40 protein-coding genes (1 of these 40 cut by a window edge) are annotated in these 57,671 nt (G+C 62.6%); 12 read left to right on the forward strand and 28 right to left on the reverse strand.

Annotated elements, in window-relative coordinates:
• The 14 genes from NUW13_05780 to NUW13_05845 all read right to left on the reverse strand — a co-directional run.
• Positions 1-2,507: the 5' portion of a hypothetical protein gene (locus NUW13_05780; protein ID MCR4438538.1), read on the reverse strand. It extends 592 nt beyond the left edge of the window; 2,507 of the gene's 3,099 nt are visible here — the first part of the coding sequence; the start codon lies at positions 2,505-2,507; the stop codon falls past the left edge of the window.
• A gap of 45 nt (positions 2,508-2,552) precedes the next feature.
• On the reverse strand, positions 2,553-5,687 hold the full coding sequence (locus NUW13_05785; GenBank protein MCR4438539.1) for a TonB-dependent receptor: 3,135 nt from the start codon (positions 5,685-5,687) through the stop codon (positions 2,553-2,555).
• 376 nt (positions 5,688-6,063) lie between these two features.
• Positions 6,064-6,627, reverse strand: a complete 564-nt coding sequence (locus NUW13_05790) for a pentapeptide repeat-containing protein (protein MCR4438540.1) — start codon at positions 6,625-6,627, stop codon at positions 6,064-6,066.
• Between the two features lie 9 nt (positions 6,628-6,636).
• Positions 6,637-6,975, reverse strand: a complete 339-nt coding sequence (locus NUW13_05795) for an STAS domain-containing protein (GenBank protein ID MCR4438541.1) — start codon at positions 6,973-6,975, stop codon at positions 6,637-6,639.
• A 25-nt stretch (positions 6,976-7,000) separates the two neighbouring features.
• Positions 7,001-8,224, reverse strand: coding sequence for an ABC transporter permease (locus NUW13_05800; protein ID MCR4438542.1), 1,224 nt, complete (start codon positions 8,222-8,224; stop codon positions 7,001-7,003).
• Between the two features lie 27 nt (positions 8,225-8,251).
• Complete coding sequence (locus tag NUW13_05805; GenBank protein ID MCR4438543.1) at positions 8,252-9,481, reverse strand: ABC transporter permease; 1,230 nt, start codon at positions 9,479-9,481, stop codon at positions 8,252-8,254.
• A gap of 24 nt (positions 9,482-9,505) precedes the next feature.
• Positions 9,506-10,183, reverse strand: a complete 678-nt coding sequence (locus NUW13_05810) for an ABC transporter ATP-binding protein (protein ID MCR4438544.1) — start codon at positions 10,181-10,183, stop codon at positions 9,506-9,508.
• Between the two features lie 61 nt (positions 10,184-10,244).
• On the reverse strand, positions 10,245-11,534 hold the full coding sequence (locus NUW13_05815; protein ID MCR4438545.1) for an efflux RND transporter periplasmic adaptor subunit: 1,290 nt from the start codon (positions 11,532-11,534) through the stop codon (positions 10,245-10,247).
• 29 nt (positions 11,535-11,563) lie between these two features.
• On the reverse strand, positions 11,564-12,013 hold the full coding sequence (locus NUW13_05820) for a hypothetical protein (protein MCR4438546.1): 450 nt from the start codon (positions 12,011-12,013) through the stop codon (positions 11,564-11,566).
• A gap of 20 nt (positions 12,014-12,033) precedes the next feature.
• The gene (locus tag NUW13_05825) at positions 12,034-13,422 is read right to left on the reverse strand and encodes a TolC family protein (GenBank protein MCR4438547.1); all 1,389 of its coding nucleotides are present in this window, start codon (positions 13,420-13,422) and stop codon (positions 12,034-12,036) included.
• A gap of 27 nt (positions 13,423-13,449) precedes the next feature.
• Positions 13,450-14,160: a YIP1 family protein gene (locus NUW13_05830; GenBank protein MCR4438548.1), complete on the reverse strand. Its 711-nt coding sequence runs from the start codon at positions 14,158-14,160 to the stop codon at positions 13,450-13,452.
• A gap of 174 nt (positions 14,161-14,334) precedes the next feature.
• Positions 14,335-15,747 carry a CCA tRNA nucleotidyltransferase gene (locus tag NUW13_05835; GenBank protein ID MCR4438549.1) on the reverse strand — a complete coding sequence of 471 codons (1,413 nt, stop codon included), beginning with the start codon at positions 15,745-15,747 and terminating at the stop codon, positions 14,335-14,337.
• 475 nt (positions 15,748-16,222) lie between these two features.
• Positions 16,223-16,888 (reverse strand): hypothetical protein, encoded by a 666-nt coding sequence (locus tag NUW13_05840; protein ID MCR4438550.1) that lies wholly within the window; start codon positions 16,886-16,888, stop codon positions 16,223-16,225.
• Between the two features lie 38 nt (positions 16,889-16,926).
• Positions 16,927-18,600 (reverse strand): AarF/UbiB family protein, encoded by a 1,674-nt coding sequence (locus tag NUW13_05845; GenBank protein ID MCR4438551.1) that lies wholly within the window; start codon positions 18,598-18,600, stop codon positions 16,927-16,929.
• Between the two features lie 541 nt (positions 18,601-19,141).
• Between NUW13_05845 and NUW13_05850 the strand changes: the two genes are divergently transcribed.
• The 9 genes from NUW13_05850 to NUW13_05890 all read left to right on the forward strand — a co-directional run bounded on the left by NUW13_05850 (position 19,142) and on the right by NUW13_05890 (position 32,608).
• The gene (locus tag NUW13_05850) at positions 19,142-23,587 is read left to right on the forward strand and encodes a hypothetical protein (GenBank protein ID MCR4438552.1); all 4,446 of its coding nucleotides are present in this window, start codon (positions 19,142-19,144) and stop codon (positions 23,585-23,587) included.
• A gap of 57 nt (positions 23,588-23,644) precedes the next feature.
• Positions 23,645-24,598: a T9SS type A sorting domain-containing protein gene (locus NUW13_05855; protein MCR4438553.1), complete on the forward strand. Its 954-nt coding sequence runs from the start codon at positions 23,645-23,647 to the stop codon at positions 24,596-24,598.
• Positions 24,599-24,879: 281 nt separating this feature from the next.
• Entirely contained in the window at positions 24,880-26,310 is a 1,431-nt protein-coding gene (gene proS / locus NUW13_05860) for a proline--tRNA ligase (GenBank protein MCR4438554.1), read from the forward strand.
• 147 nt (positions 26,311-26,457) lie between these two features.
• Positions 26,458-27,762, forward strand: a complete 1,305-nt coding sequence (locus NUW13_05865) for a sodium:alanine symporter family protein (protein MCR4438555.1) — start codon at positions 26,458-26,460, stop codon at positions 27,760-27,762.
• A gap of 25 nt (positions 27,763-27,787) precedes the next feature.
• Positions 27,788-28,237, forward strand: a complete 450-nt coding sequence (locus NUW13_05870) for a hypothetical protein (protein MCR4438556.1) — start codon at positions 27,788-27,790, stop codon at positions 28,235-28,237.
• Entirely contained in the window at positions 28,234-29,145 is a 912-nt protein-coding gene (gene era, locus NUW13_05875) for a GTPase Era (GenBank protein ID MCR4438557.1), read from the forward strand. The genes NUW13_05870 and era overlap by 4 nt, the downstream gene beginning before the upstream one ends.
• Positions 29,146-29,329: 184 nt before the next feature.
• Positions 29,330-31,015 carry a SpoIID/LytB domain-containing protein gene (locus tag NUW13_05880; GenBank protein ID MCR4438558.1) on the forward strand — a complete coding sequence of 562 codons (1,686 nt, stop codon included), beginning with the start codon at positions 29,330-29,332 and terminating at the stop codon, positions 31,013-31,015.
• Between the two features lie 13 nt (positions 31,016-31,028).
• Positions 31,029-31,907 (forward strand): hypothetical protein, encoded by an 879-nt coding sequence (locus NUW13_05885; GenBank protein MCR4438559.1) that lies wholly within the window; start codon positions 31,029-31,031, stop codon positions 31,905-31,907.
• Between the two features lie 143 nt (positions 31,908-32,050).
• Complete coding sequence (locus NUW13_05890; GenBank protein ID MCR4438560.1) at positions 32,051-32,608, forward strand: DUF151 domain-containing protein; 558 nt, start codon at positions 32,051-32,053, stop codon at positions 32,606-32,608.
• 284 nt (positions 32,609-32,892) lie between these two features.
• On the opposite strand, the gene NUW13_05895 is transcribed toward NUW13_05890, so the two are convergent.
• From NUW13_05895 to NUW13_05905, 3 genes are all read right to left on the reverse strand, one after another.
• Positions 32,893-33,975 carry a uroporphyrinogen decarboxylase family protein gene (locus NUW13_05895; protein MCR4438561.1) on the reverse strand — a complete coding sequence of 361 codons (1,083 nt, stop codon included), beginning with the start codon at positions 33,973-33,975 and terminating at the stop codon, positions 32,893-32,895.
• A complete protein-coding gene (locus NUW13_05900; GenBank protein MCR4438562.1) occupies positions 33,972-35,489 on the reverse strand; it encodes a M28 family peptidase in 1,518 nt (505 codons plus the stop codon). The genes NUW13_05895 and NUW13_05900 overlap by 4 nt, the downstream gene beginning before the upstream one ends.
• A gap of 131 nt (positions 35,490-35,620) precedes the next feature.
• Positions 35,621-36,022, reverse strand: coding sequence for a nuclear transport factor 2 family protein (locus NUW13_05905; GenBank protein MCR4438563.1), 402 nt, complete (start codon positions 36,020-36,022; stop codon positions 35,621-35,623).
• 801 nt (positions 36,023-36,823) lie between these two features.
• Between NUW13_05905 and NUW13_05910 the strand changes: the two genes are divergently transcribed.
• From NUW13_05910 to NUW13_05920, 3 genes are all read left to right on the forward strand, one after another.
• Positions 36,824-38,020 (forward strand): glycosyltransferase family 9 protein, encoded by a 1,197-nt coding sequence (locus NUW13_05910; GenBank protein ID MCR4438564.1) that lies wholly within the window; start codon positions 36,824-36,826, stop codon positions 38,018-38,020.
• Between the two features lie 143 nt (positions 38,021-38,163).
• Positions 38,164-39,834, forward strand: coding sequence for an FAD-binding oxidoreductase (locus NUW13_05915; protein MCR4438565.1), 1,671 nt, complete (start codon positions 38,164-38,166; stop codon positions 39,832-39,834).
• Positions 39,831-40,979: a glycerate kinase gene (locus NUW13_05920; GenBank protein ID MCR4438566.1), complete on the forward strand. Its 1,149-nt coding sequence runs from the start codon at positions 39,831-39,833 to the stop codon at positions 40,977-40,979. The genes NUW13_05915 and NUW13_05920 overlap by 4 nt, the downstream gene beginning before the upstream one ends.
• A 261-nt stretch (positions 40,980-41,240) precedes the next feature.
• On the opposite strand, the gene NUW13_05925 is transcribed toward NUW13_05920, so the two are convergent.
• From NUW13_05925 to NUW13_05975, 11 genes are all read right to left on the reverse strand, one after another.
• Entirely contained in the window at positions 41,241-42,116 is an 876-nt protein-coding gene (locus NUW13_05925) for an aminotransferase class IV (GenBank protein ID MCR4438567.1), read from the reverse strand.
• A 20-nt stretch (positions 42,117-42,136) separates the two neighbouring features.
• The gene (locus NUW13_05930) at positions 42,137-46,378 is read right to left on the reverse strand and encodes a lamin tail domain-containing protein (protein ID MCR4438568.1); all 4,242 of its coding nucleotides are present in this window, start codon (positions 46,376-46,378) and stop codon (positions 42,137-42,139) included.
• A 53-nt stretch (positions 46,379-46,431) separates the two neighbouring features.
• Entirely contained in the window at positions 46,432-47,703 is a 1,272-nt protein-coding gene (locus NUW13_05935) for an adenylosuccinate synthase (GenBank protein MCR4438569.1), read from the reverse strand.
• A 123-nt stretch (positions 47,704-47,826) separates the two neighbouring features.
• Positions 47,827-48,165: an STAS domain-containing protein gene (locus NUW13_05940; protein ID MCR4438570.1), complete on the reverse strand. Its 339-nt coding sequence runs from the start codon at positions 48,163-48,165 to the stop codon at positions 47,827-47,829.
• A gap of 27 nt (positions 48,166-48,192) precedes the next feature.
• Complete coding sequence (gene secF, locus NUW13_05945) at positions 48,193-49,134, reverse strand: protein translocase subunit SecF (protein MCR4438571.1); 942 nt, start codon at positions 49,132-49,134, stop codon at positions 48,193-48,195.
• Between the two features lie 39 nt (positions 49,135-49,173).
• Positions 49,174-51,249, reverse strand: a complete 2,076-nt coding sequence (secD, locus tag NUW13_05950; protein MCR4438572.1) for a protein translocase subunit SecD — start codon at positions 51,247-51,249, stop codon at positions 49,174-49,176.
• A 141-nt stretch (positions 51,250-51,390) separates the two neighbouring features.
• Positions 51,391-52,941 (reverse strand): citrate lyase subunit alpha, encoded by a 1,551-nt coding sequence (gene citF, locus NUW13_05955; GenBank protein MCR4438573.1) that lies wholly within the window; start codon positions 52,939-52,941, stop codon positions 51,391-51,393.
• A 19-nt stretch (positions 52,942-52,960) separates the two neighbouring features.
• Entirely contained in the window at positions 52,961-54,148 is a 1,188-nt protein-coding gene (gene citD / locus NUW13_05960) for a citrate lyase acyl carrier protein (protein MCR4438574.1), read from the reverse strand.
• A gap of 36 nt (positions 54,149-54,184) precedes the next feature.
• Positions 54,185-54,745 (reverse strand): BMC domain-containing protein, encoded by a 561-nt coding sequence (locus NUW13_05965; protein MCR4438575.1) that lies wholly within the window; start codon positions 54,743-54,745, stop codon positions 54,185-54,187.
• A 20-nt stretch (positions 54,746-54,765) separates the two neighbouring features.
• The gene (locus NUW13_05970) at positions 54,766-56,058 is read right to left on the reverse strand and encodes a 4Fe-4S dicluster domain-containing protein (protein ID MCR4438576.1); all 1,293 of its coding nucleotides are present in this window, start codon (positions 56,056-56,058) and stop codon (positions 54,766-54,768) included.
• A gap of 37 nt (positions 56,059-56,095) precedes the next feature.
• Positions 56,096-57,646 (reverse strand): N-acetylmuramoyl-L-alanine amidase, encoded by a 1,551-nt coding sequence (locus NUW13_05975; protein MCR4438577.1) that lies wholly within the window; start codon positions 57,644-57,646, stop codon positions 56,096-56,098.
• Between the last annotated feature and the right edge of the window lie 25 nt (positions 57,647-57,671).

Raw genomic sequence — 57,671 nt, forward strand, 5'->3', positions numbered from 1 at the left:
TCCGCTGGGTTCGCCGTGAAGTGGCCGAAGGGCGCCTTCTTGTTGAGCGTCAAATTCCAGATCTCGAAAGGCGTGGTGTAGGTGGCCGGTTGAAACGCCGTGTCCAGCTCGCTCACAAACCGGAACTCATAGTCGAAGGGAAAGTCGCCGGCCGGAGTGCCTGTGACCTGCCAGTTGCAGGGCGACTTTGTCCCCAGTTGCCCACGGTACCAGTAGGCCGAGTCGGGGTCAAGGCGCACGGTGCTGAAGCGCTCCACCACGGTAAGCTGCAGGCCATCGAAGATCGGTCCCTCAGCCGAGGCGCCGAGCGGACCGTTATCCACCACTTGCTGTCCAGTCGCCTCGTCCAGGACGTCGTAGTACTTCACTCCCGGCTTTGCATCGTCAATGGTAATCAGGTACGAGTGTCCGGTCACCGCAAACTGGTCGAAGATTGAGGCGGTGAGAGTGTTGCCGGTGTAAGCGCCGGGCAAAGGCTCGACTGCGATGGTCGGCGCCACGTAGTTGCTGGGCGTGAGGCCAGGGGTGACCTCCACCAAGTTGGGCGCCGCCTGCGGGTTCACACCTTTGGCGCACTCTAAGGAGTTCAAGTCCGCCCACCCGGCCAGGGCTAAGGAATCGCCACGGGCCAGGCTTATACCACGGTCGTAGGAGGTCACGCTGTACCAGTAGGTGACCCCGTTCTTCACATTGTTGTCCGTCCAGGAGTGCACCAGGCCCGTATTGTTGCCCAGGTCGAGGTGCGGGTAGTTGGGGTCAAGGCCGCTGACATTGTTGTTGAGGTCAAATTGCGCAACCGGCAGGAACCCCACCGCGTTGCCCAGCCCGTCGCGGACGATCTCGCCCCATTGATTGTTGGTCGGGTTGGAGGTCGTCCGGTAGATGCGGTAGCCTTCGAAATCCTTGGCGCCGGTCATCAGGTCGCGGCTCTCCTCGGCGCTGCGGTCCCAGTAGAGCGTCACCTTGCCGTCGCCGGGCACTGCCGTGACGCGCGGCGGCGAAGGCGGGTCGGCTCCCTGGTAGTACAGCTCGTACATGAACTGCGCATTGCGTGCGTTGAACTTGTAGTCTTCGAAATCATCGCCGGCGATCATGCAAAAGCTAAAGGTTGTGGTGTCGCCTGCCGCTAGGTCGAACGGCCCTGTGCTCATGATGAACACGCAGTCCAAGCCCGTGGGGAACTTTTCCCTGATCAGCTCTGGCGAATCCAAGTGGGGATTCAGCTGGCCACTGGGATCCGGCCAGAAGTAGTTGTCCTGCTGCTCGATCGACAGGTTGGACGTGTCGCCGCTCATCAGCTTGTACTGCTCCAGCTCCTGCTTGTCGGGGGTCAACACGCCTGGCCGCTGCTCCCAATTGAACCAGTGCCAGTCGGTGAGCCCGAGCTGTTGGCCCTCGGGGATATCGATGATCCCGTCCTTGTCCAGATCCACACCGCCCGGAGGAGCCTTCGGTGTCTCGAGGAGCTTGAGGCCAATGTACACCTTCCACGCTGCCGGATCAGCCACGCCGCTAAAGTCGCCAGTACCCCAGCGGTAGTCGTAGAAATAGGCCGTGTTGTACCGGTAGGTGGTGTCCTTCTTGGCATCGTACTCCGAAATCAAGAACCCCATCCAGTCCATACGGTCGTTGTAGGTGGTGGTGAGGTTATACTCCGGGAGGTCTGCATCGATGTAGAAACCGAAGTAGACCCCCTTGTAATCGTACCCGATGCCCCGCGGGTCAATCGCCTTGCTGTTGTTGATGATTCGGCACGGGAAGAAGATAAAGTCCTCGGCGTAGGACCTCCCGTAGGTGTAAGCCGTCACCTCCAGGTCGATGCCGGTGGCATAGCCCTGGTCCACGCGACCATCAGCCTCGGCATAGCGCTGGCCGACGTTGTTCAGGTCATAGTCGTTCATCACGAAAAAGACTTCTTTGTCGGAGGTGAACTTGCCGGGGATGGTCTCCCCGGTCTTGGGGTCTCGCGCCCACGGGCCGGGCCAGATGCGATTGCCGCTGGCATCTTTCGGCCAGGAGGCCTCAATGGTGCTGGTGGCGACAATGGGCAGCCCCTTGATGCTCGAAGGGGCGTTGGCCATGACGTCGCCCACGGTCACATCGCCAGAGTGCAGCTTGCCGTAGGAGCCAGCCTTGGGCCCCCAGTCTGCGGCTACGTTGCGCTCCGAAACCGTGGCCCCCATGCTCACCGTGTCGCCCTTGACAGGGTCATAGCGGCGCGGTGCCCATGGCCCATCCGGAATGCCCAACATGGGGAATAGGTCGGGCACGTAGGACCACCCTTTGTAGAAGAACGCCGGCACCAAAGGGCGGTAGTCCCAGGTGGACAGACGGCCGTCGTTGAACACGGCGTGCTGCACCTTAGCCACATCCAGTATGCCCACGGCGATGTCGCGGGTGTGCATGGGCTTTTGCAGACCTTTTTGCTGTTGCTGGTTCAGGTCCGCTGCCCAGGCCAAGGCCGCCAGTAGGGCCACACAGAGGAACACGAGCGCTTCTCGTCTCATGGTCATTCTCCTGGGGTAGAGTCTACGGTTACCTTCCCTGACCGCCTACATCTCCAGGCGCAGGCCCAAGTCGATCCGCCGCCGCTCTCCGTACCAGTGCGGCCGGTCGTATTGTGTGCTGTACGCGGTGCGGCTCATGGTTGGTCCGGGGTCGGTCGGGCTGCCGGTCTCGGAGTATACGGTGAGCACGTTCTCGCGGTCCAAGATGTTCCACACCCGTGCCACCAAGGCGGCGCGCAGGCGCCCGAACAGCACAAAGTCGCGGCGGAGGACGCCGTCCAGCGTCATGCGCCACGGCCGCCGCGCCGTGTTCGGCTCCAGCGCCTGTCCACCCACCGTGGGTGTGTAGGGGTAGCCACTGGCGCCGCGGAAGATGAATTGCAATGTCGTGCGCTCAAACGGTCGCAGGCCAAAGATCTTTGGCCCCTGGCCTCTTCCCAATGCATACCCGGCGTTGATGTTGATGACATGCGTCTGATCCCATGGCATCAGATACTCCTTCTTGGGTCGGTTCTCCTCGGTGTCACTGTCCCAGTACCCGGCCCAAGAATAGTACTTGTTTGCCTTGGCCACAGAGTAGGTGTACTCCAACGTGCCAAAGTAGTTGTCGCTGAAGCGCTTCTCCAAGCTGATGTCGATCCCTTTGGAGCTCCCAAAGTCGCTGTTGTGGATAATCGAGTAGCTATAGAGCCCTAGGCTGTCGGGGTCGAAGCCGGTGATGCGGTAGCTGCCCGGGTCGCCGTTGTTCTCCTTAGCCCATGCCGCCACGCTCAGTTTCCAGTTGTCGCCAATCTGCTGGTCCACGCCCAGCTCGTAGGCCTCGGTGCGCGCGGCATCCATGTTGGCCCAGCCGAACAGCGGCAAGGGCGAGTTCAGGTTGAGGGTCTGATTGGTATAGAGGTCCCGGTAGTCAGGCACCTGGAAGAAGTGACCATAGGCGAAATGGAAGGTGGCCCGATCGGTAATCGGATGGCCGATGCCCAAACGGGGGCTCCACTGCCACTTCTTCCTCCCGGTCTGCACCTCCGAGGTGGGGTCGTTCCAGTTCTCCCACGCCCGCCCCTTGGAGTCGGCAAAGTCGAAGCGGATTCCTGCGTTGACGATGAGGTTTCCAAACTCCATCTTGTCCTGGATGTACGCGGAAATCTCCACCGGATGGGTGTGGTAGTACTCCACGTACGGGTTGGCAATGTACGGGTGTTGGAGTTCCAGGAAGAAGAGGCCTCCGGATTCGCCACCTGCCAGCTTGCCAAGCAGGCTGTTCTTGTCAAAGCCGAAGGTCTTGTACTCGCCGCCAATCTTCACCTGGTGGCTGCGATGCGCCTGCCAGGTGAGGCTGCCGGAGAGCTCAAAATCTTGCTGGAAGTTCCGCGTCCAGTACTGCGTGGTGTAGCCGTAGTACACGTAGCGCGGCACCTGCACGCCATGCTCGGCGATGGTATCCACGCGTACGAAGGTGAGGTCGCAGGCGAAGCCGCCGGTGGAAGTCCTGTCCGGGTATTCCTGCGCGGTCACTGGCCATTCACGCGCGATCTCCTGTCGTCGCGCCTCGATCTCCGCCTCCGTGGGCTTGCGACCGTTTTCCTTTTGGAACTGTTCGATCCAATTCTCCAAGAATGCATCCCTGAAGAGTTCGGAGTGGCCTGCGGTTAGCTCGTGCCCGTCCGGACCATACACACGATAGCGGCGATGCTTCCAGAAGCGTGAGCCGCGCAGCTCGTAGAAGAGCTTGGGGCTCACCTGGTGGGTCCAGATCAGACCCTGCTGTTCAGTCTGGTCGGTGACGATGTGAATGCCCTGCTCGGCAAAGCGCCAGAAGTCATCGAAGTAGCGGAACCGCCGCTGCGTCTGCCGGTGGGTGTAGACCAGCTTCATGCTGGGGTTGATGCGCCACGACAGCTTGCCGGCAAAGTCATAGTCGGAGTTGAAGCCAAAAGCCATCCAACCGGCAGTATCGTCCCAGCGAATCAGGTCGTTGATGCCGTCACCTTCGCCGGCGTCTTTGGTGTTCGGCTTGCGGTCTTCTCCCCAGTCAGCCTTCCAGGACCATGCCTTGCGCCAGGCGCCTGTGGCCCAGTGGCGCATCACATCGCCGGCGTAGCGGTAGGTGCTGTTGTTGCGCAGCTTGTTGATGTCAGTTACCTCGGTGATAATCCCTGCGGCAATCTGTTCCTGGATCTTCTTGTAGCGAGGATCCTCGGGATGGTCCAGGAGCCAGTTGAGCGGTGTGGGGTCGTAGGTGTGCTGGTCGTACTCCAATACGGCGTACTTGCGGTAGCCCTGCGACCCGGAGAGGAAGAAGCTCAGGCCTTTGACAAAGGGTACCGGGCCGCCAAAGGAGCCGATCACCTGGTGGGCGTTGCGCAGGTCGTCGCTCTTGGAGCCCAGCCAACCCGCCACCTCGCCGCTGGTCACCTCGGCCATGCCGGAGTAGTAGTCGCGCCCTTCTTTGGTGACGATGTTGACCACCGCCGATTGCGCCTCGCCGTACTCAGCGTCAAAGTTGCCGGTGATCACCGTCAGTTCGTCGATGGCCTCCCGGTTGACCGTGGTCCCCATGCCGGCGTAAATGGCATCCTCCACGTACATACCGTCCACCATGTAGGCGATCTGGCCGCTTCTGCCGCCGCGCACGTGGGTCTGGTCAAGGCCGCGCGCCTCAAAGCCGGCGATCTTGTTCTGGTAACCCTCCATGACGGTGATGCCAGACTGCAGGGTCATGATGTCCTGCACCGAGCGCACCGGCATGTTGGTGATCATCTCTGCGGTGACCGTGGTGCGCTTGGTGGTGACCGCAGGCTCGATGAGCGGCCGCTCCGCCGTCACCTCCACAGCCTTGCCCAGGTCGATTACCGTGGACCTGAGCTCGAAGTTGATCTTGGTGGTCAGGTCGACGCTCACCCGCACACCGGTGACCGTTTCCCGCTGATAGCCGATCATGGAAGCCGTTACCCGATACACGCCCGGCCGCACGTTGATGATGAAGTAGTAGCCGTCAGCGTCGGTTGCTGCCCCCATCTTCGTGCCCTCGATGAACACGTTGGCACCGGGCAGGGGCTGGCCCGTTTCCTTGTCCTTGACGAACCCGGCGAGCTTGCCTGTGGTGCCGGCAAACAGCATCACCGGCACTGCCAGCACCAGGGCCAGCGCCAGGGCCAGGACTACCTGTGCGCGTTTCACTGCTGCGGCCTCCTCTGTTTGGTAAAAAAAAGCTGCAACTTTTTCCCTACCTGCTGCGTCTTAAGGGTGTGCCAAAACAAAAAGGGCGGTCCTCGGCCCTCAATCCCTGCGCGGATTTTGGGAGACCGCCCCCTGGCTTCTGGCACAACGGGCTATTGGCATGGGTCTGGCAGCTCCTGCTAATAGCCTTTCCCTTTTTCGGGGCTTCTATCTGATAAAATAAGGATTCTGTGCCAGTTTGTCAAGAGAAAAATTATATTTCTCTCAAGGATGCGCAAGAAAAAAGCGAGGGTTCGAAGAGAGCTCCTGGGAGGAAGCGCTGGCAGGGATTTGCGGCGAGGTTTCTGCCACGACAAATCCGGGCTTTAGACAGGCGTTAAGGGCCTCCGGTCTTGGCCCCTTCCGTGCGTGCCCCCTGCAAGTTTGCATGTGCCAGGTGTGCGCCGCGCAGGTCGGCCTCGGACAGGTCAGCCCCCGTCAAGTCCGCACGCTCCAAGTGAGCACCCCGTAACGTAGCGCCTGCCAAGTTCGCCCCTTTCAAATTGGCACGCTTCAGGCGCGCGTTGGTCAGGTTTGCGCCGCGCAGGTTCGCCTTGGCAAGGTGCGCACCGAACAGGGCACAGGCAGTCATCTCTGCGCTGGCAGCCGAGGCTCCCTCAAGGTTCGTGTCCTGCAGGTTCGTCTCCACCAGCACCGCACCGTCCAGGCGGGCGCGACAGAGATTGGCGCCATAGAGAAAAGCTCGCGTGAGATCGGCCCCGCTGAGGTTAGCTCGCTCGAGATTGGCATTTTGCAGATGGGCATCGCTGAGGTTAGCGTTGCGGAGGTCCAGACCCCGCAAGTCTTCGTAGGACAGATCGGCTTCGCGGAGATCGAGGCCGGCCAGCGACTCGCCCCGTCGGGCGCGCGCCAAGACCTCCTCCCGGGTCAACCGTGCCATGAAGCCCTCCTAAGCAAAGCTGCGCAGCCCCTCTTCCTCGGTGTCGAACACTTCAAACACAGAGTCCAGGCGGGTAATCAGCAGCGGTCGGCGGGTCCCTTCGTTAAGTCCCACCAGGCGCAGGTCACCGCCGGCGCTGCGCATGGTAGTCAGCCCGCTGATGAGCATCCCCAGCCCGGAGCTGTTCATCCAGGTCACCTGGCTCAGGTCCACCAGCACATTGACGATGCCCTCGCCGATGGCCCGATAGAGCATCTCCCGGAAGCGCTCGGTGTCCTTCCCTCCCATGAGCTTGCCACTCAGGCCCACCACCAACACGTCACCCACACGCCTTTCCTCGAGCTCCATGCTCCCTCCTGGCTTGACCAACAGGTTACTCGTACCGCAATGCTTCGATCGGGTCCAGCCGTGCGGCCCTGGCTGCCGGGTAGATACCGAAGATGATGCCCACCAACGAGATGAACCCTAAGCCCAAGAGGACCGCCCACACTGGCACCGCAGCGGGCAAGGGCGTGAGGGCGCCGATGAGCAACCCAATGCCCACGCCGAGCACGGCGCCGATGATCCCGCCGAATTCGCAGATCAGCACCGCCTCCAGCAGGAACTGCCCCAGGATGTCGCGGCGCCGTGCACCCACCGCCTTGCGGATGCCGATCTCCCTGGTGCGCTCCGTCACCGAGACCAGCATGATGTTCATCACCCCGATGCCGCCCACCAGCAGGGAGATGCCGCAGATGACCAACGCCGCCACAAAGACGATGTGGGTCACGTTGCGCCAGGTCTCCATCAGCGAGTCCCTGGTCATGATTTCAAAATCGTTGGGCTCGCCGGGCGGCACGCGCCGCACCGCCCGCATGATCCCGGTGGCCTCTTCGATGGCCTGGTTCAAGAACTCGGGGCGCACTGCCTTGCAGTCCACATACACGCTGCGGTTCATCCCGTAGAACTTGCCAAAGGTGGAGATGGGGATAATCACATGCGCGTCCTGGCTCTGGCCAAAGACGGAGCCCTTTTCCTCCAACACGCCGATCACCGTGCAGCGATGTCCATCGATGAGGATGTCCTGTCCCACCGCCTCGCGGAACGGGAAGAGCTGCTCGGCCAGGTCCGTGCCGATGACGCACACCTGCCGACGTCTCTGCACGTCCGTCTCGTTGATGAAGCGGCCCTCGCTGACGAACTGCCCGTCGGCCTCCTGGCGGTATTGGTCGCCGCCGAAGACCACGATGTCCGGGTTCGTCTTCCTGTCGCCGTGCCGCAGGGTGGCGCCAAAGCGAAAGACCATCGGTGAGACCACGCTGAGCAGCGTGGCGCGCCGCTGCAGTTCCTCTACTTCCTCCAGGGTGATGTTACGCCGGTTGCGGTATTTCTGCCAGGAGTCGCCGATCTGCACCGCCGGATATTTGCGGATCTGGAAGGTATCCGCGCCCAGCACCGACAGCTCCTTTTCCCACCAGTTGTTGAGGCCCTGAATAATGGTCTGCATGCCGATGACCGCGAACACGCCGATGATGATCCCTAGGGCGGTCAAGACGGAGCGGAACTTGTTAGCGCCGATGGCGCTCACGGACATCTTTATGCTTTCGCGCAAATCCATGGCAGTGCCTGCCTGGTTCCTCCACTGTTATTCGTAACGCAGGGCGACGATGGGGTCAAGGCGCGAGGCCTTCCACGCCGGATATAGGCCGGCGAACATCCCCACGCCGCACGAGAACCCCAACCCGAGAAGCACGGCACTCGGGGCAATGGTGGCCTCCAGAACCGGAAGCCTCCCGAGAATCATGCCCACCCCGAAGCCGAGGCCGAGGCCGATCAGCCCGCCCAAAGCGCTGATGACCACCGACTCCACAAGAAACTGCAGCATGACATCTGAACGGCGCGCGCCCACGGCCTTGCGAATGCCGATCTCGCGCGTCCGTTCCGTCACCGACACCAGCATGATGTTCATGATGCCAATGCCCCCCACTAAGAGCGACAATGCCCCAATGCCAAAAGCCACAGCATAGAGCACACGCGTCAGGTTTTTGTAAAGGTTTTCCAAAATGTCCTGACGGTTGATAGCAAAGTCGTTCTCCTTGTCCGGCGGCACCTGCCGCACCCGCCGCAGAATGCCGATGATCTCGTCTTCCGCATCGGCAAGACGAGAGGCGTCGACGACCTTCACCAGAATCGTCAGGCTCCGGCGGGAGCCGTACAGCTTCTGAAAGATGGAGAGCGGCACCATGACCACGATATCGTTGTTCCGCCCGAGCACTTCGCCTTGCTTCTCCAGCACGCCGACCACGGTGAACTTGTAGTCCCCCACGGTGATCTTGCGCCCGATGGGGTCAACGCGGTCAAAGAGCTTGGCAGCCACCTCCTGGCCGATGACGCACACCGCATGTCGCCGCTCCACGTCGGTTTCGGTGATGAACCGACCGAACTCCGGCAACACGTTGGCCGCATCCTTGTAGTTGGCCTCCACCGCGTAGATGGTGACGTTGCTCAGTTTGGTGCTGCCGTACTTGACCGTGCGCCGCGTGCCGGTCATCGGGGAGACTACCGTGGCTAAGGTACAGAAGCGCTTCAGGGCATCGGCTTCCTTGGCGGTGATGTTCTTGCGATTGCGATACTTGTAGAACTCCCGCCCAGAGACCCAAGGAAACTTTTGCACGTAGAGCAGGTCGGCTCCCAAGCCGGCAATCTGCGAGTAGACGGCCTTGTTGAGCCCCTGAATGACCGACACGATTCCCGTGATGGTGGTGACCCCGATGATGATGCCCAGCACGGTGAGGAACGCGCGCATCTTGTGTGCCCACAAGGCCAGCACCGCCATGCGGGCACTGTCCCACAATGCTGTGGCAAAACGGACCATGCTCACCTCCCCTCGCCCGCTCGGTCAGTTGGTGGCTTCATCGCGCTCGATCATGCCGTCGCGCAGGCGGATGATGCGGTTGGTGTGCTCAGCGATGTACTCTTCGTGGGTGACCAAGATGATGGTGTTCCCTGCCTCGTGCAGCTTCTCGAAAATGTCCATAATTTCTTGTCCGGTGCGGGTGTCGAGGTTGCCAGTGGGTTCGTCAGCCAGGATGATGGACGGCCTATTGACCAAGGCGCGGGCAATAGCCACCCGCTGCCGCTGTCCGCCGGAGAGTTCGTTGGGGCGATGGTGCATGCGGTCGGCCAGCCCCACTTTGGCCAGTGCCTCCTCGGCGAGTTGGCGTCGCTTGCTCGCCGGCGTGCCGTTGTAGATGAGCGGCAGTTCCACATTGTGCAGGGCGTTGGCGCGGGGCAAGAGGTTGAAGGTCTGGAAGACAAAGCCGATCTCGCGATTGCGAATCTCCGCCAGCTGGTCGTCGTCCATGCTCCCCACGTTCTGCCCTTTGAAAAGGTAGCGTCCTGAAGTCGGGGTGTCCAGGCAGCCGAGGATGTTCATCATCGTCGACTTTCCCGACCCCGAGGGCCCCATGATGGCCAGGTACTCATTCTCCTCGACGCGCAGGGACACGCCACGCAGCGCATGCACGCGCTCGGCACCGACCTCGTAGATCTTCACCACGTTCTCAAGCTCGATCAACATCTGCCACCTCGACAGTTCTGCCTTCCGCAAGAGAAAGCCACGACCTCGCCCTGCCCAGCTACTTCTTCTCCTTTGCCACGGGCGGCTTGCCAGAACTGATCTTCACGGCAGCGCCGTTCTTGAGCTCCTTGGACAGCACGCGGTAGCTTCCGGTAACCACCTGTTCACCCTCGCTGACCCCGCTCACGATCTCGATGTCCGTTTCGCTGCTGATGCCGGTCACCACCGGAAGCATCTTGGCCACGCCGCCCTCCACCACAAAGACCACCTCGATCTGTTTGGGGGCGGCCTTTGCTTTCTTTTCCTCCTCCTCAGACGGCGGCGCTCCAGACCCCTCCATGCTCTCGTCCCTGGTGCCGCCCTTCTTGCGGCGCCATTTCGAACCGCCTGCCTGGGCCAACAGCGTCGTATCCTCCGGCGTCCGCATGGTGATGCACTGGATGGGCACGTACAGCGCCTGTTCTTTCGACTTTGTTTCGATCTCCACTGTGGCCGACATGCCTGGCCTAAGCTGCGGCACGCGGTCCACCACCGACACCTTCACCTCGAAGTTGGTGATCTCCTCCTGCGTGCCACGCCCCCGGGTGATAGCAGTGTGGGCGACCTCACGCACCCGCCCGCGCAGAACGGTATCGGGGAGGGCGTCCACCTGGATGCGCGCGCTCTGCCCCTCGGTGACATCCACCACATCGTTCTCGTCGATCTCGGCCACCACCTCCATGCGCTCCAGGTCGGCAACCTCCATGATCACGTCTGCCTGGAACTGGGAACCCAGGGTTATCTCCCCCACCTCCTTGTTCAGCTTGATGACGGTGCCGTCGATGGGCGAGGTAATCGTGGTCTTGGCGAGGTTGTCCTCGGCCTGGGCCAAGGTTGCTTGAGCCTGTTCGACCTCGCTTTCGGCCAGCATCAAGGCCGCCTCGACGGTTTGCAGCTGCGCCAGCGAGGTCAGCTTCTGCGCGTAGAGTTCCTCGGCGCGCTCGTACTCCGCGCGCGTCTTGGTCAAGTTGGCCCGTGCCGATTTGAGGGTCGAGCGTGCCCTCTCCACTGCCGCTTCGTACTGCTCGCGCTCCAACCGAACCAACAGCTGGCCGCGCCGTAGCTGCTGGCCCTCGCGCACCGGCAGCTCCACAATCTTGCCGGCCACATGCGCGGTGATGTTCACCTTGAGCTCCGGTTGCACCTTCCCCGCGCCGGAGACGACCTGGGTGATCGTGCCGCGCTTCACCGAAGCCACCGTCACTTCCAGCGCCTTCTTCTTTGCGGACTGGCTGCCAAGTATCACGGCCAGCCCTATGACCACCGCCAGGCCTAACAGGAAAATGGCCGCTCTCTTCTTCTTCGCCATTGCCACTTCTCCAGCTGTGTCACTTTCACCTATGGGGAAACGAGCGTGAACACCTGACTGCGCATGAATTGTCCGTCAAGGTAGACCTCGACCCACCAGTCGCCTGCCGGCGCCGAGTCCGTTGTGTCCAAGTAGAACCAAGTGACTGCATGCCCGCTATCGGAAGTCAGCTCCACCTCGCGGTGGCCTTGCAGCTGCCCCTCAGGGTCGAACCATTTGACGCCCACCGTGTGCGTCTTGTACCAATTGCCCCACCTGATCCAGAGGTAGACGACGTCGCCCACCCGGAAGGTAGTGGTCACCAGGACCGGATGCGACTGTTCGTCCACCGCCACGCAGGTGAGGCACTCGATGATGTACGGCTCCTCCTTGGTGGGCGCCACCACGCCGCCGCCTTCGCCAGCGGTCTTTTCACAGCCGGGCAGTGCGACCAGCGCTATGAGGCAAGAAAGGAGGCCAACAACCGAGGTGCGCGTCATTGGAAGCTTCCTCCCCTTTCTCATGACCCTTGGCTGGCTTTGCCCAGCGTGCCCATCAGTGCCTCGAGGGTGGCGCGCGCAACTTGGCTATCGTATTTGGCGCCGACCACGATCTGCTTGGCGCGGGTGACGGCCACGCGCGCGTCGTTGATCTCCAACAGCGTGCCCGAGCCCACCCGATAGCGCTCCTCCGCTAAACGCAGGTCCTCTTCCGCAGCCAGCAAGTTGTCGCGATTGATCCGGGCAATCTCCTGCAATGCCTCAAGGTAGAGGAAGGCCTGGTTGACGCGCAACGCCAACTGTCGCAATTTGTCGGCATGCTCCTCCTGCACAGTGCGATAGGAAGCCGCCTCGCGTTCCACTGCCGCCTTGTCCGCAAAACCCCGGAAGAGGTTCAGCTCCACCTGCATGCCCAGCGAAAGGTAGTAATCTCGCTTCAGGTCCTTCGAGTAGACTTTGTCGAAGAACTCATTGTCGCGCGAGTAGGTGAGCCCAAGAGCGAAGGTGGGCAGATAGGCCAGTTTGGCCGCGCGCACGCCCAGGCGGGCGGCCTCCAAAGACTGCCGCAGCTCCCGCAGCTCTGGGTTGTTCTGCAAGGCCATTTCCAGCACCTGCTCGCGCGTGTGCGCAAAGGGCGTTTCGGATGCTTCCACCTCCACCACTGCCAGCTCCGCATCCGGATCGCGTCCCATGGCCACGTTCAGGTTCCCCATGGCGGCGCGCACCTCGTTCTCCTGGGTGATGACATTGATCTTGGCCTCACCCACGGTCACTCTGGCCTTGTACACATCGCCCTGCGCCACTGCGCCAAGCTCGAACATGCTCTGCGTGCGCTTGAGCTGCTCCTCCGCCGACTGCAACGCTTCCCGGTATACCTCTAAGAGCTTCGTGGCTTTGAGCAGGGCGAAATACTTTGTGTATACATCCAAGACGACCGCCTGCTGGGCGGCAATCAAAGCCTGCTCTGCTGCTTGCTGGCGAGAGCGCGCCTGCTGCAGGAGGTTGACGCTTCGCCCCCAGTCGAACAGGTTCTGCGCCACCGACAGCCTGGCGTAATGGCTGTTGCGCTCCACACCCTTCTGCACTATCTCGCGCTGTTCGTAGATGACTTGGCCAGTTTGAGGGTCAAAGCCCACCGGCACGTCCATCTTGCGAATGCGGTCGCCCTGAATGAACCGCCCGGAGGCGAAACTGGCGTTCACGTGTGGCAGAAGGCCAGACCAGGTGCCTAACGTCGTGGCCGCCGCCAAATCCACCCCCAGTTCCGCCTTGCGCACCCCGGCGTTCTTCTCGAGGGCCAGGGCGACACAGTCCTCCAAGGTGAAGGGACGCCCCGCTTGTTGCGCCGCAAGCCCCCCAGCCGCGGCAAGCACGCACAAAGTTGCAACGACGACACCAACCCTTGCCATATCCCTGCTCCCAGAATGCCAGCCGGCCTAAGTGAGCGCTGCGGTGATGGCAGCCGCGGCCAGCGCGTAGACTATGTAGAGTGCCACCACGCCAGTGGCCGCCTTCTTCGTAGTGAAGCGGTAGACGACCGCCATACCAATGCACACCAGCACCAGCTCCCACAGCGAGAAGACATCCGTGCGCGCCAGAAGCTGGTAGAGAAAGGTGCCCTTCTGCTCAGGGTCAAGGAACGCGGCCAGGCTGGTCTGCACGTTCACCGTGCCCCGGGAGAGCATCAGCGGCGTCTTGACGATGGTGGCCAGCACGCCGATCAGCGACGTCCAGGTGTACATGGCAAACACCTTCTTGAAGTTGCTCGCCCCACCCAGCACGATGTTTCCCAGAAAAAGAAGGACCAGTGCGACGACCACTATGGCCACCACCGCGCCAACCGGTGCCATCACTGGGCCGGTGATCCGCCCGATCTTCGCCCCCACTGCCAAGGCCCGGTCTGCCTCCTCTGGGCTCATGCCGCGCTGTTCGATCAGCTTGTCCCGCTGCTTGGCCATGCCTTCTTCCATGGCCATTGGCGTGATGAAAATGGCCGCCACCATGGCCGCAATGACCACCAGCACCAGCGGTAGAACCCACCGCGGCCGGCGGTCGATCGCCTCATAGGCCTCGCGCGGACTGACAAAAATGTTGACCAACGTCCCTAACAGGGAATCCCCTTGCGCAGACACCTGCTGATTCTCCATGCTCGTTTCCTCCGCACCTTGGTCCTTCTGCAGCTCTGCGGCCAGGTACCTTGCGCCCACGGCCCTGGCTCCGTAATTGCTCACAGAGTATACACTTCGCGAGGGGCAACTATTGCATGCCGGCTTCTCCAAAAAACCAGAAGATGGAACGAAAAAGCACCAGAAAAGTTTCGGTCAGGGCAACCGCTTTCGCGTGGGCTCGCCGCTGGCCAGCACCTCGTCCTTGATGGAAAGCAGATAGCGGTAGGCTGCATCGTGCTCATTGGGGATCTGGCCGTCCAGGATCGCCTCCTCAATCATCTTTTTCAGGCGGCCGACCATGGGGCCCGGTCCAATGCCGCACACCGCCATGATTTCGTCGCCGCGCACCGGCGACTGGAAGGCGCGCATGCGGTCTTTCTCTTCGACCTCGTGGATGCGCTGCACAAGATGGTCAAAGTTGGCCAAGTGCTGGCTCACCCGCGCGGGATTGCCCGAGGTAATGTCCGCCCGGCAAAGGATGAAAAGTTCCTCCAGGTGCTGGCCAGCCTGGACGATGAGCCGACGAATGGCCGAATCGCTGACGCCTTCATCTGCCAAGTGAATGGGGCGCAGGTGCAGGCGAATCATCTTCTCCGCGTACTTTTCCGTTTCGTTGGGCAGGCGCAGCCGCCGGCAGATGCCCTTCATCATGCGCGCACCGATCTCATCATGCCCATGAAAAGTCCAGCCCACGCGCGGCACAAAGGCCTTGGTCTGCGGCTTGGCCACGTCGTGGAAAAGGGCCGCAAAGCGCAACGGAAAACTCTCGCTCACTGCCGCCACATTGTCCAGAACCTTGAGCGTGTGCAGGAAGACATCTTTGTGGTGGTGGCGACCGATCTGCTCGACGCCCTTGAGCGCGCTGATCTCGGGCAGCACCACTTCCAGCACCTTGGTCTCGCCCATCAGCCTGAAGCCGATGGAGGGGCGGCTCGCCATGAGGATCTTGCGCAGCTCCTCAGTGATGCGCTCCTGGGAAACGATGGCCAGCCGCTCGCGCATGGCCGCAATCGCCGCCTTGGTGCGCTTTTCCAGACGGAAGTCAAGCTGGGTGGCGAAGCGTATGGCACGCATGATGCGCAGCGGGTCATCCTGGAAAGTCACCTCGGGGTCCAGCGGCGTGCGCACCACGCGATGCTCCAAGTCTTGCCTGCCGCCGAAAGGATCCACCAGCTCCATCCACGAGGCGCGGTTCACGGACAGGGCCATGGCGTTGATGGTAAAGTCGCGCCTGGACAGGTCGTCAGCGAGGGTGGCCTTGCGCACCGCGGGCTTGCGCGAATGGGGCTCGTAGCTCTCGGCTCTGGCCGAGACAAACTCCAACTTGCGGCCGTCAAGCAGGAAGGAGGCGGTGCAGAACTTGTCGTACACGACAAAGCCCGTGCCCTGGAGCCTCTTCTTGGCCAGGCGCGCGAACTCCGGGCCGTCGCCGACCACGACAAAGTCGATGTCGGCGCTGTCCACGCCGCGCAGGCGGTCGCGCACAAAGCCCCCCACGGCGTAGACCGGCAGGCCTTGCTCGTCAGCCAGCGCCCCTATTTGCGCAAGGATCTCCTCAGTGGTCACGTTGCCTCGGAAATGCTGCGACCCTAGGTCCCGGCTGTTGCCGACCCTCCCCTGCCTCTGCCTCGTGAGGGCCTTGTTCAATCAATTCGCGAAGGACACCGATGATTTCTGCGCTCCTGCCCATCCATTCATCGGGCTGAAATGGCACCAGCCTACGCTCATAATCCGGCGGAAAGTGGAGCCCCGCCTTTTCCTCCAGCCTATCCTTGAGCTTTTTTCGGAATTGGAGCGTTGCCTTGCTGTCATTCAGCCAGTGGAAGTTGACTTGGAGCACTCCGTGCGAGAACACCGTGAATACCGACCGCGTGCTGATGCTGTTATACTTGGGATTGAACGATCCGCGAAGGGGGCCAGTGCCCCACGAGACGCTGTCAGCAGTGCGTTGAGCGCATTCAAACAACTCCCGTACCTTGTTCTCGGCCGCTTTGTCCAGCCTTTGCCGAAGATCCTCGAAGAAGGTACTCTGGTCCCACCTTTATCTTGGCGCCAAGCTCGAGGGCGGGTTCTTGATCGTCTCCGCCCCATAGAGCTTGGGTACCAAAATATCAAAGTCTTCGTCCCTGTAGAATTCCAGCTCGCACGCCAGCAGTCTGAACCTGCTGTTGGCGTTTATGAAGCTAACCAAATGCTTCAGTTGGTCATGGACGTGGTCCATGAGGAAGATGAAAGTAAATCGACCAGAGCTGAGGTCCGATTTGAATCGGTCGAGAACCTCGTCCACCTTGTCGTAATCAAATCCGAAGGCGTCCGCCACTTTCGCGCGCAATGAGACGCCGGATACCTCGCTTACCGCTCCCTCAAGCATCTCATCTATGTCGGCGGAGTCCTGAAAGGCTTTCCACAGCGCAGCTCCATAATCGAGAACCTGGGCCACTACAAACCTCTTGTCAGGATTCTTGTAGAGCTTGGTTTCGATGATGTATGCTGCCCCCTCCTCGTCGATGGCGAGAGCGTCGATTGCCCCACTTGACGTGGTGAACTCGCGAGCGAGCACGCATGGCTGCATGTCCTCTCGAATGTCATCGAGGGGAATCGCACCAGGGTTTTCTCGAATGTACCGCTGCAGCTCTTCCTCTTTGCCGACGGCCGTAGGGAGGATCTTCTTGGCGGCTCGACCTCTCTTCACCACTACTATGGGCATGCGTCTCCCTCCTGCCGATCTCTCCTGGTTTGCTTGTTCTACAACCTCCCCGACCGGAGTATGGCAACCACCAACCGCACCCCCAGCAGGCCAGCAAATGCATAGCCCACAATCCCCAGGACCGAAACACCCAGCAGGGACGGCCCCACATGCGCCGCGATAATCATCGAGGAAGCGACGATGAGGGCAGCGATGATCAAGCTGAAGGAAAGCCGGTTAGAGGAACGGTCAACCTCGCGAATGAGGTTTTCCAGCCCTTGATGCCTGAGCTCTGCACCTATCTTTCCGGCACTCAGGCGTCGCAGCAGCACCTCCATTTCGTGCGGCAAGGTCACTGCGAGCCGGTACAGGTCGCGCAGGCCTCTCTCCAGCTGGTAGGCAACCCGTTCCGGTTCAAACTGCCGCCACATGAGCTTGCCCGCATAGGCGCCAATGGCCGCTGCAAAAGAAAACTCGGGGTCGAGCTTCTCGGCGATGTCCTCGTAAGAGCCTAAGGTCTTGCCCAAGAGCATCAAGTTGGACGGGACGCGCAGCCGGTGGCGCGCTAACACCGCCACCGCGTCGTCGAGGACCGCCTTCATCCGCAATTTGCCCAAGTTGGCGCCGTAGTAGCGGTCGATGAACTCGCCGATGTCCAGGCGGAGAAGCCACTCATCACCGCCCTGGGGAACGATCCCCATCTGGGCCATCACGCGCAGGATGAGGCTCACGTCGCGCCCCGTCACCCCCACCAGCAGGTCGGCGAACAGAGCCAGCATCTGGTCGTCCAGCCGGCCCATGATGCCAAAGTCGACCGGGGCGATCGTCCCATCGCTGCGCACCAGCAGGTTGCCAGGGTGTGGATCGGCGTGAAAGAAGCCATCCTCGAAAATCTGCTTCAGGACAAAGTCGGCGCCCCGCCGCACCAAGGCTTTCAGATCGATGCCCAGGGCGCGCAGGCTCTCCACATCCGAGATCTTGACACCCTCCACATACTCCAGCGTCAGCACCCGGGAGGTGGTCAGCTCCCAAAACACGGCTGGCACGCGCACCCCGGGGAGCGTGGCGCAATTGCGGGCGAACAGCTCCACATTGCGCGCCTCGCTGAAAAAGTCCAACTCGCGCCTGGTGCTCCTGGCCAACTCCTCCACAAGCCCCACCGGATCGAACTGGTGGCCTTCAGGCAAATGGCGTTCGATGAGGCGCGCCAGGTCCAGGAGGATCTCCATGTCCACCTCGATGAGCTCGGCGATGCGCGGCCGTTGGATCTTGACCACCACCTCCTGTCCATCCACCGTGCGCGCGCGATGCACCTGGGCGATGGATGCCGATGCCAGCGGCGCGCTTTCGATGGAAGCGAAGCGCGACGAAGCCGCCCCCTGGAGCTCCTGATTCAGCGTGTGCTCCAGGACGGAAAACGGCTCCGGGCGCACTCGGTCCTGGAGGAGGACCAGCTCGGCAAGAAGGTCGGCAGGCACCAAAACAGACCGCGTGCTCAGCACCTGGCCAAGTTTCACGAACGTGGGGCCGAGCTCCTCCAAGGCCATGCGGATGCGACTGGCGGTGGTAACGCCTTCCACCCCACGCCGCACGCGCGACAGTCGCCGCCCCAAGTGCAGGTAGGCAGCCAGGTCCAGCCTTTCGGCCAGGTCGGCGAACCCGTACTTGATCAGCACCATGGCGATCTGGCGGTAGCGCTTGAGGTGGCGGTATCGCCGGTGAATCCTGAGCACGCCTGCTCCTCTGCTTGCGGTCAACTCCCGGTTCTCTGCTCCCGCACAGGAGCCCAACTGCCGATGATGGGTTAATTTAGCAAACCTCCGGCCAAAAATCAACGCGTTTGTGGGTGGCCGACATCCGGTCAGAGCGTCTCATTTCTAACACACTGTGTCACCATGTCGCAACGGCCTGCCATCTGCTGCGCCACCCGGACAGTGCAAAGGGATAGAGACAAACGGAGGCGCGCTGCAACATCCTGCTGCATCGAAAGTTAGCCCGCCCCAAGCTGCCCAAGGCGCCTCGCCAAGTCCATTGCTGCGCCCCGGGGCGGTTGTGTGCGTGGCACTACATTTGCCAAACCTGTTAGGCGACGAGTGGGCCTTCCCGCGGCGAGAGCGCCGCGTGCAGGGAGAGTGTCCGGGCCCGCAAGTTGTTCAAAAAGTGCTTGCTTTTGTGAAATCAATTGCTAATTTGTGCTCTGTGCAGGGGTGGGACGAGCGGTTTCGGTGGTCACTGTCTGCTTCAGGGGCACAACTATAAGCAGTGGAGGCTGAGATGGCAGCGAAAAGGATACAGGCCAGCACGCTGATCGGGGTTGGTCTCCTCCTGTTCTATTTCACAGCGGCATCTGCGCAGCAGGGCTCCATAGGCAATCGCGCTACTGCCGACCCCGCCTACACCGGGTATGCAGCTTGGATCAAGCTGACCGTGGCGGGGCCCGATGGCAACAATGCCCTCAACGACAACTTTGCGGGCGCCAAAGTGGAGATCGACCTGAACATCGACGGAGACGACAACGAGACCACTAACCCTGGCGACGTCTACCAAGCCAGCGGCGACGCCGGCGAGTTGGTATCCGACCCGATTGAGGGGCAAGGCGCCTTCGACCGGTACTTTTTCGTGCGCATCAAGTCGGGGGCCAGCAACCCCTTTCCTGATGGCAAGGGCTACGACACGGACATCCGTCCGCGCGTCAAGTTTGCCGCAAGCGGCTACCTGCGCGTCGGTGGCGTACCCATTCAGACCGAGACCGGCTTTGTCAACGCCACCGACGACATCACCCCCAGGATGCGTAAGGTCGAGCACTACGACGACGGCACAGGGCATACGGCCGGTTCTCCCGGCAATCAGGTGCAGTATGACGGCTACATCGACAAGATCGTCATCGAGTGGAGCGAGGCCATGCGCACCAGCAACGTGGCTGCCAGCACCGCCATCTTCGGCGGCCTTGGCTCCTCGGTGAGTAGCATCGAGGCCATAGGAGCGTGGACAGACAACAAGCACTTTGTCATGTGGCCGGTCTCCATCTCGCCGAACTCCGGCATCACCCCGACCCTTTCTTATTACCCCCCACCCAGCAACAGCGACAAATTTGCCAGTGCAACCTTGCAATACGCTGAAACGCATTCCAAGGTGGTAACCGACCGCTCCGGCCCCGCCATTGTCAGCGCGCAGACCAAACGTGCTTCCCGCCGCCAGGCGCTGGCTCAAGCGCTCGCGGCGAAGCGCATCCGCGTGCTCTTTAGCGAGCCCGTGGCCTTCAACGACATCGAAGGTTCTGACTTTACGGTGACCGTCAACGGCGTCAACAACCCGGTGGCCAGCATTGTCTCGCCCCCCACCGCCAATCCGCCGACCAATACCTACGAATTCGCCCTGACCAACAACTTTGTCCATGAGGACGTGACCGGCAACATCTCCTACACCGGGACGATGCTGGTGCGCGACGTCAGCCCGGACAGCAACTACAACGGTGTGGGCCCCACGAGGACAATCACCGACGGCATCCTGCCGAACATTGTCTCTGTGCGCACGGTTGACGGCCTCTCGGCCACCAATGCTGGTGCCAACGGGTGGGGTTATCTGGACTGGGTAGAGGTCACCTTTGACCACACTTACAAAGGCATGGACCAGGCCCGCGTCAGCACTTCGGGCTTCACCGTCACCGGCACTGGCATATTCACGATTGGCGCCACTGGCAGTTGGGCCGATGCCACTACGTTCCGCATTCCTTTGGTGGCCACTACCCCAAAAGTGGCCAATACCGACCTTGTGCCCACGGTGACCTATGTGAACCCGGGCTCGACCACAGGCTTGCGCAGCGCGGTGAACAACGGGTTGGCCGAGAACTTGCTGGCAACCGATGTGACCCCCTCCTCAGAGAACGCTTCGCCCGTGCAGATTGTCGACGGCGCCGGGCCAGCCCTCATCGAAGCCTACACTGCCGGTGGCAACAGAATCCGGCTGACGTTCAGTGAGAAGGTCAACACGGCCGGTTGGCCCACCACCGAGCGGGCCGCCGAGGTGCCGTCTCGCTTCAAGTGGTTCGTCGGCCTGCGGAACTTCAATGCGGCCGGGACCAAGGTCTTTTTCACCGGGCTCTCCGGCACCAATCAAGACAATGTAATCTACCTTAACAGCACTGGGTCCACCTGGACAAAGACTGACAGCGGCTTCGTTAACTTCTATGGCACCAATGTCGTCTACGACGTCGCTCCCACTCTTAATGGCAACTTGCAGTGGGACGACGACGGCTCCTTGGTCGGCTTTGCCGGGACCGGTTCCGACGTCAAAGTGAAACGTGACAACATCGCCCCCATCCTCCTTGGTTTGTACACACAGGACTTTGACGCCGACGGCAAGTTAGACCACTACCGTTTCGTGTTCGATCCTCTGTCTCCCATCTTCCCGAAGACGTCGTTCAAGGCGGTAAACTGGCGGATCGTGGGCTATGACGGAGCGAAATCGGGCATTGCCCTGAACATGAACGTCTACAACCCGTCCCACGCACAGTACAAGCCCACGGCCATCAACACCTTTGGCGACACGGTGGAGGCGTATATCTCGTTCAACGAGACCACCGCCGGTGGCCCGCTTGCCACCCCATATGGCGGTGACACGGGTAACGTGCCGGACGTGATCGTAGAAACCGGAAAGGGCTTTGCCGACTGGGCCGACAATGTGATGGCCGCCTTGGGCGAGGGGCTCGCCTTAGAGAGCGACAAGGCTGGCCCTGCCATCATGAGCGCCAAGACCATCTCCACCACCACCGTGGAGGTGCTCATGAGCGAGAAGGTCCAGGGACTGGACTTGGCCGACTTTGACCTGACCATGGGGTTTGCCCCGCCGCTGGCGTCCGTGACGCAACCCAGCGACGCCCGCGTGTTGTTGACCGTCGCCCCTTACGCCCAGTGGGCGCCCACGCAGACGGGCACCGTTCGCCTGACCGGGATCAACAAAATCTATGACGACATCGCCGGCACCGACAACGGCAACATGCAGACTGCCTCCATTGCCGTGATCGATGCCACGGCCAGCCACTTCATAGTGAGCCAGATCTACAAGGAGGGATCCCAGTTCACCGGCGTACCGTTCGACATCAAGGTCATCGCCAAGGACTCGCACGGCAACACTGACGTGAACTTTACGGTCCCCATCCAGTTCGCCGCCAACAAGCAGCGGGTAACGCTCCCGACTGGGGTACAGCGCCTGACCAACGGAGAAGGTGTGTTCCAGATCGTCTGCTACGACACCACTTCCAATTTGGTGATCACGGCGTACAAGACGACCGACCCCGGAGTGAACGGCTCAACCGAACCAATAACGGTGGCGGAAGCGGTCATCGATGCGCCGGACACGCTCACCGTCAAGGACTACAAGGGCGCCGATGGCAGAGGCGACCAGGGTGGCTACGTGACGCTTGTCTGGGACTTTTCGCAGAACCATCCTGGCATAGGCACCGTTAACATCATCGACTACTATCAGATTTACCGCGTGGTCGAAGGTAAGCTCTTCCATTGGGGCACGGTGCAAGCGACCGACCCGCGGCAGAGCAAGGCAGACTCGGTGCGCGTGGTGGTTCCCACTTATGACAATGTGATCTCCGACTTTTACGTGCAGGCCGTCAAGAATCCGCCCACGTTCACAACTGCGGCTTCGCCGGCGGCCGATGAGGATGCCATCCCGCTGCCGGCAGGGTACGTGTTAGCCGTGCCGCCAAAGGCTGACGACGGCCAGGTGACTGTGGCGGCCGCTATGACTGCCGGCCAGTTAGTGTCGCCCCTCACCAAGGGCACTGGTGGTGCCACTGACGACATCCCGCCGGCAGCCATCACCGAGGCGGCTATCCGCAAGATCAGCGCGCAGGCGAAGCTGTTCTGGCCGAAGGTCACCAAAGGGATCGACGGCTCGCCGGAGCGCTCGCGCATTACCTATCGCGTGTACGCGCACCCCAGCAATGCCTACTTCAACGTCGGCGATCCGGGCGCGGTGTTGCTGGGCAGCAGCACAGACACCTTCCTGGTGGTGAACGTGGATGCTCTGCGGCGCTTCTACATGGTGGTGGCCATGGACGACAACAACATGTCTGGCCCCTCCAACCGGGTCGGCCATTATGGCTTTGGCTTGAACAAGGGAGAAACGCGCAAGTATACCCACATCTCGCTGCCGCTCATCGATCCGAACATCACGGATGCCAAGTCGTTGGCCGCCAGCATCGGTGGCGTGGCTGCGGTGTACAAGTTGGACCCGGCCACCAACGCCTACACCACCTACTGGCTGCCAGATATGGGTTTGGGCACGAACTTCTCCATCACCCCTGGCATGGCCTGCTTGGTCAACCTGAAAAGCGACGCGCCAAGCACCTGGTTCATGGTGGGGTCGGTACCGTACCCAGGCAGCGTCCGTTTCACGCTGGCGAAGACCAAGACGCGCACCTACAACGAGATCAGCGTGCCCTTGGATCGCCTGAACCTGACCAACGTCGCACAGTTAGCCGCCAGCATCGGCGGCGTGGAGGCGCTCTACCGGATCGACCCGGCTACCAACGCCTTCACGCAGTATTGGCTTCCGGCGCAGAGCCTGGGCACGAATTTCCCCTTGAACCCTGGCGAGCCGGTACTCCTGTTGGTGAACCAGTCGGCTCCTAACCAGTGGCCGTCAGGCAGCGTGACTACCGCGCTACCTTCGGGCGAGCAGCCTGTGGGCGCAAGGGAAGAATGACCGGTGGGGATACCCCCACTTTCGGTGACCATGGAAGACTACCCAAGGGAGGTTGCTATGAAAGGCCTGCTGAGCTTTGCCCTGGTGCTCTTGGCAATAGCGGTGCTCATCGGCCCGGCTGCAGCACAAGGGCCGCTCACCGCTATCGTCTACGGGCAGGTCCTCAATCCTGACCTGAGCAAGCCCGATTCGGCGGACATCAAATACCGGGCTTACCTGACCAATGACCCGCTTGACACCCTGGTGGGTCGCTCGCAGAACGAAGGCATGTGGAGCTTAGCACTGGCCCTGTTTGCCGGCGGCTCCTTCCCCTGGCAAGCGGGCGACACCTTGGCCATGCGGTTCGAGAACGTCGGCAACGGCCCCTTCAAGGGCGCGGTGACCTACCTGCGCTACGTGACCACGAACGAAGACCTGCAGTATGCTGGCCAGTCCGCGCTGCCGGTGGAGCTTGTCGAGTTTGTTGCCGCCGTGGAGCAGACTGAGCTTGCCACGCGAGTGCGCCTCACCTGGAAGACGGCCTCCGAGAGCAACAACTTTGGCTTCGAAGTGCAGCGTTCCCCCGACAGGAGCAACTTCCAGACGCTGGCGTTCATCCCCGGCGCCGGCACCACCGCCGCGCGGCAAGCCTACGAATACGTGGACCAGGAGGTAAGGGTCGGCACCTACTATTACCGTTTGAAGCAAGTGGATCGCGACGGCTCTATCCAGTTCACCGAGCCGCAATGTGTCGAGGTGGCTGCGCCGCGAGCCTACGCGCTGCGGCAGAACTACCCGAACCCGTTCAACCCGTCAACCGAGATTGTGTACCAGCTCAAGGAGGGTGGGCGAGTCTCGCTGGTCGTGTACAACGTCTTAGGCGAGCAGGTGGCCTCCTTGGTTGACCAGGTGCAGGAAGCAGGCATCCATCGCGTGACCTTCGACGCTTCCGGCCTGCCCACAGGTGTGTTTTTCTACCGGCTGCGGGTGAACGGTTTCGACCAGATGCGCAAGATGGCGGTGTTGAAGTAGTCCCTCCAGAGGCGCGCGGGTAAGGCTCGGCGTCGGACACTCTTTCCTGCCCCCGGGTGTCCGCACGCGTGAGAAGTTCGCGAGTTCGCCCGCGCGCCTTCGTCTTTCCCGCCACAGAGTGAGAGCCGAGCCCCATCAGGGAGAACCCGGCTCTTTCCCCTTCCTTCCCTGAAAATCCTTGAAATTGTCCCCGCTTTGCGTTATCTTTTGGCAATCGTTGGGCATCTGCCGACAACGGCCCCAAAGCGCGCCTGCGAAGCACGACCGTCAAGAGGAGACCTATGGCCAAGGGAATCACTCCGCGACACGAGGATTATGCTCGCTGGTACACCGACGTCATTGCTGCTGCAGAGCTTGCCGACTATGCACCGGTCAAAGGGTGCATGGTCATCCGCCCGAACGGCTACGCCATTTGGGAGAAGATCCAGAGCACCTTGGATGGCATGTTCAAAGAGACTGGTCATGTGAATGCCTACTTTCCGCTGTTCATTCCGGAAAGCTATTTGCGGCGCGAGGCGGAGCATGTGGAGGGCTTTGCCCCAGAGTGCGCGGTGGTGACCCATGGCGGCGGCAAGAAGTTGGAGGAGCCCCTGGTGGTGCGGCCGACCTCCGAGACCATCATCTGGGCCATGTATCGCAACTGGATCCATTCGCACCGCGACCTGCCGCTGCTCATCAACCAGTGGGCAAACGTCGTCCGCTGGGAGATGCGCACTCGTCTCTTCTTGCGCACCACCGAGTTCCTTTGGCAGGAGGGGCACACTGCCCACGCCACCGAACAGGAAGCCGAGCAGGAAGCGCTGCTCATCCTGGACCTCTACCGCCGCTTCGCCGAAGAATACATGGCCATGCCGGTCTTTGTGGGAATGAAGACGGACAAGGAAAAGTTCGCCGGGGCCGTGCGCACCTATTGTATCGAGGCCATGATGCAGGACAGGCGCGCGTTGCAGGCGGGAACCTCCCACAACTTGGGACAGAATTTCGCCAAGGCCTTCGATGTCACCTACCAGGACGAGCAGGGGAAGCAGCAGTACGTGTGGGCCACCAGCTGGGGTGTCTCTACGCGTCTCATCGGCGCACTGATTATGTGCCACAGCGACGACAATGGCCTTGTGCTGCCGCCACGCTTAGCAAGCCTGCAGGCGGTGGTGGTGCCCATCTGGACGGGCGACACCGAGCGTGACGCGGTGCTGGCCTATGTCCGCCAGCTCACCACCTCGTGGGCCGGTCGCCTGAGCTTCAAGATCGACGACCGCGACAACTACCGGCCGGGCTGGAAGTTCAACGAGTGGGAGCAGCGTGGCGTGCCCATCCGCATCGAGGTCGGGCCGCGCGACATGGCGCAGCAGCAGGTCGTGCTCGTGCGACGCGATACGCGCCAGAAAACGGTCGTGCCTGCCAGCGCCCTGCCCGGCGCAGTGGCGGAAGAGTTGGAGTCCATGCAACGAGACTTGCTGACGCGAGCGCGCGACTTTCGCGACCGCCATACGCAGACGGTCAGCGACTACCCGACTCTCACCCGTCTCATCGAAGAACCAGGGGGCTTCTTCTGGGTGGACTGGTGCGGAGAGCGTGCCTGCGAAGACCGCTTGCAGGAAGAGACCAAGGCGACCATCCGCCTCATTCCGTTCGAGCGCGCGCCCGAGCGCGGGCCGTGCATTCTTTGCGGACACCCATCCCAGCACCGGGTGCTGGTGGCAAAGGCCTACTGAGGTGCCAACCACGCGTGCTGCACAGACAAGGGCTTCGTAGGGAGCAGAGCTGGGCAATAGCGAGCGCGAGGATCAGAGGAGAAGACATTGGAAGAGACACTGCTCCGCTTCTGCAAGGGATTTAGCGACATTGTGTGGGGCCCACCGATGCTGGTCTTGTTGGTCGGCACCGGCATCTTCCTGACCATCCGGCTGCGCGGGCTGCAGTTCCATGGCCTGCTCCATTCGCTTTACCTGGCCCTGGTCAAGCGCAAAGAGGAAAATGCCACTGAGGGGGACATTTCGCATTTTCAGGCGCTGATGACCGCCTTGGCGGCCACCGTAGGCACCGGCAACATCGCCGGGGTGGCCACTGCCATTGCCTCCGGGGGCCCAGGGGCCCTGTTTTGGATGTGGATCACCGGCCTGTTCGGCATGGCCACCAAGTACGCCGAGGCAGTGCTTGCCATCAAGTATCGCGAGGTGGACGAGTTCGGGACCATGAGCGGTGGGCCCATGTACTATCTGAGCAAGGGGCTCGGCGCCAAGTGGTTGGGGGTCATCTTTGCCGTGTTTGCTTCGGTGTCTGCGTTCGGCATTGGCAACATCGTGCAATCCAACTCGGTGGCCGAGGCAGTGCGCACCTCCTTCCCCGTGGTGCCGACTTGGGCAGTGGGGGCGGTCATGGCCGTGGCCACGGCATTGGTGCTCCTTAGGGGCATCAAGAGCATCGGCAGGGTGGCGAGCCTCCTGGTGCCGGTCGTGATCGTCTTCTACATGCTGGGCGCTACCGCGGTGGTGATCCTCAACTACCGAGGCGTCCCCAGTGTCTTCTCCTTAGTCGTGAAAGGGGCGTTCACCGGGACGGCAATGTTCGGCGGCTTCCTTGGGGCCTCGGTGCGCGAGGCCATCCGCTGGGGGGTAGCGCGTGGCGTCTTCTCCAATGAATCCGGCCTGGGCAGTGCCCCCATCGCTGCTGCTGCTGCGCAGACCAGGAATCCGGTCACCCAGGCGCTGGTCTCGATGACGCAGACGTTCATCGACACCATCGTCGTCTGCTCGTTCACCGGCTTTGTCATCATCTCCACTGGCCTGTGGTCCAGCGGCAAGACCGGCGCAGAACTGACCACGCTCGCCTTCAACCATGGCCTGCCCGGAAACAGCGGCGGCATGATTGTGGCAATCGGGCTCATTCTTTTCGCCTACTCCACCATCATCGGCTGGAGCTACTATGGCGAAAAGTCGCTGGAGTACCTATTGGGGCCCGCCTCGGTCAGGCCCTATCGCGCGCTCTTCTGCGTGATGGTCTTCGTGGGGAGCGTCATCAGCAAGTTGGAGCTCGTGTGGTCATTCGCCGACGTCATGAATGGTCTCATGGCCCTGCCCAACCTGGTGGGACTGCTAGGCCTGTCCGGGGTTGTGGTGGCAGAGACGAAAAAGTACTACTGGAGTGAGCGGGCAGGGCTACGCTAAGCACTTTGGCCCATGTGAGGTAACTATGAACGCGAAGCGTGAGAAGATCGAGCTGGAGATCCCATCCAAGGCGGTGCACATTAGCCACGCCGCCTGTAGCAACGGCTGCAGCCTCATGGACGAAACGGTGCAGATCGGCGGCCACCCTTCCATCAAAGCGAAGATCTGCCACGCCGGACAAGAGGGGGTCATCAACCTCGATCCGGTGTACGGCAGCTTTGAGCACCGCTGCACCATCGAGGTGCCTGCCGGGGCCGTCGTCGAGTTCTTCTGTCCCCGTTGCGGGGTCTCGCTCAAGGGACAGGACACCTGCAACGTCTGCTCGTCGCCGACCTTTGTGCTGCATCTGCCCCGGGGCGGCGTCATCGAAGGCTGCCTGCGCAAAGGGTGCTTCGAGCATTCCCTGAAGATTGTCGATGCAGAACAGCTGCTCAAGCGCCTGTTTGACGAACACACCCTGGACGCCTACCTGTGAGCCAGCCGAGCACAACCGCGCAGCTGCCGCACAAGGTCGGCTATGTGGTCTTAGTGGGCAGGCCCAACGTCGGCAAGTCGACGCTGGTGAACGCGCTCCTGCAGTTCAAGTTGTCCATTGTCACACCCAAGCCACAGACCACGCGTCACCGCATCTTGGGGATTCTCTCGGAGCCCGGATGCCAGGTTATCTTTCTCGACACCCCTGGCTTGATCCAGCCGCGCCATGCATTGCAGGCGGCGATGATGCGGGCTGCGGAGCGGGCCATGGCCGAGGCGGACATTGTCGTCGTTTTGCTTGACGTTTCCGCGCCTTTGGAGGAGGAGGATTTTCAGACGCTGGAGCAGGTCAAAGCTCGCAACAAGCCGCTGCTCATCGCCCTGAACAAGATCGACCTCGTCAACAAGGCCAACCTCCTGCCTGTTATCGATCAGCTCGCGCAACGCTTCCCCGAGACGGAGATTATTCCCATCTCTGCCCTGCACCGAGATGGGCTCGATGACCTCAAGACGGCCATTGTGCAGCGCCTGCCCGAGGGCATGCCCCTCTACCCGGAGGATCAGCTCACAGAGCATCCGGAGCGCTTTTTTGTGGCAGAAATCATCCGCGAAAAGATTTTCGAGCGTTATGGTGAGGAGATCCCCTACGCCACCGCCGTGCAGATCGAAGAGTTCAAAGAACGCGCTGGGGGAAAGGATTTCATCAGCGCCCGCATCGTGGTGGAGCGTCCTTCGCAGAAGGCCATCCTCATCGGCAAGGGCGGACAAGCCCTCAAGGAGGTAGGCAAAGCGGCACGCGCCGAGATCGAACAGTTCTTAGGGCGGCCCATTTTCCTGAAACTCTGGGTGGCGGTGCGGGAGAAGTGGCGTTCCGACGAAACGCTGCTGCGCGAGTACGGCTACCAGTGAGGTGTCACTTCCCACCCCGGTATCGACCAAGGTGTGATCCAAAGCCAATCAGCGCGGGCGCCTTTGGCAGTGCAGTACCGAGGTTTCCATGAGCAAGGTTGTTGAGGAGGCACCAGTTCTCTCCGCCCGTCGAGGCAGAGTGCGGACACGGGTTGGGTCCTGCAAGGGTAGGAGTCCTGTTGCCATGAGGCTCCGCCCCGCTGCGCCTCGTGTCTGCTCGCCGCCAACTCTGCTGCTTGCCTTGGCGCTCGTTGCCGCGGCGGTGCTGTGGCTGACCTGTGCGCCGCGCGTGCCCTCCCCTGGAGCGCCGGTCACCCCGAAGGAGCCCGAGGTGACCATCCGCGTCGGGATTGTGCAGAACCGGGCGAGCGTGCAGTTTGCCACTGCCGATCCCTACCGCATCGTTGAAGTCGGGGGCAAACTCCTTATCGACAAGGGGCAGGCGCGCTCGCTGTGGGAGGTGACGGTGGAAGGTGGCAAGCCAGCACCGTCGCTCTTTTTGCTGGTCGTGCAAACCACCAAAGACCGTGCTGCCGCCGAGCGGCTCCTCGCGGACCTGCGTGCCAGAGGCGTCGAAACGACCATCGACCTGCTCGGGAAGGTGGTGCGAGTAGACGACAGGGAGCTGCGCGATTACCGCAGCTACCGCGTGCGCCTGAAGCGCTCCTTCGCCTCCCGGCAGGAGGCACAGAGGTGGCAGGGGAGCGTGGCGGGCATCTGGACCACCATCGTCGAAGAGCCAGCTGAGACGCCGGAGGGGACTCTCTCTCTCCGGAACCTACACACCGGTCAACGCATCTTCTCCTCCGTGCCTGTGCGCATAGAGGGTTCGCGCGTGGCTATCAAGGATGTGCCGGTCGGCGAAGGCTACATCTACGAGCGGCGCGAAAACCGCCTGTTTCGCGGCGCGATGGAGTTCATGGTGGATAGGGCCGGCAAGGTCACGGTGGTGAACGTGGTGAGCCTGGAGGACTACCTGCGCGGGGTGGTGCCGTACGAGATGCACGGCGATTTTCCCCTGGAGGCGCTCAAGGCGCAGGCAGTGGCAGCGCGCACCATGGTCGTCTACACCATGGGCAGCCGGCATCCGAATGACCCTTTCGACGTCTGCGCCGATGTTCACTGTCAGGTCTATGGCGGAGTCGTCGCAGAAACCGAGCAGAGCAACTTAGCGGTGCGCGCGACTGCAGGGGAGGTGCTCACCTATGGCGGGCAGCTGTGCGAGGTCGTGTTTTCCAGCTCCTGTGGAGGGCACACGGAGAACAACGAGAACGTCTGGCAAGGCCCTGCGCAACCGTATCTGCGCGGCGTGCTCGACATCCCGGAAGGGGCAAAACTGAGCGGCCGGTACGATTTGGCCAAAGAGGAGGTGCTGCGTCGCTGGATCGAGGGGCGACCTGGGGTCTTCTGCAACGTTGGCCAGTCCTCTGTCCCAGCAGGCTTCGCTTACGCAGCTGAGGCCTTTCGCTGGGAGCTGAAGGTGACCGGCGGCGAGCTCCGCCGCACGATAGTTGCCGCGACTGGCCAGGACCCCGGGGACGTGACAGAGCTAATCCCCCTGCAACGCGGTGTTTCCGGGCGCATAGTCCGACTGCAAGTGATGGGCAGGAACAAGACTGTCACTATTTCCCAGGAGCTGAATATCCGCAAAGCCTTAGCCGAGCCCCCGTTGCGCAGCTCGTGCATCGTTATCGACCGCAAGCAGTCGGTATCTGGGGAGGTTCTTTTCCGCATCCGCGGCGCTGGCTCAGGCCATGGCGTGGGCATGTGCCAAACCGGCGCCGCCATGATGGCCCTGCGCCTCGGCAAGGACTATCGGCAGATCCTTCGCCATTACTTCAGCGGGGCAGAGATCACCGGGCTCTATTGACATGCGCGTGCTCATGATTTTCGTGGACGGCCTGGGTATCGGCCGCTATGACCTGGGATTGAACCCCTGTACCGCTGAGGGCCTGCGCTTCTTCAACAACTTTGCCGATCGCCAGCGCATGGAGCCTCTGCCGTTCGGCGGCATGGTGCTCGGCCTGGACGCCACCCTGGGGCTGCCCGGCCTGCCGCAGAGTGCCACCGGCCAGACGGCGCTGCTAACGGGCGTGAATGCTGCCCAGCTTCTTGGCCGCCACCTCAACGGCCTTCCCAACGGCAAGCTCCGTGAAGTCATCGCCCAGCACTCCCTGCTCACGCTCCTGGCCGAGCGCGGCCGTAAGGCAGCCTTCCTCAACGCCTTCCGCCCGCCTTTCTTCGACTATGACCCGTTCCATATCATCCGCCACCTGTCCGTCACGAGCGTGTGCAATCTGTACGCGGGGCTGCGCTTCTTCGACCTCGACGACCTGCGCGCCCGCCGCTGCATCTATCAGGACTTTACCAACGAGGCGCTCCGTCGCCGTGGGCATGAGGTGCCGGTGTTCTCGCCGGAAGAAGCAGGAACCATCCTTGGCACCCAGGCCGCCGCCCATGAGTTTTGCCTGTACGAGTACTTTCAAACCGACCGGGCCGGCCACGCCCAGGACATGGCCGGGGCAGTGCAGTTGCTCCAAAGCTTGGAAAGACTTGTAGCCGCCGCGTTGGAACATGTTGACTTGGAAGAGATGCTGGTGCTGCTTACCAGCGACCACGGCAATATTGAAGACCTGTCCATGAAGGGGCACACCCGCAATCCGGCCATGACCCTGATCTGGGGCAGAGAAATGCAGGCTTTCGCCTCGGGCATCAGCTCCATCCTGGACGTCGCCCCAAAGATCCTCAGTCTCCTCGGCTGAGTCTCATCTTCTCCGCGCGCGGCGCAAAAAGGGCTTGACACTTCTGATATTATTTGCTATAATTATTTGGCATTAGGCTCCAGTCAACTTCCGGGAACGGCCCTGCCGGGGACGGGGCGCGACATTTACGCGAGGTTCATGACATGTTAGTCTCGGTACGAGTTGATCGGGTCACGTTGGACACCGCGACGAGTCGGTTCGTGGTCGTTCTTAGGGACGATGCCCACAATCGCTGGTTGCCAATCGTGGTTGGCTCCACCGAGGCCCAGGCCATCGCCCTCCAGCTGGAGAAGGTAGAGCCTCCCCGTCCGCTGACCCACGATCTCATGAAGAACCTCCTGGAATCCCTCGACGCCAAGGTGTCGAGAGTTGTAGTCACCGAGCTGCGCGAGAACACCTATTACGCGAAGATCGGGCTGCAACTTGACGGCAAGAAGCGGGAGATCGACGCACGCCCCAGTGATGCCATCGCCCTCGCCCTGCGCATGAATGCGCCGATCTTTGTGGTGGAGGAGGTGATGAAGAAGGCGGCCGTAGTTGACCGGCAGGAGGCCAGGGAGCGCGAAGTGCCGCTCGAGGAGCGCTTAGAGCATTTGGCGGCAGAACTGGAGGGCGCAATCCAAGAAGAGCGTTACGAGGACGCGGCGCGCCTGCGCGACGAAATACGCAAGCTGAAAGAGCAACAGGCCGCGTCAAAATAAACACACGTACACCCTGTCGCCATCACCCTCGGCGGCAAGAAGCACCCGCGACGGAGCGGGGCGGCAGAGGTACAGGTGGGTGGGACCGGTCAACCTTCGCAGGTGGAGCATACAGCGGGCACTCTGAGGAGTGCCTTTTCTGTTTATCGCTGGCCGCACCAAGGTCTTACGGCCTTACACAAACCGGGCGCAACCATGCGCAAGAGGTCCGTCCCTGCTAAGAGAGTTCTCGGCGTCTCCCTTTTCTCTGCGCCCTCTCGCCTTTGGCCGGTTTCCAAAAACCGTTAGTAGACGCACTCGCGTGCCGCGTCGGCATAGGCCTGCAAGTTCTCCACCGGCGCATGGAAGAAGTGGTCACAGGTGCTGAGGATGTAGCCGCCGCCAGGACCTGCCGCGGCAAAGTTGCGCAGCACCATTTCCCGCACCTTTTCCGGCGTGCCGTAAGTGAAGCCGTGCGTCTGGTTCATGCCGCCGATCATGCACACGTACTGCCCCACGCGCCGTTTTGCTGCTGCCAAATCCACGTCGCCGCCGATCTCACGCGGCGTTAGGGTCTCGATGGCGTCCACCTCCGTGCCCACAATCTTCTCTAAAATGGGCATCATGCCGCCGCAGGTGTGGTACACCACCCGCATGCCCACTGCATGCAGGGCGCGATGGACTTCGCGGTCACAGGGGGCCACAAACTGCTCGAAAATCGCAGGCGAGATCACCGTCGTTGAGGCGTCGCCGCCCCCTCCCTCGATGAGGTCGTAAGCGCTGTCTTTGTACTGCTCCACAAAGGCCAGCTTCTTGTCGCGCAGAATGCGCAGGAACTCGTGCACCCAGGCCGGGTCGTCGAAGGTGGCGATAATCATCCGCTGCGTGCCGTACCACTGGCAGGCGTCCTGCCAGCACCCAGGCTGTTGGTAGGGAAGCGCCCCGCGCACGATGCCGTCGTCTCCGACCCGTTCCCGCCAGGCGGCAACCAGCTCTTTGTCCAGGCGCGGCACCGGCAGGTACTTTTCGATCCAGCGAATTTGCTCGGGGTGCTTGAGTGGATAGTCGGCGACCCAGGAGGTGTACTGGTCCGCCTCGTGCACGGCCACAAAGCTGCCCTCGGGCGTGGTGATGGTGCGCAGCCAGCGCCGGTAGTCGGGCCGCTCTTCCACCACCTCTTCGGTGACCCGCCATTGGGGACTTTCCATGTCCAGAAACGGCGAGACATAGATGGAACCATCCAGCCCGAAGAGGCGAAACGCCTCCAGGGGGTCAATGCCGCCCAGGTAGTGGTCGAGGTAGTACTTCATCCAGTCGTGCAAAGTGGCCGGCAAGCGATCCGGCTTTTCGCGATGCAGTGCCGTCAAAAGCCGCTCCCGTGAAGTCATGGATGCGCCCTCTCCTGATGGGGACCAATTGTTGCGCCGTCGGCCAAGGTGCGGGCAGTGAAGTACGCCAGCTGCGCCGCGGCCGTAAAGAGCTCCGCTCGCAACGTCTCCGGCCTGTCGGAGGGAAGATGCAAGTGCTCGTAACCGTTGGTGGTGGCAAAGTAGAGGTTGGGCACGCCCCGGCGATGGAATGGACCGGCGTCGGCTCCGCCGCCGCCTCCCGTAGCCGCACTGAGGAGCCGTGTGTGCAACCGATCCTGCTCCTGCACCATGGCAAGAAGCCCCGGAAAGTCCTTCCCGCCATAGACGGCCACGCTGTCGCCGGTGCCGATGCAGTCCAGGTTCAGCATGGCAACCGTCCGTTCCAAAGGGAAGGCCGGTCGGCTCGCGTAGGCCTCCGCGCCGAGCATCCCCTGCTCCTCGCTGGCGAAAAGGGCAAAGAGCACGCTCCTGCCTGGCGGGGAAGGCGCTTGGGCGAAAGCCTTGGCGATGGCCATCACCGCGGCGCTGCCGGAGGCATTGTCGTTGGCCCCTGGGTAGTAGACCTGCGGCGACTGCCGCCCCACGTGGTCCAGGTGGGCGCCGATGACTACGCACTCCTCCTTCAATTCCGGGTCAGACCCCGGCAGCAGGGCGACGACGTTCATGGTGCGCTTTGCCTTGGCGTAGCGGGCGCGGACGTTCACTTTCACCTTGGTGGGCAAGGCGAACGAGCGCGGTGTACGGGTCGAATCGATGGCCGCCTGCAGCGCCGCCAGGCTCACGCCCGCCTCTCGCAGAATCTCGTTCGCCACCGCCACGTCGATGTGGAGCTGGGGGATATCCTGCTGCTCGCCAGGTCCATGCAGCACACTGCCGATGCGCCTTTGCACCGGCTGGTTATTTGGGCAGGAGACAAGGAGCAAGGCGCGGGCACCGCGGCGGCGCGCGGCTTCTGCCTTGCGTCTGGGCATGGCACGCTCGCCCCAGTTCGCACCTTGCGCTTGCCATGCCGGCGGCTGCTTGAAGGTCAACACCACCTTGCCGCGCACGTCCACGCCCGCATAGTCGTCGTAGCCATTTTCGGCACAGGAGAGGCCGTAGCCGCAAAAGACCACCGGCGCCGTGACCTTGCCGCTGCCGCTAAAGCCGCGCGCCACAAACTCCTCGCCGAGCACGCACTCGCGCAAGGGCCGGCCACCCGCGTTCAAGATCGCCAGGCGAGGGGGACTGAGAAACTCGTTGTATTCCACCTCGAGGTACTGGAAGTAGCCCTCGTCTCCGGCCGGCCGCAAGCCAAGGTGTTTGAACCACTCGGCAGCGTACGCGGCCGCCTGGTCGTACCCTTTGCCTCCTGGCAATCTGCCGTCCAGCTCGGGCCGACAGAGCTCCCGCACGATGCCCATAAGCGTGGGTGCGCCGATCGCCTCTGCACCTACCTGAGCTGGGGACACCTCTGCGTTGCCGCACAGGAACAGCAGGACCGCCAATGCCCCAACCACACCCCCTGCCACCATCGACTTTGCGGCTTTCACCCGCAGGCGCTCCTCTCTCTTTTTCCTCCCTGCCCAGGAAAGCAGTCTTGCCCCTGCCCTCTGCGGGCAGTCACGGGCGACGCTCTCCGCCCGCGATTTGAGGCGGTGGCACCCCTTCCTGCCTCTTGGCCTCACTTTTTCTCATAGGCGTGATGGGCGCGCGAAAAGTGTTCGTGCACCACCTTCCACTCGCCGTCGCGCCTGGCGTAGACGTGCGTGCCACGCCCTTCGATGATCCGCGGCTTACCCTTCTTGTGCAGGGTTACCGTCCAGTAAAAGCTGACCACGGCGACATCGCCCAGCACCTGCACCTGCGGCTGCAGGACCTTAAAGTCCACCTTGTCCGCCTGCGTGAGGTAATACTCGATAGTCTGCCGCAGGGCGCGCAGGCCCTTGAGCCGCGCATGACGGGTGGAGGAGAAACCGATGAGTTCCTTGTCAAAGTGGGCCAAGATGGCCTTGACGTCGCCTTGGTTGAAGGCCTTGGCCTGCGCCTTTTCCAGGTCCACCAACGTCTTCTTGAGATCTTCCATGTCTCCTCTCCTCCTGCGTTGGTTTGATGGCACGTGGGGACACGGCATGCTGTGCCCCAAATCATGCGGTGCCCGTGGGATTGTCGAGATCCCATGCGGGTGGCCACCGGCCGGCTCGGCCTCCGGCGTGCTCCACCAGAAAGTGGAGCGCCGGTGAGTTCTGCCCCGGCCTGCGGATGGGCGTTAGCGGCACCGCCTCAATCGCCGTGGCGCCCTTCTCCTGCAGTCCGGCGGGCACAGGATAGCCCATGAAGCGAAGGTAGCCAGGACATGGCCTCGCCGGTGCGGCACCGCACTGCCGGATGAATATTGAGCAAAATTCGGCAAAAAATCAAGAGGTTTGTGAGGGTGGCGGAGGAGGACGTGGGCCGCCGAGAAACGCAAGCGGCAGCGCGCACGACCGGAAACCTCCGGGAGGTTAGTCAACCAGATCCGCGTGCCCAAATGGCCTTTCGCTGCACCCGCCAAGACCTCCCGGAGGTTGGCCTGCCACAGGCACCGGCCCCAACCGCGGAGGATGGCACGCCAGAGGCGTACGCGCCCAGGGGGCTTGGACACTTCCTGGCTCCAAGGAGCAACCCGCACCCAGCGGCCGGAAACCTCCGGGAGGTTGTCGCAGGCCTGAGCAGACGCGGAATGGCGCGAACTGACCTGGTGGGCTAACCTCCCGGAGGTTCGTCCACCACATGCGGCTGACCCACGGGCTCGGCAGGCCGGAGGCCTGCGTACCCAGGAAGCGCATTTTCCCCTTTGTTTTTGCCTGGGCGGTTGCTAAATTTGCCACAGCAACTTTGGAGGGCTATGGCAAGTCTGTTCGACACATTCCACCGGCTGCTGCGCCGGCGGCAGATCCACGACGCGCAGCGCAGGGCGAAGGTGCTGCTCTTCCGCGGCCTGCGCAGCTTCTTCCCGGTGTCCACGATGAGCGTGCGGGAGATCGGTAACTTGCGGTGCATTCTGGTGGTGCGCCAGCACAACCAGCTCGGCGACATGCTCTGCGCCACGCCGACTCTTCGCCTCTTGCGCCAGGCCTACCCGCGCGCCGACATTACTCTCATCACCAGTCCGGCCAATTACCCGGCGGTGGAGCACAACATCCGCCTGGACCGCGTGCTGGTGTTCGACAAGATCGGGTTTGCCAAGCAGCCGCGTCGCTACTGGCACTTTTTGCACACGTTGCGCTCGCTCAAGCCAGACGTGGCCATCGTTTTGTCCACGGTCTCCATGTCGGTGACCTCGGACGTGCTCGCCTACCTGTCGCGTGCCCGCTATCGCGTGGGCGCGGCGGCCATCGACGGCGTGCCCAACACCACCGGGTTTCTCTTCAACGTGCCGGTCACGTTGGATTGGCGCGCGGAGCCGCATCGTCACCAGGCCTTGCGCAACATGGACATGCTGCACCCCCTCGGCCTGAGGAGCACCGACCTGCAGGCCGAGCTCTTCCCGACTCCGGAGGAGCGTGCCCGGGCGGCAGAGCTCCTGGCGAGGATCGGCTCAGGCGTCAAAGTGGGGATTCATCCTGGGGCGGGCAAGCCGGCAAACCGCTGGCCGGTGGCCAATTTTGCCGAGCTGGCCAACGCCTTGGCGCAGCGCTGCGGCGCCCACATCGTCATCACCGCCGGCCCGGATGACGGGCAGGTGCTCGAGGAGCTTGTGCCTGCGCTGCGGGCGCCGCACACGGTGTGCCTGAATCGGCCCCTCGGTGAGCTGGCCGCCATCATCGATGGCTTGGACTTGATGGTCAGCAACGACACCGGGGTCCTGCACGTGGCCGGTACGACCCGGGTGCCGCTCATCTCGCTTTTTGGCGCCACCGATCCGGAGCAATGGGCCCCTGCGCGGCCGGCGAGCTACTACCTGCAGCGGCCCCGCCTGAGCGACATCAGCGTGGAGGAAGTGGAGGCGCTTGCCAGCCGGCTGCTGGCGGAGGCTAAAGCGGCGCGGGGTTATCGCCGGCAGCAACGCAGGCCCAAGGCCAGAACCCCCATGGTTGGCTGACCTCCTGCAGGTGGAGCGCGCTGAACCTCCGGGAGGTTTTCGGAAGCGGGACTGGGGGCCAAATGGCCAGAGTGACCTGGTGGGCGAACCTCCCGGAGGTTTCCTAAGGGGGAGGTTCGCGGAAGAAATGACAACGGAGGCAGATGATGAAGCGTATTGCAGAGCAGTTGCAGAAGATTGTCGGCGAGGATTACCTCTTTACCCCGCAGCGGCCGGAGTACTGGGCCTACACCTTTGGGGACGCCACCATGTACCGCTCCCGCCCGGACTATGTGGTCTACCCGGGATCGATCCAGGAGATCCAGGCGGTGGTGGAGCTTGCCGGACGGCACAAGGTCAAGGTGGTGCCTGGGGCCGGCCTCACCGGCCTGTCCGGAGGCGCCCTGTGCAACGGCGGCATCCTCCTCAACCCATCGCGGCTGCGCGAGGTGCTGGACATCGACCCCATCACCCGCACCGTGGTCACGCAGCCGGGCATCAGCTGCGCCGAACTGAATCGCCGGTTGGGGCCCTTTGGCATGGTCATTCCGGTGGCTCCTGCCTCGCACGAGATTTCCACCATCGGCGCCAACATCGCCGAGTCATCAGGCGGCACCTGGGGCATGTCCAAGGGCACCTTCAAGAACTATCTCTTGGCACTAAAGGCAGTGGATGGCAAAGGCCGCCTGTTCAGCGCCGGCCACCGCTGTCCCAAGGAGAGCACCGGGCCAAATCTGGTGGGCTTGATGATTGGCTCGGAAGGCACCTTAGGCATCATCGTGGAGCTGACCTTCTGCTGCGACTTTTTGCCCGAAGATACCTGGACCATCCGCTGCAGCTTCCGCGACGAGTCGGTGCTGCAACAGATTCACGAGGCGGTGGCCAAAGCGCGCATCAACCTTTTCTCCTTTGAATACATGGACACCAAGATGATGGCCTGCTTTGGCAAACAGAACATGCTCCTGCTGTTCCAGACTGCAGGCGGGACGCATGAGGCCAAAGAGAACGCGGAAAAGTTGGTGGCCGTGCTCAAGGCACTGGACCCCCTGGAGCTGCGGTACACCAACGACCCCAAGGAGGCAGACGAGCTCTATGCGGAGCGGCGGAGCTGCTTAGGAGCCATGGCCAAGTTCAAGCGCGAAAAGCCGGTCATTGTGCAGTTCGACCCGGTGCTGCCCATTGCCAAGTTTGCGGCCGGGGTGCGCAAGATGCGCGAGTTGGCCGCGCGCGAGGGGTTGGAGCTCATCATCTACGGGCACGCAGGCGACGGCAACCTGCACCCCAGCTTTATCGTGCGCGACTGCCAGGAGGACAAGGAGAAAGCGGCGCGCGTGGTGCGCGAGTTCGACGCCTGGATCGAAGCGGAGGGCGGTTGCTTTGCCGGCGAACATGCCATCGGCAACTTTTTGGGCAGATGCGAGGAGGAGCTGAGCCCCGACCTCGTGGAGTACGTCAAGGGCATCAAGAAGGCCTTCGACCCGCTGGGCATCCTCAATCCAGGCAAAGTCTTTGACGTGCAGGCGCCGAGCCTGTCGATGGACCCGGTGCTGCCGCAGTACCAGGCCATCTACGAGCTCGGCAAGCTCTGCTGCAAGTGCCACCTCTGCAAGAACGACAGCCCGCGCTTCAAGGAGGTGCCGTTCGAGCACCACACGATCCGCGGGCGGATTGCCATGATCGACGCCGCGGCGCGCGGCAAGGTGTCGTTTGCCGCGATCAGGCCCTTTGTAGAGGAAATGCGCCCGTGGACAACGAACATGAACTGCCCCACCTTCATGAAGGAAGAGGTGGGCAAGCTGATTGACCTGGCCATGCAGGCAGGGAGGGGGGCATGAAGATCGTCGTTGCCCCGGATTCGTTCAAAGGGAGCCTGTCGGCGCTGCAGATTTGCGAGGCCATGGAGCGCGGCATCAAGCGCGTCCTGCCCGAGGCAGAAGTCGTGAAGATCCCCATGGCCGACGGCGGGGAGGGCACGGTGCAGGCCTTGGTCTCTTCCACGGGCGGCCACATAGAGAAGATCACGGTGGTGGGGCCGTTGGGCGAACCGGTGGAGGCGGAGTACGGCATCCTGGGCGATGGTCAGACGGCGGTCATCGAAATGGCGGCTGCCTCTGGCCTGCCAATGGTGCCTGTGGCCAAGAGGAATCCGGTGCTCACCACCACCTTCGGCACCGGGCAGCTGATGCGCGCGGCCTTGGCGCGCGGCTGCCGGCAGCTCATCGTCGGCATAGGCGGCTCCGCCACCACCGACTGCGGCACGGGGATGGCGCAGGCTTTGGGCGTGCGCTTCTATAGCAGCGACGGCAGCGAAATCACCGACTACATGTGCGGCGGGCTGATGGCGGAAGTGGCGCGCATCGACCTTGCCGGCAGATTGCCGGCGTTGCTCCAGGCAACAGTGACAGTCGCCTGCGATGTGGACAATCCCCTGCTCGGCCCGCGCGGCGCGGTCATGACCTACTCGCGACAAAAGGGTGCCACCGACGAGCAGCTCGCCCTGCTTGAGGCGAACATGACCCACCTTATCGGCGTGGTGGAAAAGACCATCGGCCGCTCGGTGCGCGACGTGCCGGGGGCAGGTGCAGCTGGCGGGTTGGGGGCCGGGCTCATCGCCTTTGCCAATGCCACGCTCCGGCCCGGCGTCTCCCTTGTGCTTCAGGCCTCGCGCTTTGCCGAACGCATCCGGGGGGCTTCCTTTATCCTTACCGGCGAGGGGAAGGTGGACTTCCAGACCGCCTACGGCAAGACCATCAGCGGGGTGGCGGCAGAGGCGCAAAAGCAGGGGATACCGGTGATCGTGCTGGCCGGCACGGTGGAGGAGGAGGCGGAGAACCTGTACGAGCGGGGGGTGGTGTCGCTGTTTTCTACCTGTCCTGGGCCGATGAGCATAGAGGAGGCGATGGCGCAGGCGGCGACGCACGTGGAAAAGGGTGCCGAAAGGATCGTCCGCGTCCTCACTGCCGTCGCCCTCACGCGCTGAGGTAGGTGCCGCAGGCCCATGCGGCAGGCCGCATGGGCTGGGCAGGCCAGAGGCCTGCGCACCCAGGGCAGCCCAAAACCTCCGGGAGGTTTGTCGACCAGGCCTGCTTCGCCCAATGGCCATCTCCCGCACTTCCAACAACCTCCCGGAGGTTGCTTCACAATATGCGGCAGGCCAGAGGCCTGCGCACCCAGGGCAGTCGAAACCTCCGGGAGGTTCGCCCGTGGGGGCCATGTCGGCCTGGTCGGCGTGCAGCGGCCCTCACGGCCTGGCGCCGGGAGGGAGCACCTTTGCGTAGAATGCCTCCTGCAGGCGGCGGGTCACCGGCCCGGGGGCGCCCTCGCCCACCACCAGCTCATCGATGCGTACGATGGGGGTAATCTCCACCGTGGTGCCGATGAGCATCGCCTCTTCAAACTGCCCAAGTTCAGCACGCGGGATCGGCACCTCTTTGGCAGGTATGCCCAGCTCCTCGCACAGGCGCAGCACCACCGCGCGCGTCACCCCGGGCAGAATCAGGTTCGACAGCGGCGGCGTGTACAAGGTGCCGTCCCTGACAAAGGCGACGTTGCAGTGCGTCCCCTCGGTCATGAAGCCGTTGCGTGCCCAAATGGCCTCCACTGCCCCCTGGTCAATTGCCCGCTGCCTGGAAAGCACATTGGGCAGAAGGGCGATGGACTTGATGTCGCAGCGCAGCCAGCGCAGGTCGTCTTCCAAGATGACCTTCACCCCCTGTTCGATCTCCTCCCAGTGCGGCTTGAAGGGGGAGGTGCTGATGTAGACGGTGGGCGGCGTGCCCGGCGGCGGAAACCAGTGCCGCCGCGGCGTGTAGGCCCCACGGGTGACCTGCACGTAGGCAATCGCCTGCTCTTCATCGTGATTGTTTTCCTCCACCAGGCGTTGCATAATGGACGGACAGGCCCCAAGGTGCGGCGCGTCGATGCGCAGCTCGCGCAGCCCGCGCGCCATGCGCTCTATGTGGGCCTCCGTCTGGAAGAAGACGCCGTAGTAGCAGCGAACCACCTCGTAGACGCCGTCGGCAAACTGAAAGCCCCGCTCATACGGGGGCAGGCACACTTCCTCTTCCTGCAAGTACCGGCCGTTGTAGTAGACGAGCATGGAGGGTCCTTTCCGCATCGTCGATCGTATCACCTCTCTCACAGTCGCCCTGCCAAGACCACTGTCGCTCTGGCGGTTTCCACGGTGCCGGCTGAGGCGTTGAGCGCTTCCAGGTAGACGATGTACACCCCGATGCGTGCCTGCTGGCCGTGGTCGTCCTTCCCGTCCCAGACCACCGCGTTGCAGGCGCCCACCGGTTGGTTGCTCGCCAAGAAGCGGATGAGGCGGCCGGTGACGTCGTAGATCTTGATGTTCACCGAGGCCGTGGCCATCGGCAAGGCGAAGGAAATGACCGCAAAGTCGTCGCGCCCGTCTCCGTCAGGCGAAAAGGGCGAGGGCGATACGCTGAGCGTCGTGCGTGGCGGCACCACTATGGTGAGGACGCTATTGGCGCGGCCTGGCGTCCCACCAGCCCTGTCCACACACGAGCTCCAGTTGGACTTGAGCTGCGCGGGCAGGGTTGGGTTGATTCTTTCCAGCGACACGCCCGTGCCCCCACCCCAGCTCTGGTCGTAGGCCACACTGTCGATGACGGCGCCGTGGGGGTCGTAGACGACCACGGCATCGCCAGTGGCGGAGAGCGCCGGCCAAGAGGGTATCACGAGTAGTGGACTTGGGCCAAGTTCTCCGCTCTTCGCCAAGGAGGAATCCTGAGCCAGCAGCACAAAGCCGCCGGGCGGCACTACCAAAGGCGCCTTGCTCACCATCCGGCGCTTGGCCACGTCCGCATCGGAGAAAAGCCACTTCTCTATGTTCACCGCCCCCTCGCTGCGGTTGTACAGCTCCACCCACTCACCCATGCCGGTGAGGGGCGAGTACATGATCTCGTTGATCACCAGCGTTCCCTTGGCAAAGCCCACCACGAGTTCAGCCACGGCGACGTTGTTAGCCAGCTTCATGTCGCCTGCGCACGTCACCTGAACGCCAATCCACATGACGCCGGACGGGGCCTCGCGCCATTCCATTTCTACGGATCGGCACTCATCAGGCAGCAGTCTTGCTATGTCAACTGGCTCTCCCAATCGCTCGCTCGGCTCAAACAAACTATCGCGGTTGCTGTCCCAGAAGAACTCCACGTGCGGGTGCTCGGCGGCTGCCCGGCCTTGGTTGCATATTTGGACCCCGAGGCGAACGCTTTCGCCGACGCGTGGCTTCTCAGGGAAGAAAGAGAGGCCGGCAGGAGCCACACCAACGTCCACCGCCAATGGGCTCACGCTGTTTTCCATCCCTGGTGTGGCGCCCTCGGGGGCAGTACTGAGCCGCCAGTTGCTGCTGTCCTGCGAGCCCCACTCGTAGCGCACGCGTTCCAGAGACACACCCGTGCGCATCCCCCAGCGGGAAAAGTAGTGCACGCTGTCCACCACCACACCCGCAGGGTCGTAAACCCGCACCTCATCCTGGTCATTGTTGAGCGCCGGCCACCCGGTGACCACCGTCAGCAGCGGGGCAGGCAGAGAGCCGTACTGAAAGCGCAGTGCGGAATCCGCTGCCACCAGCACAAAGCCCCCCTCGGGCACGCGCAGCCGAGTAGCGCCGAACAGTCGCGGCCCAGAGGTCACATCCCCCAAGGCCCAGCCGTACAAGTCCACCTCGCCGGGACCTGCATTGTACAACTCCACCCACTCCGGCTGCCCGGAAAAAGGCGCGTACATAATTTCGTTGACCAGCACCTGCCCCACCGGGAAGGCCACCACTAACTCCGCAAAACGACGGTCATTGTCCGGCCGCTGGTCATTTGGGCAGCTCGCCACCACTGCGATGCTGTGCACTCCGGCCGGCACCCCTTCCCAGCGGAAGAGCAAGGTCTGCCTCCCCCCGCTGGCCAATTCGCCCACCACCTGCGGCGTGGCGAGCAGTTCTGCAGCCGTCAGCACGGAGTCGCCGTCGGCGTCCCAGTAGCAGCTCACCTCCACGCCGGCCACAGTCTGGCGTCCCACATTGCGCACCGCCGCTGCAATGGTCACCGTCCCCTGGGCACGAGGCACAAACGGCGCCCACTGGATCGAACCCGCCACCACCTCGACGTCCACGGGCAAGGGACTCACGCTGTTCACCAGGCCTGGCGTTCCGCCCCGGGCGTTCACCGAGGCGCGCCAATTGCTGGACGAAGTGGATGGCTCTTCCGCACGCACCCTTTCCAGAGACACCCCTGTTGCCACCGGCCCCCAAGAAGCAGCATAAGCCACGCTGTCGATGGTCGCCCCAGTCAAATCGCGGAGGACCACCAGGTCGGCGTCGTTGTTGAGGGTTGGCCATTTGCTGCCAATCGTCAGCAGGGGACCACGGAACTCCGGGAAATCCCTCTTCATGGTGGTGTCCTTGGCCACGACCAGATACCCGCCTGGCGGCACCACCAGGTGCCGATCGGTAAGGCGCACCCGCGTGGTGACGTTTTCATCGCTCACCGTCCAGTCATAGAGGTCCACGCCCTCGTCGCGAGGGTTGAACAGCTCTATCCACTCGCTGGCACCGGAGCGCGGCTGGAACATAATCTCATTGATGATGAGATCGCCTCCTTGGAACGGCACGCGATACTCCCCATAGGCCATGTCGTCGGAGGTGTCCGGATCTTCCACCTCCAGCAGCCGGGCGATGATGCGGGTAAGCCCAGGGGCAGCGGCCCCCAGCTCGATCCTGCACAACAAAGAGTCGCCACCTGCCAGACCTGCCAACGGGCAGCAGAGGCCCACCAGTTCTTGCGCGCCGGTGTGGAGGTCATAGTTCGCGTCGCGGTAGAAGGCGACCATGCCGCTCTCTGCCGTATCCATGCCGTGGTTGTAGACCCATACCGAAGCGCGCACCGTTTGCCCGGAGCGCGGCTGTAGCGGCTCAAACTGCACCCCCGCAGCGCCAAGTCCAACGTGCTTATCGCGGGGACGAATACTGTTTGGGGCATTGGGCGTACCCCCCAATGGCGCCCGGCAGAAGCCCCAGTTCCTGCGACTGTTGGTTGGCCAGTCTGGCCTCACCCGCTCCAGGGACACGCCGGTTTCACCACCCCACGAGGCGGTGTAGTACAGACTGTCCACAGAAAAGCCTGCGGCATCCCAAATGACCACTGCGTCGCCGGTGTTGTTGAGGGCAAGCCAGCCCCGTTTTGGTACAAAGACCGGACCCGACAAAGTGGGGAAGAGTGCCCGAACCAGGGTGTCTTCCGCGAGCAAAGCGAACCCACCAGGGGCAAGGAGCGCCTTCGTGTCGGTGATGGTCAGGCGTGCAGCAATGCGGGAATCGCTGAGCGACCACAGCCGCAAGTCGAGCGCCTCCGGGCTGCGGTTCAGGATCTCCACCCACTCGGGCTCCCCTGCACTCGGCCAGTACATGACTTCGTTGATGACCACTTCGCCGGGCCATACCCCGACGCCAAGAGTTGCCCTCTGCTGGTCGTTCTCCGGGGAGCTGTCGCCTTGGCCCCCCACCCGCGCTATAAGCTGATGCACTCCGGCTGGCACCGCATGCCACGTCAAGTTCGCCACCGCGCTGTCGCCGGGCTGGAGAGAGGGGCTAAAGAACGGCGGTTCCAGGAGTTCCTCTTCACTGCCTAAATCGTCCTCGTTGCGGTCCCAGTACAGAGCAATCTGGCAGCTTGCGATTTCCTTGCGGCCGGCGTTCAGCGCGACCACCGTGAACTGCACGCTCTGGCCGCGCCGGACACGCGAAGGCGACCAGCCCACCCTCTTGAGCGCTACGTCTATGGCTCCGACGCCGACACTGTTGGGCGCCCCTGGCGTGCCGCCAAGCACACGGCTGTTCGCCCAGTTAGCGGGCGCGTCGCCAGCTTCCAGGTCGATCTTTTCGTCGGAGTAGCCCTGAGGGTTACCGAGTGTGTAGCGGTAGCGGCTCACGGTGTCGCCCCGGGCATTGGTGAGAATCACTCGTTCTGGGAGGCTGTTTGACCAGCCACCGCTGCCAAAGGCACTGTCGTCGATTTTCACAATTAATGCTTCGGCAGGGATAACGCCGTCGTAAGTGCTGGAGTTGCCGAAGTAGCTGCCGTCCAGGATGACGGCGAACTGCCGCGGCCCCAGGGTCATCCCCCAGCCTGCGTCGACAATCTTGTCCAACTCGATGCTGTCGCCAATAGCCCAACCGGTGAGGTCGACCGAGTCCGTGGCGCTGAGGTTGAAAATCTCCACATACTCGTCGTGGGCCTCGCTGGTGGCGGGATCGAACATGACCTCTGACAGCGTCACCTGCCCCAGGATGCGACCTGGGCCTGCAGCCAAAAGCACGAGTGTTCCGATGAGGAAGAGGCGGCGACAAGACTTCGAATCAGCCACTGCCCTTCTCCCCGCTGGTGATGAACGGTAGCTGGTCTGCAGCGACCACGGGATCAGCGGAAGATGGTCTGTTCGCGCCCCGGCCCGACGGAGACGATGCGCACCGGGGCTCCGCACTGCACCTCGATGAACTCTATGTACTGCTGCGCCTCTTTTGGCAGGTCACGGTAGGTACGCACTGCGCCGGTGGGCTGCCGCCACCCCGGCAGGGTCGTGTAGACAGGCCGCGCGCTGCGCAAACGCGCGATGTCGCCTGGAAAGTCGGTGGTCCGCCCTCCGTCTATCTCGTAGGCAGTGCACACGGCGATGCTCTCCATGCCGTCGAGAACGTCCAGCTTGGTAATCGCCAGCTCCGAGACGCCGTTGACACGCACCGCATAGCTTACGGCCACCAGGTCCAACCATCCGCAGCGCCGCGGCCGACCGGTGGTGGCGCCGTACTCCCGGCCAAGGTCGCGCAGCCTCTGGCCTTCTACCTCGGCAAATTCCGTGGGCAAGGGACCGTTGCCCACCCGCGTAGTGTAGGCCTTGGTCACCCCCACGACGCTGGTGATCGCCGTGGGCGGTACTCCCAAGCCAGTGCTCGCCCCGCCACTCACGCAGCTCGAAGAGGTCACAAAAGGGTAGGTGCCGTGGTCGATGTCCAGCAGGGTCCCTTGCGCACCTTCGGCGACAATCCTCTTGCCTTGCGCCAATGCGCGGTGAAGCAATGCCGTGGTATCCGTGGTCATCGCTTCCATCGCGCGGACGGCGGCCAGGTAATCGTCCAGACTCTCCTGCGCCACCTCAGGCGCGCCCAGCACGGTGCCCAGCAGGAGGTTCTTCTGCGCAGTCAGTGCCTGGAGCTTACGACGGAACAAGTCCGGGTTGTGAGCGTCCCCGGCGCGCAGGCCAATGCGCTCCATCTTGTCGGCGTAGGCCGGGCCGATCCCCCGCCGCGTCGTGCCAATGGCCTGGTCGGCGGAAGCCTGCTCCTTGGCCTGCTCATAGTGCAAGTGGTGGGGCAGAATCAGATGGGCGCGATCGCTCACCCAAAGCCTCCCCTCGACATTCACGCCTCTCTGGGTGAGCAGGGCCATTTCCTTCTGCAAGGCAATGGGGTCTACCACCACCCCCGCGCCGATCACGCAGGTAACATTTTCGCGGAGAATGCCACACGGGATGAGGTGCAGAACGAGCTCCTGCCCGTCGATGACCACCGTGTGGCCGGCGTTGGGTCCGCCATTGTAGCGGGCCACAATGTCGGCCTCGGCAGCGAGCAGGTCGACAATCTTGCCCTTTCCTTCATCTCCCCACTGCGTGCCGACGATGACTTGAATGCCCATGAGCTGTCCGAGCAATTAGGGGCACGCCACCACGTGCCATTGCGAAACAAGACTCCGAATCGGCCCCTTCCCGACCCGGAGTCCCAACCGCACACACCTCCCCGCAGGCACATTGCCTCCGGTCTAAGCGAAACTCTCGACCGCCTCTTCCACGCTGTCGAAGGTCTCAAACACGTGGATCAGCTTGGTGATAGTCATCAGGCTGCGAATGCGCGGCGTCACGCACGCCAACTTCAGGTCGCCACCGTTGTTGCGCAGGGTGCTCAGCGCGCTGATCAGCAAACCCAGTCCGGAGCTGTTCATCCACTGCACCTGGGCCAGGTCAGCGACCACCTTCCTGGCCCCGGCCTCGATCAGCTCGTGGACCCTTTCGTTGAGGAGCCCAGCGTCCGGTCCCCCCATTACTTTGCCCGCCAAGGAAAGAACCGTCACCGGGCCAAACTGTCGTTCGGTGAGCGTCATCGCTCCCTCCTATACCCCTATGCCTAATCAGGCCCGGGCCACTTCCCGGTGGAGCTTCCTGCGCTCAAGCCACCCCCGCCAGGCCACGACAATAGGGCTAGCCACAAAAATGGACGAGTAGGTACCGATGGTGACCCCTATCAGGAGGGCAAAGGCAAAGCCGTGGATGACCCTCCCCCCGATGAAGAAGAGCACAATCAGCACCATCAGCGTCGTGAGGGCGGTAATCACCGTCCTGCTCAGGGACTGGTTGATGCTGGTATTGACGATGGTGTGAATGTTCTCGCGCCGCATGATCTTGAGGTTTTCCCGGATACGATCGAAAACCACAATGGTATCGTTCAGGGAGTAACCGACCAGGGTTAAGAAGGCCGCGACCACCACCAGGCAGATTTCCATGTTCAGCAACGAGAAGATGCCCAGCGTGATCAGCACGTCATGGAATAGGGCCACCACTGCACCCACAGCGAAACGGAACTCGAACCGCCAGCTAATGTAGATGAGGATGAGCAACAGCGAGATGAAGATGGCCAAAGTGGCTGCGCGTCGCAGCTCTGCGCCGATCTTGGGACCCACGGATTCAATGCTCAAGACCTCGTAGCTCTTGTCAGGCAAGTCGTTGGTCAGCTGGTCCTTGATCTTCTCGGCAACCCGTTCGCCACTCAGCTCGCCCTGTTCAACCCGGATGAGGACGTCGCTGCCGGTCCGGGCGCCGCGCAACGAGGTGGAGGCCTTGATCTCGGCAGTGCCAAAACCGATTTTCGATAGCGACGCCCGCACCTGGCCCACGCTCACCTGTTCCTTGAATTCCAACACAATGGAGGTGCCGCCGCGAAAATCGATCCCGTAACGCGGCCCGCCATGCGCAATCAGAGAGATGAGGCCTGCCAGGATCAGGACACCGGAAAAGGTGTAGGCTGCTTTGCGCATGCGCAGGAAGTCTATGGATGTCTGCTTGAAGAGTTGCATCTGGTCTGTCTCCTTGTGATGCCGCATCGCCGCGAACCATCATATGCTGAGCTTGGTCAGTGCATAGCGCTCGGTGACATAATCAAAGATCATGCGCGTCACCACGATGGCTGTATACATGTTGATGACAAGGCCGATGGACAGGGTGGTGGCGAAGCCGCGTACCGGGCCACTACCAAACTGGTACAGCACGACGGCCGTGATGAGGGTGGTGACATTGGAGTCCAAGATCGTGCGGAACGCGCGGGAGTAGCCGGCGTCGATGGCCGCCCGGATGGTCTTGCCGGTGCGCAGCTCCTCACGGATGCGCTCGAAAATGAGCACGTTGGCGTCCACCGCCATACCCACGGTGAGCACGATGCCAGCCACACCTGGCAGAGTGAGAGTGGCGCGCAAGCCTGCCAGCGCCGCGATCAGGAAAAAGATGTTCAGCGCCAGCGCGACATTGGCGATCACGCCGGACATGCGGTAGTAGACGATCATGAACACTACCGCCAGAGCCGCGCCGATGATGGCGGAAAGTTTACCCTTCTCGATCGAGTCCTGTCCCAAGGAGGGGCCCACCGTGCGCTCCTCGATGACCTCCACCGGTGCCGGCAGTGCACCGGCGCGCAGCACCACCGCCAAGTCACGCGCCTCTTCGCGGGTGAAGCTGCCTTCGATGCGTCCGCTGCCTCCGGGGATGCGCTCTTTGATGCGCGGCGCCGAATAGACCTTGCCATCCAGCACGATAGCCAAGAACCTGCCGACATTGGCACCAGTCACGCGGCGGAAGATCTTGGCGCCTTCGCTGTTCAACTCAAAGTGCACCTCGGCCTGCCCGGCGCGCACCGAGCTTTCGCCTCCTCCGAAGGCCACATCCGCCGTCTTCAAGTAGGCGCCCACCAGCTCTGGTTCTCTCTTGACAAAGTAGAGCTGATGATAGCGCTGCCCGCGCGACACATACGGCTGTGCGCCCCACAGAAACTCGGCGTCCCGCGGGATGACCTTCTGCACCTCCGGCATCTGCAAGATGCGCTTGATGGCAGCCACGTTCTGCTCCGGCACGCTGATCTGGTCGGTGCCCTCCACGTAACGCAGAAGCGAGAAGAAGGGGTACTCCTCAAACGTCTGTTGGTCGACGACCACAGTGCTTTCCGCAGGAGCCTCCGCCTTGGCAGTGTCGCCGGTCTCTGTCTTGCCGAAGAGCTGGCTCAAGTCAATCTCGCGCTCCTGGGCTTTCTTCCCCTCGGGCAACGTCTTGGCGGTATCTTTCTGCGCGGCGGCAGCCAGCTCCTCCACCCGGCCCTTGCTGCGCATGCGCTTCACCGTCTTGTCGATGTCTTGCAGGACCGAAAGGGTAATGTCCGGTTCGCGCACCAGCTTGAACTCCAGCAATGCAGTGGTGTTGATGATCCGCTTGGCGCGCTCGATGTCCTGCACGCCGGCCAACTCAATGACGATACGTTTGTCCCCCTGCGGGGCGATCACCGGCTCGGACACGCCGAACTGGTCGATGCGGTTGCGCAGCACCTCTAAGGTGCGCGCGATGCCATCCTTGGCCTCTTTGCGCAAGTCATCGATGATGACATCGTCGCTCTGGCCGCGCCGCCCATAGTAGCGGTTGAGGGGGATGTTGCGCGCCTTGAACTCCTGCACCATCACGTCAAAAAAGTCGCGGTTCTCGGCCCTGGCCCGCTTGTCCGCCGCGTCCAGAATCTCGCTGAAGCGTTCATCACGGTCGCGAGCCAGCGTGCGCGCCAGTTGCCGCAGGTCGGCTTCGTACACAAGGTAGGTGCCTCCCACCAGGTCGAGGCCCTGGCGCAACGCCTTGGGCTCCAACTTGTCGATCTTGCTGCGCAAGGTAATCAGCTTGCCGCTCAATTCTCGTGCCTGCTGGCGCGCCTCTGCTGGCAGAGTTGCCCCTGCTGCACTGACGGTGGCCTCCAGCTCCCCCACGGTGAGGGCGCTCAACAACTGCCGCTCGTCCATGCCCACGAGGCGGCTCAATTGTCCCAAGTAGGCCTTCTGCTTCTTCTCCAAACTGCCGACCCGGTAGGTCGGGTACAGCTGATACAAGGCCCAGCCCAGCAGCACCACGAGTAACACAAGCTTGAACAGGTTTTTTCTACGCATCGACAGACTACCTCCTGAGAGGAAATGGCTCAACTCCACTGCTTGGCGCGGAGCTCAGGCTGCACCCCGCGGGGCGCACCACAAAAGCCAAATATAGACCATTCCCACCTAAAAGTCAAACGGAAAAAAGGCACAGCCTGCTCAGGTCTTCGGCACCAGCTGGCGCACCGCATCGATGATTGTGCCATCACGAAACTCGATGAGCGCGACGATGCGCTCGGCGAAGGTGGGCTTTTCCGGCTGCCCTGTCAGGTCGACCGCCATGCGATAGAGCTTGTCGATGGGCACGATGGGCAAACTGCTCCGTTTCAAGCGCTGCAACAGGTCTTTGCGCCGTGGGTTGATGGCAATGCCGCGCTCGGTCACCACCACGTCGATCATCTCGCCTGGGGCAGTAACGGTCACCACTTTATCCACGATGATCGGCACTCGCCCCCGCACCAACGGCGCGGTGATAATGGTGACCTCTGCATCGGCAGCATCCGTGAACCCACCGATGCCGTGCAGCAACCAGCCATCAGAGTGGGTGTTGACATTGACGTTGAAGTCGAGGTCGATTTCCGTGGCGCCCAGCACCGACACCTTGACCATTTGGGCGAAACAACCCTTGCTGTGGTAGTTGTAGGACACGAAAGGATTGGTCTCGATGTGGCGCGGATTGTCGCGAAGGGACTGCACTCCGGCCAGGTCGAAGCTCTGGCCGTCCAGGATGTAGCGCGTGAGGCCCTGGTTGAGCAGGTCCACCATGAATTGGGTGGAGCCACCCCGCACAAAGTCGGCGACCACACCGGCACGCGCCATGTGCTCGGCCATGAACTGCACGAAGGCAAGGGAGACGCCCCCGGCCCCTGCCTGAAAAGAGAAGTGCGGCTCGTGCATGATGCCGCTGTCCACCACCAGCTGCGCAGCGTACTTGGCGATGAGCAGCCGCGTGGGGCTGCGCGTGATCACCGTGGTGCCGGAAACGATGCGCGCCGGGTCCCCTATGGCCTCCACCTGGACGACGTAGTCGACGTTGCCGCCCTGGATGCTCCACGGGTAGCAGGGAAAGGGCACGAGGTTGTCAGTGACGACTACCACCTTGTCGGCGTAAAGGGAATCTGCCAAGGCAAAGCCGAGTGGGCCGCATGCCGATTTGCCATAGACGCCGTTGGCATTGCCGTGCGCGTCGACAGCCGGCGCAGCGATGAAGGCGACATCGATGTGCAGGTCGCCATCCTGGATGGCGCGATAGCGGCCGCCATGGGAACGGAGCACGCACACGCTCTTCATCTTTCCTAACGAGCACGCTCGGCCCACCGGCCCGTTCATCGATCCCTCGACCCGACGCACCACGCCCTTTTCGATGTGCCGCACCAACGGCTCGTGGCAGGGGAAGAGCGCAGAGGGGGCGACCACCAGGTCTTTGAGGCCTCTGCGCGCCAGCTTGTCCATGACCATGTTCACCACATAGTCGCCGTCCCGCAAGTGGTGGTGGAAGGAGACCGTCATGCCGTCCCTGATGCCACAGGCATCAATGGCGTCGTCCAACGACTTGAGGAGCTTGTTGCGATAGTCGCTGGCGGCGCGGATGGGCGCGCCAGCAGTACGTCCCCCGCCTTCGTCGGCGTGAGCCCCCTGAAATGGTCGCAGCTTTCTCCCTTCAATCTCGGTGGGCACTAACCGTCCCACGGCGTTCTCTACCAGGTCCATTCCCACACCTCGTGGTTCCTCAGTCGATAAGGCCAAGGGCCTTCGCCAGTTGCAGGGTGCGTCTTGCCCGTGCCACCACGGGCGCATCGATCATCTTTGTGCCGAGACTGGCGACGCCTGTACCGCGTTGCTCTGCCTCCTCCAGTGCGGCAATCACCTGCTGCGCATGCGCAATCCGCTCCGGAGTCGGGGCAAACGCGCGATGGATGGGCTCGATCTGCGCCGGGTGAATGACCCCTTTGCCTTCAAAGCCCAAGGCGATGGCCTCTTCTGTGCTTTTCAGCAAGCCGTCGACGTCGGCAACGTCGGAGAACACGGTATCGATGGCCTGCACGCGCGCCGCCTTTGCCGCCAGCACCAGCAGGCTGCGCGCCACAAAGCTCTCCTTGCCCTCGGCGGTGCGCTCCGCGCCGATGTCTGCGGTGAAATCCTCCGCCCCAAAGCAGAGGGCAACCACCCGCTGGCTGGCCGAGGCGATGTGGTAGGCGTTGAGCACCCCTCTCGCACTCTCGATGAGTGGCATGAGCCAGATCTGGTAGCGAAGGTGGTGCTCTCGCTCAAGGGCAGCCACTCTCTGCTCGACCTCCAGGACGCTTTCTGCCGTCTCGCACTTGGGGATGAGGATCGTGTCCGGCTGGGCCGGCACCACCATCTCCAGATCTGCGGCGCCGAACTCTGCGGATAGGGCGTTGATGCGCACGATGCGCTCGGCCGCACCAAAGTCCACCGCCAGTAGGCTGTTGCGCACTAACACGCGGGCTGCGGCCTTGTCCGCAGGGGCCACCGAATCTTCAAGGTCCAAGATGACGCTATCCGCCCCGAAGAGTCCCGCGTTGAGCATCAGGTCGGGGTTGTTGCCGGGCAGGTAGAGGCGCGTGCGCCGCAGGCGGTCCTTGGGCACCTGCCTCCGCTTGACCCGCCGCTCAGGCCAAACCCCGAGCCCTTCCACCGCCCAGAGGGCGCGCACGCCCGCCTCGACACGGGCCTGAATGACGTAGTCTAAGGCGCCCTTGTCGTCTACCGCCACGGAGGCATGACGCACGCCCAAGGCCTCGAGGGTAGAAAGAATGGTGGCGCGGATTTGTGGGCCAAATGTGCCGGCCACCGAGCTGACTAACTCGAGCCGGATGCCACCCCGCGTGCGTCGCTCGATGGTCAACAGCAGGTCACTCTTGTCACTTCTTCCGACTTGCACCCTCTCTTGCATATGCTTTCCTCAACAACAGAGCCGCAGCGATTCCGTTCACAGCAGGCTGGTGACCAGCTCTGCCTTCGGGGCTGGGATCACCACCTTGCGCATCAGCAAGCCTTTGGGCTGCACCACTGCCGCGCCTGCCTCCACAGCCGCCCTGGCGGCCGCCACCTCGCCCGTGAGGGTCACGAACGACTTGCCACCAAGTCCCACGGCCAGCCGCACTTCGATGAGCGTCACCTTAGCCGCCTTGGCCGCGGCATCGGCCGCCTGAATGCTGGAGGCAACCGAAAAGGTCTCGATGATCCCCAGCGCTTCGACGTGCTCGACGGCAGAGGTGGCGCTGATGGCCGGGAAAACGCCCTGGTGCACGCGTGGCAGGACCATTTCGTCGACCACCGTTTCGCCACCTCTGGCCACACCGGCATTGACGCTGCTCTGTACGGCCGCGACATCGCCACGCACCAGGCAGATATACTTGCCGGGGCAGACCGTCTTGGCCGCCACCAGCTCCACCTCGCTCACCTTGAGCATGGCATCCGCTGCCTCGATGCCCACCGCGATGCTGTTGAACTCCACCAAGCCTATGCAGTCACGCGCCGCTTGCGTCATCGCTCCTCTGCCATTTCCAATCACGCCGCTTCGATGCAGACCATTTCCTCGTCCACTTCTGCCACTCGGCCGGAGATGGAGGCCTGCACCCGGGCGCTCACTTCGTCTGGGCGGCAATCGCCGATGAGTTGGCCGGCAGCCACTTGCTGGCCGCGCCTCACCACGGGCCGCGCTGGGGAGCCCGCATGTTGCTTGAGGCGAATGCGCACGCGCTTCGGCACCACTTCCTGCTCACAGTACCGCGCCGGACGGGCATAGGGCGCGAGCTGGAACCGAGCCATCAGCCGCGATGTGGGAATGCGCCCACTGCCCATGCGAACGCGCGCCTTGGTCTCGCGGGGCTGGGGCGCCTGCACCCCCGCACTGCGCAGAGCACCCTTCAGCTCCCTGTTCACCAGGCGCGGCGACAAGCCCATTGGGCAGGCGTATTCGCACGCGCCGCACTCTGAGCAGAGCAGCGCCATGTGGCCGACCTCGCTCTCCGCAGCCAGCCCCAAGGCCATGCTCCGCATGACCCGATGCGGTTCCAAGTGATGCCCCAGCAGGTAGCGATTGCACGTCTCGGTGCACAATACGCACTGGGTACAGGCAGACCTCGCGTTGCGCAGCTGGTGGGCAACACTCTGCATGCGCCGCTGCGCACAGGGGTGGGCCAAGGGGAGCACAATCACCGCTGCCGTGGTCTTGTCGATGGGGGTCTCCGGATCAGTGGTCAGTGCCCCCATCATGACGCCGCCCATGAAGAATGCGGGGGCTTGGCACTGCGCGCCTCCGCAGAGCGACAAGAGCTCCCGTACCGTGGTCCCCACAGGAACGCGCACCACCTTGGGCTGCTGCACACAGCCGCCCACGGTCAGGGTGCGGTGCGTGACCGGCTCGCCTTGCCAGGCAGCAGCCACATTGCGCAGCGTCTCGACGTTTTGCACCAGCACACCCACTTGCACGGGCAGGCCCCCTTCGGGCACCGACCTGCCGGTGGCAAGAGCCACCACCTCATGCTCGTCACCCGCCGGGTAAACGTCGGGGAGCTCCACCACCTCGGCAGCATCACGCAGCGGAGCAACCAGATCGCGGTTCTTCTTCTTGACAGCGATGGCGACCCTCTGGGCACCTGTTGCCTGCGCGATCAGCCGCAGCCCCGTCAGCACTTGCTCCCCCTCGACGCGCAAGACCTCCTGGTCGCTGTAGAGAAGAGGTTCACACTCCGCGGCGTTGGCAATCACCCACTCCACTCGGTGGGCGACCTTGTGGTGCGTGGGAAACCCTCCACCACCTGCGCCGACCACCCCTGCAGCAAAGAGCTTTTGTGCCAAAGAGCTCACCACAGTTCACCAGGCCCTCTGCTACTGGTCAGCGCAGCGCCTCACTCCAACCGGATGGCTGGCGTGACCCGGTGGACAGCGGCGTCTCGTAGGTCTCCTTGAAACGCTTTATCCCTTCGAAAATGCCGCGAGCGATCCGCTTGTGGTGACCCTTCATGCGCAGGAGCTTTTCCTCCTCCCGGTTTGAAATGAAGCCCACTTCCACCAGCACACTGGGCATGGAGGCACCCACGAGCACGTAGAAGCCGGCCTGCTCAACGCCGAGATTGGGCGTCTTGGCCCATCGCTCCAGGCCGCGGGAGATGAGACCAGCTAATTGCTCGCTTTCGCGCACGAATTCGTTGTGCGCCATCACCGCAAGAATGAAGTTAGGGTTGGCCATCTCGTCGTAGCCGTTGGCCGCCGACTCGTACTCCTGGAGCACGGCATTCTCGCGGCGCGCCACTTCAAGGGCTTCCTCGGACTTGGCAGGACCGAGGATGTACACAGAGAAGCCGCGCGCCTTTGGGCTGCGGTGGGCATTGGCGTGGATGCTGATGAACAGCTTGCCATTCCGCCGGTTGGCCAAAGTGGTGCGCTGCTTGAGGGTGGGGTAGGTGTCTCCAGTGCGCGTCATGTGCACGGTCAGACCCAGTTCGTCCTCAAGCATGGCGCGCAGCTCTTTGGCCACCGATAGGGTCACGTCCTTCTCATAAAGTCCAGTGGGACCGATTGCGCCGGGGTCCTTGCCCCCATGGCCGGGGTCCAAGACAATCGTGTCGACGCGCCACTTCTCCCTCTGGGCCCGCAGGTCGTTCACGAGGTCGGTGGACAGGGTGTCCTGAGAAGGCAACGACACCCACACCTCCGCGCCCTCGCTGGGGATGATCACTTGCCTCTTTGTGGGGTTGCCACGCAGCCTGAGGGCGACGCGGGCCAGCTCAGGAGAGAGCTGGCTGGTGTACCACTGGCGCACTATCTTTGCCCGGTCGTCCAGGTTGGCAACCGTACTGTCGACCGTGCCCTTATAGAAATCCACATACAGCCACCCATTGCCCGGCAGGCTAGTGTAGACGTCCGAGGCGGCAAAGCGCCGCGTGGTGGCAATGCGTACCAGAGTGCCGTTCGCCTTCTCCTCCACAGTGACGCCCTGCACGGCGCCACCACCTGCGGCAAGCGTCAGGGTTGCGCTGTTCTCATCCCACTGCAGGCCTGCCGGCAGATAATCAGCCACCGCTTCCAGGAAGTACTGCACGGGCACGAACAGCTCCCCGTCACGCAGCAAAGCCTCTATGGGCATGTGGCGGACCGCGTTGCCGATGACTATGAAGCAGTTGAAGGGCGACACGGTGAGCTCCGCCTTGCCCAGGTAGAGGACCGTCTTGTTCGCCTTGGCGGTCTTGACCGTCCGCCCGCCCAGTGCAGCTGCCAGCTCATCGAGTGCAACATAGTGGCAGCCGCTCTGTTGAAAGGCGCGCAGCTGCCTGGTCTGCGCGTCTTCCTTGTAGCGCACCAGCACGCCCTGCACCTGGCCCGCCAATGACCCCGCCTCCAGGATCAGCCAACAAAAAAGCGCCATGCTGAGGGCTTTGCTCAGCATGGGACGCATCTTCTTGGCATCGACC

Source organism: candidate division KSB1 bacterium, from assembly GCA_024655945.1.
In the GTDB taxonomy this organism is placed as follows: Bacteria; Zhuqueibacterota; Zhuqueibacteria; order JANLFK01; family Oleimicrobiaceae; genus Oleimicrobium.

Coding starts and splice junctions, on each gene's coding strand:
- NUW13_05790 (MCR4438540.1), bottom strand. CDS start 6,627: ATGGCACGGTTGACCCGGGAGGAGGTCTTGGCGCGCGCCCGACGGGGC.
- NUW13_05795 (MCR4438541.1), bottom strand. CDS start 6,975: ATGGAGCTCGAGGAAAGGCGTGTGGGTGACGTGTTGGTGGTGGGCCTG.
- NUW13_05800 (MCR4438542.1), bottom strand. CDS start 8,224: ATGGATTTGCGCGAAAGCATAAAGATGTCCGTGAGCGCCATCGGCGCT.
- NUW13_05805 (MCR4438543.1), bottom strand. CDS start 9,481: ATGGTCCGTTTTGCCACAGCATTGTGGGACAGTGCCCGCATGGCGGTG.
- NUW13_05815 (MCR4438545.1), bottom strand. CDS start 11,534: ATGGCGAAGAAGAAGAGAGCGGCCATTTTCCTGTTAGGCCTGGCGGTG.
- NUW13_05820 (MCR4438546.1), bottom strand. CDS start 12,013: ATGACGCGCACCTCGGTTGTTGGCCTCCTTTCTTGCCTCATAGCGCTG.
- NUW13_05825 (MCR4438547.1), bottom strand. CDS start 13,422: ATGGCAAGGGTTGGTGTCGTCGTTGCAACTTTGTGCGTGCTTGCCGCG.
- NUW13_05830 (MCR4438548.1), bottom strand. CDS start 14,160: ATGGAGAATCAGCAGGTGTCTGCGCAAGGGGATTCCCTGTTAGGGACG.
- NUW13_05840 (MCR4438550.1), bottom strand. CDS start 16,888: ATGCCCATAGTAGTGGTGAAGAGAGGTCGAGCCGCCAAGAAGATCCTC.
- NUW13_05850 (MCR4438552.1), top strand. CDS start 19,142: ATGGCAGCGAAAAGGATACAGGCCAGCACGCTGATCGGGGTTGGTCTC.
- NUW13_05855 (MCR4438553.1), top strand. CDS start 23,645: ATGAAAGGCCTGCTGAGCTTTGCCCTGGTGCTCTTGGCAATAGCGGTG.
- proS (MCR4438554.1), top strand. CDS start 24,880: ATGGCCAAGGGAATCACTCCGCGACACGAGGATTATGCTCGCTGGTAC.
- NUW13_05865 (MCR4438555.1), top strand. CDS start 26,458: ATGCTGGTCTTGTTGGTCGGCACCGGCATCTTCCTGACCATCCGGCTG.
- NUW13_05870 (MCR4438556.1), top strand. CDS start 27,788: ATGAACGCGAAGCGTGAGAAGATCGAGCTGGAGATCCCATCCAAGGCG.
- NUW13_05880 (MCR4438558.1), top strand. CDS start 29,330: ATGAGGCTCCGCCCCGCTGCGCCTCGTGTCTGCTCGCCGCCAACTCTG.
- NUW13_05885 (MCR4438559.1), top strand. CDS start 31,029: ATGATTTTCGTGGACGGCCTGGGTATCGGCCGCTATGACCTGGGATTG.
- NUW13_05890 (MCR4438560.1), top strand. CDS start 32,051: ATGTTAGTCTCGGTACGAGTTGATCGGGTCACGTTGGACACCGCGACG.
- NUW13_05895 (MCR4438561.1), bottom strand. CDS start 33,975: ATGACTTCACGGGAGCGGCTTTTGACGGCACTGCATCGCGAAAAGCCG.
- NUW13_05905 (MCR4438563.1), bottom strand. CDS start 36,022: ATGGAAGATCTCAAGAAGACGTTGGTGGACCTGGAAAAGGCGCAGGCC.
- NUW13_05910 (MCR4438564.1), top strand. CDS start 36,824: ATGGCAAGTCTGTTCGACACATTCCACCGGCTGCTGCGCCGGCGGCAG.
- NUW13_05915 (MCR4438565.1), top strand. CDS start 38,164: ATGATGAAGCGTATTGCAGAGCAGTTGCAGAAGATTGTCGGCGAGGAT.
- NUW13_05920 (MCR4438566.1), top strand. CDS start 39,831: ATGAAGATCGTCGTTGCCCCGGATTCGTTCAAAGGGAGCCTGTCGGCG.
- NUW13_05925 (MCR4438567.1), bottom strand. CDS start 42,116: ATGCGGAAAGGACCCTCCATGCTCGTCTACTACAACGGCCGGTACTTG.
- NUW13_05935 (MCR4438569.1), bottom strand. CDS start 47,703: ATGGGCATTCAAGTCATCGTCGGCACGCAGTGGGGAGATGAAGGAAAG.
- NUW13_05940 (MCR4438570.1), bottom strand. CDS start 48,165: ATGACGCTCACCGAACGACAGTTTGGCCCGGTGACGGTTCTTTCCTTG.
- secF (MCR4438571.1), bottom strand. CDS start 49,134: ATGCAACTCTTCAAGCAGACATCCATAGACTTCCTGCGCATGCGCAAA.
- secD (MCR4438572.1), bottom strand. CDS start 51,249: ATGCGTAGAAAAAACCTGTTCAAGCTTGTGTTACTCGTGGTGCTGCTG.
- citF (MCR4438573.1), bottom strand. CDS start 52,941: ATGGACCTGGTAGAGAACGCCGTGGGACGGTTAGTGCCCACCGAGATT.
- citD (MCR4438574.1), bottom strand. CDS start 54,148: ATGCAAGAGAGGGTGCAAGTCGGAAGAAGTGACAAGAGTGACCTGCTG.
- NUW13_05965 (MCR4438575.1), bottom strand. CDS start 54,745: ATGACGCAAGCGGCGCGTGACTGCATAGGCTTGGTGGAGTTCAACAGC.
- NUW13_05975 (MCR4438577.1), bottom strand. CDS start 57,646: ATGCTGAGCAAAGCCCTCAGCATGGCGCTTTTTTGTTGGCTGATCCTG.